This window comes from Cylindrospermum stagnale PCC 7417, assembly GCF_000317535.1.
GTDB lineage: Bacteria > Cyanobacteriota > Cyanobacteriia > Cyanobacteriales > Nostocaceae > Cylindrospermum > Cylindrospermum stagnale.
Genome location: NC_019757.1, coordinates 4,841,846 through 4,899,516, shown reverse-complemented (window position 1 = coordinate 4,899,516; position 57,671 = coordinate 4,841,846). Strand labels below are relative to the sequence as shown.

The window sequence follows — 57,671 nt, the reverse complement described above, 5'->3', positions numbered from 1 at the left end:
AGGATAAGTTTTTCAACTGATGTAATACCGCCTTTGACATCAAGAGCAGCACCAAGCATTAATACTCTGAGGGTTTGCTTGTGATTATCATTAGAAATTTGCATAGATTCTTTTAATTTAAAATTATTTATTTGGTTTTCTTGTTATGGACAAAGTTTTACTACAAGTTGGCTGTAAATTATCAAAAATAAGTTTTTCTGGTGCTTGTGGTATGCGGATTGATAAAAATATGGAAACCTGTATTACAAAGAAAAAGTTGTTTTGGATAATTAGTGTACTTTCTGTGAGATTTGCTAGCACAATATATATGAGAAATAGTGCTGGAAAAAAACTATCAGATGTTTTTACAAGCCTGATATAAGCTAGTGCCTTCTGTAAACTTGTGACAAATTCAATCAGATATATTGATAAGCCTACTAATCCTAATTCAAGACAAAGATCTAAATAGCCATTGTGGCTGTTTGGTGCTTTAAAGCTTGATGCGTACCAGATATAGTCAGATGGACCGTCTAAGCCAAGCCAGAATGCACCGAATCCATAACCCACCCAAGGACGTTGCCCAATTCTATCTAAGACAAATGGCCAGAAATTTGTCCGTCCAGTAAGTGTCAAATCTTTGCCGAATGCACCCGCTATCGCTTCTGCATTAGCAGTCACTAATGTATATAATATTGTACTTAATGTTGATATACCTAACAGTGTGGTAATCATGAAGTCAGACCGCCACCGTAAAATTCTAAATAAAAATAATGCAACTATCAGAATAATCAAATTAAGTAGGGGTGATGATGCTTTTGACAAGATGATTAGCAATACTGATAAACTGAATCCGCCCCAGTAAATCCAACGCTTATTTTCCATTTTCAGCGCCAGGAGTAAAAATACAATAGCACTAGGAGACATAATTTTGCCGAGAACATTTTTATGATTATAAATTCCCCGCCAAGCTCCCCAATGAACTCCACTCATCTTCCCATATGTTGGCAATCCGAAAGCAAACAAGAAACTCATTACTACGGCTATACCAAATGTCCAACCCAGCAACTCCAACTGCTCTTTTAAGCTATAGCGGCTAGCTAAGTATAGTGAAAACATCATTGTACCGACAAGAGCTATAATCCGACTTTTTGTCAGGCTTGGTTCATAAGACCAAAAAAAGGAGAATACAGCCATCCCAATTAATAGCCAGATAAAAAAATCCTTAGGAATTACTTGAATGACCTTTTTCCAGCGCAAAACAAGTAAGCAAAAGGTGATCGCATAAAGCAATAAAAATATCAACTGAATTAAAGCAAAATCAGCAGGTATTGCTGATCCATCCCCTTCACTTGCCCCTCCCGAAAGAATGACAACTAATGGAGCTCCTGAATAATGGATTAAAGATATGACGGTGAATGCTTTTTCGGACAGGAGTAACCGTTGTTTATTCATACATCAGCGTAGGAGATATCTTTGCTAGCGATCGCTTGGTTGTAAACTTCCACTGTTTGAGCAGCAATATGCGACCAATTCAAGTCTTGCTGACAGCGTTTTAGCGCCCCAGCTTGCATCTGACGCAGTAAGTTAGAATCACTCAACAGCCGAATGATAGCATCGGCCAAAGCACGAACATCACGAGGTGGTACTAGGAGTCCATCTTGTTCGTCTCTAATCATCTCTCCTAAACCGCCAATATTGGAAGCAATCACTGGTGTTCCTGTAGCATAAGAGATCGCAGCTACACCACTTTGAGAAGATTCAATATAAGGCAAAATTGTTGCCGCACTCCGTTGAAATAAAGCTGCTACCGCTTCATTGGGTATGAAAGAATTTAAGATTTCGTAATGTTTTTTGTCTTGATCATTTATTAATTTCTCGATATTGTCCCCTCTTCCCGCAATAATCAGCTTAACTTCAGGAATGCGTTCAATCACTAATGGCATTGCCTCTAGCAGATATTTCAAACCCTTATAAGGCCAAATGCGTCCGAAAAAAAGTATTGTATAAGGTTCACGGTTAATAGCCTGACTACCTGCCCAGTGTTGAAACAAAGTGCCTAGTTCCCCATGTGGCAGTACATTAATTCGTCTTTGAGGCACACGGAATTGTTGGACGAGAACGTTTTTCAGCAAGTCAGAGTGGACAATTAACTGCTGGGAACGGTAGAAAGCAATTCTGCGAGTGTATTCAGCACCTGGAATAAGATCGCGATCGCCGGGATGACGAAATACGTCGTGAATAGTAGTCACCAAAGGCGGCATCTTATTGAACAAAAGAGTTAGATCATACCAAGGATCGTTAGTTTCTTGAACGTGCAGCACATCTGGGCCTATTTCTCGAATTATTCGCATCATTGCGGACATTACTAAGATGTTGCGCGGATCACGAATACGCGGTTTTTTGAGTTGAATTACGCGAATACGCGGTTCGAGAAAATTTTTATATTGAGAATAGATTTCTTCTGAATGAATTAACGTCAAATGAACATATCTTGCTAAATGATTTGCTAATTGGACGGTATAGTCACTAAACCCAAAATGTAATAGAGCAACTTTGATCACGACTACCGTTAATTCCTCAACTTTTAGTGAATTTTCTTGGTTTAATCTTTAGAGTTACCGCCTAATAAAATTTTTTTAAATTAGTATTAGTATATTTTCAGCAATAACTCTAATTTTGGCTTAGCCAAAATAATCTTAATCATCACCCTTTTTTTGCAAAATATAGGTAATGCACTCTTCTCCTTGAGCCAGGACATACTTAGCATTAACATTTTTAAGTTTAGCAAATTGCGTTGCTGCATCAATATAATTAGCTAAATTATTTGCTAATTTTACGCTTTACTCGTTCAAGCAAAAATTCAAGAGAGCAATTTTCATCTTGATTCTTGAGATCCTCGCTTTGAAGTATACCATCTGGCAGCTAACAATAATCCCAGGAATAAAATTCCGCCAAAGAAATAGTGGGAAACTAAAAACTTGGAATACCAAAAATTGAGGACGGGGTTTTCGATTGAAGAAATGTTTACAGGTTGAGATGTCAAAAATATAGTTGCCGCAATGCTGGTAGACCATACATTACCCCTAGGAATGGATAATTGATTACCAATGTATAGCCCAAAAGGCAGTAGCAAAAATAAATAATAATGTGTCCAAGAAATTGGACTGATGATTAGCAATAGACAAATAACAATAGAAAACTCTAAGTTTTTTTGTTCTAATGTGGCTGGTGGTTTTGATACCCAACATATCCAAATGCTTATACCTAGCAGTAACGATATTAAAGCATATCGCATTAATTTATAATGCCAATCCACCTCCATCGGCACCCATTCCATTAGTTTATCGGTTGTGATTAAGCGAGATAAGAAACCATCAACTGACTGAACATTGTAGGCGGAGACTGGTTTACCAGAATAAGGCTGAATAATTTGGTGATACCAAGAATAATGTATATCTCTACCTAATAGAAGCACTGATGCTCCGATAATACCTAACATAGTTAGACCAAATCCGGCCGTTACTAGCCACTTTTTTCTTAAAGTGAAATAAATGCCTGTTAGTAAAATAGGTGGTTTCAGTATAGTAGCTATAGCTAACAGTATTCCTAGCAAAAAATCTCGACCTAATTGTATACAAAAAAATCCGGCTAACAGCAAACATAATACAAAGTGAGTAGCGTTGCCTTGGCGAAGACTGTAGTACAGAGGACCATTCATGACAAAGAGTCCGAACAATGCTATTCGTTGCCATCCAGAAACTTTCGTGAGTTTTACTAAAAAATAGACAGATGCAAAAACAGCTATAACACTGCATACAGCAAATGAAAGACGGGCAAGATGTCGGTTAAGGAAGGAAAAAGGAGTAAACAAAAATGCGACGATGGGGAGGTTTACAAACCCGCCAGCCGGACCAATATTATATAGAATAGACCGATTTTGGATAATGTTGCGACCCGCGGGGTAATAACCATGAATAAAGTCGCTGAATGGCTCAAGGGGTTGCGAAACTATTAATAAAAATAGCGCCATAACTAAACCCAGAAAAATATAGCCTAGCCACAGATACCAACGGTTCTTTATGAGTTTATGCCCAATGGTATGGAAAGCTAATGCAACTAATATTAAAGCCGAAAACAACAGGTATGTAACCATTATGATCTTTACAGATTATTAGTAAATTTTTTACAATTCTACTATTTTTAATGCCAGTATGAGCGATAAACTAAGATCTTTTAGCTAAAGCAATTGCCCAAATGCCACTCAATATCAACCCCACTCCTATCCATTGAGAAATTGCTACTTTTTCTCGCAAAATCACAGCCCCAGCTATCATCGTGACTACAATAGTTAATCCTATGACTACTGGATAAGCCACAGATAAATTCAATTTCCCTAACACCACTACATAGAAGATTGTGCTCAACCCATAACTACAAATTCCCCCAAATAAATAGATGTTTAAGGGATTTTGACCAGAACCTAGTTTCAAGAGAGTTTGAGCCAATGTATTTAGTCCCACAGTGAGCAAAATTAGTAAGGCAAAAAAAAGCTGGTTGGGCATAATGATAATTGGCTGACTTTGCCATTTTATTTTAAAAAAAAACCAAGCTAAGAGAAAGTTTCATAATCTACAGGAACATCAAAATCCCAAAGTTTTTCTTCATTTGGATAAGGAATTTGCACCCATTTTCCCGCAATTTTCTCCCACCATCTGGGAGGATGGGGTAACGTGGAAACTTGGATGCAATAACATCCACAAAGCCACGATCCCACAACATCAGTATGCAAACTATCACCAATAACCACCACTTGTTTCGCGGGCAACCGCATAGAATAAATTGCCTGACGAAATGCTCCGGGGAAAGGTTTTTTGGCTGGACTTATTGCCTGAATATCGAGACGATGAGACCAAAATTTGACTCGATAGTGACGTTTACCGTTGGAGAGGATAAAAAATTTAAATCCTGCTAATTTTGCCTTTGCAATCCAATCTTCTGCCCAAGGAGATAAATAGCGGTCATCCTCAGAGACAATCGTGTTATCTAAATCGAGAATTATTCCTTTAATGCCAGACTTTTTGAGCCAGTCTATCTTGATAGACGCCACTGTATAGGCTCTTTGTGGTAGTTTGTGGGGATTGTCTTGTGGTAGTTTTGGGAACATCAGATATTAAATTAGCTGTGCTAAAACTTGAAAATGTGGATACCATAATAACCAACGGAGTGTTGGCTTACTAACCACTACTAAGCCAGTAGAATGCAAAACTTTAACGATATCGCTACTTCGGCGTTGATGAACCCATTGCCTAGAAAGCAATAAATCATGAAGCTGATTAAAAAATGCTCCCAAGGTTCGAGATGCTTCAATGTCTTTAATAATTAGCTTGGCTCCTTTATCCATACTTTTGATAACTTCACGGATAAAATCATCCTGTCGGCATAACGGAATATGGTGCAGAACATCAATCATGGTTACAACATCATATCCAGACAGATTGGGAGGTGTTTCTTCTGGTTGTATTTGGATGACTCGAAATTTATGAGGATCGAGATCAAAAGCCGCAGAAGCTTTTACGGCTTCAGGATAAACATCATAACCATGAGCGATTTTTACTGAGCGGAACTTTAAAGCCAGATAGAGTAATGCTCCACTCCCGCAACCAATATCATAAAGACGTGCGCCTTCAGGAATCTGTGAAAGAACCAAGTCAAGGGGACAGATAAACGGGCGGCAAAGTGTTTTAAACGCGACAAGACCAGACATTTTCTTACAGGGTGATTTAAGCTCGCGGAAAAGGCTAAAAGAATTCACGAAAGTTCCTCTAAAATTGAACATCCCAAATTCCGCAAGGGCAGAATGTCGGTTACATCGTAAATAACATCTATAAAATTTTCAGATCCCTTGATTTTAACTGAACAATTCAGGGGTACTATAGAGCCAAATTTTTTCCACAAATTTATTGTTGGCTAGTGTCTTTACAAACAAGATTTACATAATAAACCCTTGAGATTTCAAGTAGAGAATCGCAATGCAGGTGAGAATCCAACCAATCACCGTTACTAGGATTGGCAAGTCTTTCAATAAAACTTCTTCTGGCCGCTCACTGCGTCCACCTTCTTCAATATGGTTGTTACTGTCATTGGCAATTTCTTGGGGGTCACTCAGCAGTTGATAGCGAAAGATGCCATACAAAACAAAGGGCAAGGTCAGTAGCATCCAAGAGGTAGATGCTCCATGTAGGTAGGGACCTGCACTCCAAAGAGTATAAGTAAGGACTGTACCAGTGGTGACAACATTTTCCATGCGACTCAGCAGGGATAGAGAGTATTTTCTGAGTACAGCACGGGGCTTACTGCCGTTAATTTGTACCAACCGCAATTCTGCTTTGCGCTTTTCAATCCCTAAAAACAGCGCCAGCATTGCCGTGCAGAGCAAAAACCAGGTTGATAAAACTATATTGGTGGAAGCCGCACCGGCAAAGGCTCGCAGGACAAATCCGGTGGCGATCGCCCCTATGTCCAAAATCACCATCCGTTTGAGTCGCAGATTGTAGGCTATTTGTAACAGGGCGTAAGCGGTGACAGTTGCACCTAACTGTGGCGATCGCAGCCAACCGAGTGTGAGCACACTAGTCAACAGTACCAATGCCATTCCCAATGCTACTGGGACGCTCACCAATCCGGCGGCGATTGGTCGCTGACACTTTACAGGATGCTGACGATCCGATTCGACATCTGCGATGTCATTTATTAGGTAGAAACCACTTGATGCACCACAAAATAAGATAAATGCCAGCAGGCTGCCTAGAAATGATTGCAGATTGATACTAAAAGCAAACAACGGTGCCGCAAATACAACTAGGTTTTTTGTCCATTGTCGGGGTCGCAGAGCCATTACATAAGCTAATTGCTTGCTTTTGGCTTTTTTAGACTGGGGGTTGTTCGGTTCTTCAATCGAACTTGGTTGGTATTTCATGGAATGCCTATTAACTGTCGTAAGCAGTATGTGGTAGAAAGAAAGATTAAGGTACAGTAGTATCTAATTCCTAATATTCAGATCCTGTTTTGTTTTATTTTGATAGCACATTGGATAAATTTTAAAATTTCCATATTTATGAGTTTTTGAATTACATTTGTTGACCTTGATAAAATTATTGATAATAGAAAAATCATTTATTATTAGACCCATCCAAGTTTGTATTCCTTCTTTGATAAAGAGTTTTACATGATATTTTTCCATATTTTCAATAACTTTAAATTGATAATCATTTAGCTCAGATGAATTTTGATTAGGCATCCCATAGCCATATTGAAATAAAATTGATGGATTAACAGACGGCTTTTTACTCAGCCCATACAATACTGAGCTATCACCAAAGAGAAAAAAGTTATTATTCTGTTCTTTAAGATATTTCAATAAACTCTCAAACTCTTGAGGTTCTGTTCCCAAGTAGAAGCTTGGAAGTTGCCACTCAAGATAATTTAAATCTGAAACTTGGCTAAAATTGTAGTTTTCAATTTTATGGTTAAAATCTAGGTTATTTACCAAACGAGGCATATCGACTTTATAGACAAATAATATTAAGTTAACAACAGACACGATTATTACAGTTGAAATTATTGGCTTCGTCTTAGTTTTACTATTTAAATAGTTATTTTCAAAAATATATATTACCAAATTGTGAGTTAATCCCAGTGATAAGAAAACAAATGGAACTCCGACTGCTGGCTCATTCAGTGTAAGCTTTATAAAGATAACCGAGATTGTATTTAAAGCAATAATGATGGCAACTTGTTGTAGTAAATTTAAAGATTTTTTATCTTTCAGAATAAAGGGGATAATTTTCTGCTTTCTTGACTTTAGCTCTACAAACTTGTAAAAACATAATAAACTGAGCAAAGTGGAGAATAATATACCAGGTGAATATGTTCCAGCAAACGCATATTTAAATGGTTTTGCAAACTCTAGTAGATAAATAATAGTTCCCAGAGGATCATGAAGGATATCCTTTAATCTCTCTTTGCCAATTTCTGAAGGAAGTGTATAGAAGTAATAAATAAATTGCTTAATTTCGATTTTGAAAAGATTTCCAATCAGCAATAGTAGAAATATCAATAAACCCAGCGATGAAAAGATTGCACAGATAATGCGACTGATCTCAATTTTGTTTTTATAGATTAATCCAGTAAAAATTATAGAAATGATCAGTGGTATAAAAAATACGGAAGGTGATTGTTTGCTAAAGTAAGCTAAAAACCAAAAAATAGGAACTAGCGCTGACGATACTATCTGCAACAGAGGTTTATTGGTTGAGATAGCTTTTATTGAACACAACACTGATGCAATTCCGAAAAAGAATGCGTGTTGTTCAAGGAATGGGGTTCCTACAGGTGGATAGAAAACGAATGCGGATAGAACCGAGTAAAATAACGCATAAGATAGAGGCAAATAGTAATGTCTTAAAATAAAATAACAAATCACACAGAAAAGTCCATTCAAGACGCTTGAATGAGCAGAATATGAATACCAGTTAACACCCAAAAAATAAAAAAAAATAGACTGAATATAGTAAGGAGTAATGCCAAATGGTGTAAAGAAATCTACAAAAGGTTTCTGACCAGAAAATACCCTCCAGCCACCATCAAATACAATAGACTGGTCGAGTGCCATAAAACCCATTTGAGAAAAGTAGAAATTAACTATGAATCCTACTATGAATAGGATAGTTAATATAAAGTAATTTTTATTTTTCTCTTGAATAAAACCTTTTAGCATGGCTTCTTGAAGAAAACTCACTCTTGAGAATATCACAAAATACAACTATTCCTTATAGATTAATTTATTTCTTAACCACATCACCTATTAGTACCTATTAGTATTCGTATATAGTTTTTTATTCCTTTTAGTTTGGAAAAAGATCTAAAATGGTCTACTTACTTTAGATTAATTATAAATTTTAAACGCCGATTTATTCCCTAATATATAGTATTTAATTCTCCGGTTAATTATTCCTGGAATTTGGTCAATAAGATGCACAAAGAAATTGGGATTATTTACCATTTCGTTCAAAGCAAGCGACCATGATTTTTGCTTTATTTGTTCAACAACACGGTAGTAAGCTAAATTTCTTTGGAAAACTGCAAGATTGTTAGATAAAGCATGAGCTAATTTAGGATTTTTGTTAACTATATCCTCTTCTTCCATAAACTCTACAACTTTTTGACAACATTGTTCAAGATTGTTCTTTTGATTAGAGTAGACCAATGAGCCTTCACGGCAACGATAATAATAATATGGCTGTGGTAAAAGTACAAATTTAGCCCCTAACACTAGACACTTCATATCTAACCAAAAATCCTGAACAACTGTTAGGTTTTTGTCATATTCTACGCTATTCTTGATTAGTAAATCTCGGTTGAATATTGGTTTAGATAAACCAAGATGCAAACCCCGCTTTCCATATACATCTGTTTCTACAAAATATATCGGATCAATTATTTTCAAATCATTAATATTTTCTCCACTTTCACGGATTAGTGTACTCCAGGCAGAACTTTGACTGTTGTTTACAATATATAAATCATCAGCAACTATGTCAGCATTTTCTGAATATGCTACCTGTAAAAGAGTTTCCAAGCGATTTGGCGCATACCAATCATCCGAGTCAAGCACCGCAACCCATTCACCTTGAGCTTCTTTAATAGCGCGATTACGCGAACCGCTCGCACCTAAGTTTTGTTCATTGACTAATACTTTGATTCGCTTATCATTAAAGCTCCTAGCCACTTCTAACGTTCTATCACGAGAAGCATCATCTACTATAATTAATTCAATATTATTCAGAGTTTGTGCCAAAAATGATTCTATTGCCTGAGCAATATAAGTTTCGGTATTATATGCTGGCATGATCACAGATACTTCAGGCTTCATATTATTAGTGGAACTGCTTAATTTAGATTAAAACCTACTATGAACATTTAAACATATGCAGCGATGACAACCATCTGATCATCAGCTTCATCTTTTACTGAAAATTTTTTGCCGTATCGAATTAAATCCTCCAAACTCACGAATAGCTAAAAAACTAATGAAAAGGCAGTAAATACAAGTCGCTAAAACTAGGCTTAATAAGAAGTCAAGCTTAACTTTTTGCAGGATCAAAAATACAATCAACATGAAAACGCTAATTAGTAGAGGACGACGCATAACGCGCCATAAACGCAACCTAAATAAGTGATTATATACTACATAAGTAAATGTGCTAAAGCTAGTAAAAGTCATTGCTAGACCCATAAAGGCTGCACCTAGTAATTTATATTGAGAAATCAATACTATACCCGTTAATCCTCCTACCACAGTAGTGATAACCACTTCTAAAAGGTTAAATTTCTCAAACCCATTAGCTATCAGAAGATAGCTAAATGTTCTAGAAAAGCTAGATGTAATAACGGCTATTGAAAATATATTGAGAATTAAACCTGTATTTTCTTGATAAAAGCTAGGATCTTTATAGATAAACAATAATAATTCTTGTCCTACGAATAAGAGTCCTACAAAAAAAGGCAACGCCATACAAAGTAAGAGTTCAATAATATTTTCTGTTACCTGACGTTGCTTTTGCTTGCCTAAATATACTGCTTTTGACATATTAGGAAATGCCGCCAAACTTACACTATTAGAAATAAGAGAAAATGGCTGAACTAATTGTCCCATAGCACCATAAATACCAATAAGCAACTCATCACCCAAAAGAGAGAGTATTAATATGTCTATCTTACTAGCAATAATTCCTATCCCTTCAATAGCAAAAAATGCCCGTGATGATTTTATAGTATTCCAAATAAAATCTTGTCGAATCTGCCATTTGGGTTTTACATTTTGGATCAGAAATAACCATTCAACTATAACAATTAAGGTTTCAGAAATTACAAATATACCAGCAATAGCATTAATACCATAGTGTAAATCCAATACCCAAAACATTGCCCCTAACCGTAAAATGTAAATTGGCACAGTAGAAATTGCAATCAGGTGCATTTTCTCTTGTGCCTGTAGAATTGCTTCCGTTATGTTGGAAATTCCGAAGGGAATAATAGTTAAGCCAACAATATAACAAACTAATGATGTCTCAGGACTATAGGGCAGTAGAAAAACAACAAGTACCAGTGCAGCATAGCCAATGATGCAGAACACAAACTGTAATAAAGTACCACTGACTAAATAGACTGATTTTGATTCTGGCTCGCGGGCTATTTCCCTTGTAAATAAAGTTTTAAAACCCTGAGAAACCAGATTAACAAAAATATAGAAATAACTAATCCCTAGTAAGTACTGTCCTAATGTTTGCGCTCCTAAAGTACGTGCTATAGCCGCAGATAACACAAAGCTTGTAACCGCTTGTGTTAACTTATTTACTAACATTGATATGGAGTTGACTACCAATCTATGCCTTTCTAACATCAGCAACAAGCCTTTTTTGACATGCATAATCGCCTAGGGGTAGGCAGTATGTCTTTTAGTATATGTTTAGCCTTACTATATCTTTAAGTTAAAAGAATATACAGAGTAATTACATCAAAATATTAGTATAAAATAATTAAAGCAGTACGCTAATGAGCAGAGCATTTTATCTTAGGTCAGGGGCTGTAGTATGGCATCAGCCTTAAGCTCCGCTTTAACCGAGCAGAAACCTTAGAATTCTTAATGTGCCCAATAGCACGTAATTAAAAAATAGACGCAAAGTGATTCTTAGTAAGATAGACGACCCTCCCGTCCAATGCACCCATGCCCACTGGCTAAATCACATTTTGATCGGGGTGGAAACCGTGTTACTGGATGAAATACTGCCAATATCAACCTAAATTCTAATTTTCCTAGGTATTATCTCTGTTTTTGTTTCAGGAAGATGATGTTACTTTGGAATAACTTCTGACTCTCCTCTGATTTCAATAGTACGTGTGGGGCAGGAAAATTTGTGTAACTCCGGTATTATGTAAAACAAATATGAGTGTAGTTACATAAAGACTCAATGAATCAACTAAGCAAAAAAAATCGCCTGAAAACAGCCCTGGCAATGGAAATTTTGAGTAATTGGGATGCAGTGGTTGTATTTTGCTATTATCCACAACTGGCATCTACCAATAATGAAGCTGTATCGCTGTTAGCGATGAAATGTCAAAAAATATTATTTTGAGTAATCCCCATGAAAGAACTTTTTTTTGGACTAATTTATAGTGTCAGTTTGAGCACATCTCTTGTACTCGCTAGGGTACTAAGTAGTCTGCATCAGGGAGAAAAAATTACAGCGTCTTTAGTAAAAGACATTCAACAACTATCGACAGACAAAGAAACTAAAAGGCGCAACAGAAAGCCTATCCAGGGTGCTATCAGTCCCAAGACATACTATGTGAGTGGTACTGGGAAAGATAGCAATAGTGGACTATCTACCTTATCTCCCTTCAGGACAATTCAAAAAGCCGCAAATCTTACCAACCCTGGGGAAACAGTACTCATCATGAACGGAGTATACACTAATGCTAACCCCTATGGACACTTAGTAGAGATCACACGCTCTGGAACTGCAAGTGCATGGATCACATTTAAAGCATATCCGGGTCATTTTCCGAAACTCCAGCACAATGGATGGAATGGAATTATGATTCAAAATGGCGCGTCGTATATTGAAGTAAACGGGCTGGAGATCGTCGGTAACAATGCCAATGTAACCCTTAATTATGCACTAAGTCAGAAGACTAACACATCAAACCCTCTGACAAACGGCAACTGCCTCAGTATAGATGGAAGAAATAATGGACATCCCCATCACTTGCGTATACTTAATAATAAAATACATGATTGCGGAGGATCTGGCATTTCAGTCATTCAAGCGGACTATGTGACGGTAGAAAATAACGAAGTATACAATAATGCTTGGTACTCCATATATGCTCAGAGTGGGATTTCTTTTTGGCAGAATTGGCGATTTGATACCTCCCAAGGGTATAAGATGTTCATCAGGAAGAACAAGGTCTACAACAATAGGCAGAATATACCCTGGATAGCAACTGGGACGCTCACAGACGGGAATGGGATTATTATCGATGATTCGAGAAATACTCAGAACGGTTCAAAATTGGGTGCGTATACAGGACGCACTTTAGTTGAAAACAACATCACTTTTAATAATGGTGGATCCGGCATTCATACCTACTCAAGTGATCATGTTGATATTGTCAACAACACGGCTTATTTGAACAACCAGACTCCGGAAATTAAAGATGGACAAATATTTGCGAATAAATCATCAGATATCGTTATTATCAATAACATTCTCTATGCTTACCCCGGAAAGAATGTTAATAGCAACTGGAATAATACCAAGGTCTCTTATGACTATAATCTCTATGCCAATAGCACTAGTATAGTCGTTAAGGGAATTCACGATATTATTGCAGATCCGCTGTTTGTAAGCCCTTCGGTTGCTGACTTTAAACTTCAGGCGCGAAGCTCGGCAATCAATAAGGGTTATACGCTGACGAGGTTGAAAACTGATTTCGCAGGCAATCCTCGTCCCTCTGGTACTGCTTACGATATCGGGGCGTATGAGTACCAGTACTAAGTACAGCTTTGCACAAGTTCATAGCTAATTAAAAGGAGAAAACTATTGCTGTTAGGATTGTCAGAAGTAACTTCCCCCAGTCGTTAAACGTATGATTTGTCGGTAAAAAAATTACAAGGTGCAACTTCTTAAAAAAACAAGAAAAAGTTGCAGCAACAAGCGATTAGCAGCAAAACTATGTTAAGTTAACTGTGCCAAAATTATCCTCACGAATGCAGAGAGAGCTTTAGAGTACAACCAGCCGTTGATGAGGTGAAAGAATGCATATACAAACAAGTAGTATTAGGAGCAGATGAAACCAGTTTTGAACAAGAAAATGTTGATGGCTGCAATCACCAAGGTAGTCAAGCGTGGTTGTGCTTTGACTGCTACTCCTTCACCGCTGCTTGATTTTTTACTTCGTTGTTGATTTGGACAAGAGGTGTTTTGATTCTGATAGCTACCTCTTAAAACTTATTACATTATTTATAAATAAAAGCAAAAGTGATGTAGTCCATAACAGTAGTTGCGGTAAAGTGTTAATTGAGCAATAAAAAGGGTAGTTTTTACCAATGCAAATATAGATTTGCATTTATTTTAAGTTTATTGATATTAATCTTGAGCTTGAGCTAGCTAGACTAATTAGAACCATTATACGTTCTGAATTTAATTGAATGCTGATAATCTATGGCTCAGATTTAACTCTTATTAGGACATAACACTATATTGCCAAGCTTGAGAATTATCTAATTTAAAACAACAGCAGTTCCAGAGATTAAAGATAGCGGATTATGGGCACAAACAAATATAACTAATTTAAAAAAGAAGATATTAAAAATCAATGCATATCTAGTTTTAAGATTAGCATATCAATTTTATAAGAAAAAATCTAAGTGCTGTATTAACAACGAGGTCATCAAATTATGGACTATACATCTATCTTTAGCACTCACTTGAGTGAAGCTTCTCTAGACTTACGTGCACCTGAATTTGCTAGGGTACGAAAAGGAGGATGGTGGCTAAGATTAATAACATTAATCTCAGTAGATTTTACTTTTTTGTTAATTGGTTGGGGTATAACTGAATACTATAGTATGTCTTCCATGAATTATATTTGGGATACGACAAGCGGTTATTTACCATTGTTAGTAACTATTTTTATTCAAATAGCAGCGTTAGTTATTCAAGGTAATTACCAACCAGGTACAAAGCGCTGTGACTACTTAAATATTATCAAAACTCTAACTTTTGCTCATGGTTTAATAATATCTGTTAGTTTTACCTATAAACCGATTATGGGGCTTACACGCTCAAGTTTACTACTATCTTGGTTGTTGAGTCTATCTTTGATTTGCATTGCTAGATTATGCATTGAAATTATACTTAATTATCTTCGCAAGCAAAAAATATTAGGTCTTAATCACGTTTTTATTATTGCGGATCAAGAAGAAGCCGAACAAATATTTAATGTCATCCAAAGAGAAAGTTATTACACTATCCTTGGTACGGCAGATGCTCAATCTTTAGATAGGTCTTATCGCCAGCAAACCTTGGAGAATCTTAATCAATTACGTATTACGGAAGTTTTTATTTCTTGGAATGCTATCAGAAATAGATTGTTCATATGTTGGTTATTTCAGGCATTTGGCATAACAGTACACATCATACCAATGGAATTAAAGCCAATTTATAGAGACATAAAATCTCATAGAATAGGCGGCATGAATTGTCTAAGTATGTATTGCCCCATACTTACGGGAAAAGATTTTTGGATAAAACGTAGTTTAGATTTTTGTTGCGCTGCTGGTTTTCTATTATTGTTTTTTCCTGTTTATGCGGTGATTGCTATAGCTATTAAACTAGATTCTCCAGGCTCAATATTTTATCAGCAGATCCGGATAGGGTTACGGGGTAAAGCATTTAAAGTCTGGAAATTTCGTACTATGAGGTCTGATGCAGAAAAACTACAAAAAGAATTAGAAGCTTTAAATGAAGTAAAAGATGGTATTATCTTCAAAATTAAAGACGATCCTCGGATTACAAGAGTTGGTAAATTTCTTCGTCGTTATAGTTTAGATGAATTACCACAACTTTTTAATGTTCTGGTTGGAGAAATGAGTTTAGTTGGACCTCGTCCTTTACCTATTAGAGATGTAGAGAAATTTTTGGAACGTCATTTTCTAAGACAAGAAGTTTTACCTGGCGTTACAGGACTTTGGCAAGTTTCAGGTCGCTCTAATATTTTAGATTTTGAACAAGTAATGAAGCTTGATCTAAACTACATCGAAAATTGGTCAATTTGGTTAGATTTTCAAATTTTGGTCAAGACGGTTAGCGTAGTGTTGAAAAAAGAAGGTGCATACTAAGGTAGCCTTTCAGGAGGTTGTAATCTGCTGATTTAACCCCTTGCTAATAAGGAAGTAACAAAATTAAAAAGTCTTGTTTTATTTAACGGTTATTAGTGATTTCCCACATGTGCCCATCACTTAGTCCGATCGCGATCGCTATTTTTTCCGCAAACTTTTTTCTGTTAAAGAGACACTACCAATACCTTGGAGGATACCGCGCCCGATTAAACCCAAACCCCGACCAATGACTTGGGTGAGAACAAAAACAATCCCACTACCTAAAAAGGCTAATAGAGATTGTAACCGCGGAGCAATCGCATCTCGAAATTCTAAAAGCAATGTCACCACCAGAGGAATATTAGAAAGTTGTGCTAACTCCTGATTACGGGGCGCATAAATCGAGATTTTAGCAATGCCACGAGGTGCAAATACAAATAGTTCATAGCGGCTTTCAAAAATTGCCTGGGCTTCAGTTACATAATTACGCCAACGGTATTTCCATGACAAATTGTTTCTAAAACGTTCAACTTCTCTTGTAGAAATTAATTGGCGGTCATAAAAACTTCGCTTAATGGTTTCTACGTCTGCTAAAGAGTTCAGTAGCGGTTGCACTACACCATTCCCTATTTGGATCAACAAGTTTTCTAAAATTTTCAATGCTTGAAATTTAGCTTCTGTACTACCTGCTGGATAGGAAGTATTATCAATTTGTAAATCTGTTTGAAATAACAAATAAGAAAACAGATCAAATACTAGGGGAATTTTATCAAGAATATCTGCTTGGACTGGTTCGGTATTTTGTAACAAAAAATTGACTATTTCTATATTCTGATCGCCAAGTTTAAACCGCACAAATTTCCCAAAAAAATCCGTAATTGCTGCTTGCCATAAATTAGATAATATTTTATTGATTAAATAAAATAATTCCTCAGATTCAATTTTTGAAACGCGCAGTTCATCCAACTGTTGAGCTAGCTTTTGCAGAATAATATCAAGTAATTCCCGTTTTTTATCTTCGCGCAAAATATCAATTTCTAAAGGAATATCTGTGACATTTTGCAAAGGGAATTGAAGTTTGGTTATGCAAGATGCGAATAATGCAGATTGCAGCGCTCTTGGAGTCAACAGATGTGGCGAAGTTTCTATTTGTTGTGAGTCTGCTAGTGCGATCGCCTCCGGCGGGGCGTAGCCCATCGCACTACCGAAGGAGGAAATTGCTGGCGATGGCTGGTATTCTTGTTGCCTTGGATGGGGTGTAGCTAACAACCGAGTCAGCAGCCAACGAGCCGCTAGCAATTCTCGCTGTTGTCCAGCTAGTACGGCCCGATCTAATAGTGGCACCCCTGGCATTTGTAATTGTGCCATCACTCCTGCTAGGGCGGCGTCAATCTGGCTAATTCCTGACAAACGTAAATTATTCCGCAGCCTGAAGAGTCCTAAATCTAAAGTCCTGAGTTGGGAATTTTGACTGCTGAGTGCAGAAAAATTTCTCCATCGCCGCATGGATTTCCCATCCCTCTCCCCAAACCAATAGGAACCACCATCAGCAACTTCTTGGATGGCGTCGACTAACTCAGAAACGGGTATGCCTTTGGGGCAGTAGCCATTCACACCAGCTGCCCTTGCTGCTAACAGTAGCCCTGGTTGGGAAATAGAACTTAGGAGCAATATTGGTAGATTGGGGTACAAAGCTCTGAGTTGACGACAAAATTGCCAGCCTAGTTGCTGACGCTTGGTGAGGTGATTATTACCTAATTCTAAAATTACCAAATTTACTTGGTTAGGGTCTTGTTGAGCGATTTCGACCAAAATCTGTAAGGCGGCGGTATCTGTCTCTACATCGGCTACTACTTGTAAGTAAGGATTTGTTTCCAGAGCTACCCTCAGTCCTAGACGGAAGATCGGATCTGGGTCGATTAACAATATTTTCAGAAGGCGATCGCTCATATTCTGCTCAAATACATATACACTGTTTTTTCAGTCAGAAAAAAGCTTTGATACTTAGCTTAGTCCTCCCCATTGTTACCTGTTTTCACTAACTGATAAACGAATCATAATTGTCATAGCAGCCATTCACAGTGTGATTAAATGAATTTAAGCATTCGGAATTGGTTGGTAGAACGCTATATCACCATCAATCAAATCAAAGAATTTTCAGCGGGGCAAATGGCAGGTGTCGCCTACCGTATTGTTCAGGATATGGAAGTCAAAAGCCTGGTGCCGTTTGACATTTGTACCCTGGTAGAGGTCTTAGAACTACCGTTGGATATTGTTTGGGAAGAAATCACCACAATTGCCTTGTTGACTGAAAGCCTGTTACGTAGCCTCAGCCAAAAAAAACCCCTCAAACGTAACGAAGGCACATGGCTGGCGTTTCAAATTGCCTATCTCCACACTTTGCAACAAGTTCTAGACCAAGAAGCCAGCCTACAAAGAACTTGGCTAGACAGGGCAATGATACCCACCCAACCAGAACTAATCAAACTCAGCCTCCAGGATGCCCAACTGCAAGGGCTATTGAAAACACTCAGCCCTGGTAAACTGACTGACACTCAAGCCGAACAAGCACTTTCTTTGGTGACAGACTCGTTACTGGTGCAACAGATAAACAATGTTACTGTGGCTTGGTTGGTCGCCAATGGTGCGGAAGAACCGGAAGCTAAACTGCTAACGCAGCGTTTGGTTAATTCACTTCTAGGCCACTTACTGGTAGTCATTGCTAACAATGCCGCTCCCTTAGCCCAACTGCAAAAATTTGTTCGCTTGGGGAATTCATTACCTGCCAGTTCCGTCAACTCAGAAGCTGGATTGTCAGGAATAGCTTCTGGCTCGACAGTGAGTGACAAAATTGACTTGGATCGAGAATATTACCGGGCAAGTTTGCTGCAAAGCTTTAGCACACCATTACTGTTAGAATCTTTTGCCCTTAAGGATATCTATGTTAAACTCACAGGCTTGCCAGTAGAGGAGAGCGGTTCTGAGTCAGATAAAAAAAGTCCGCAGCCAGTTGATTTAATCACCTGGGCACAGCAACAGCTAGATAATTTAGCAACTATTGCTGTTATTGAGTCGGAACCTGGTTATGGCAAAACCAGTTTCTGCCAAATTTGGGCGGCACAAGTGGCGCAGAAACTTTACCCTACTTGGATGCCTGTACTAATTCGGCTGCGAGATGTCAGATATGGCAAAAGTTTAATAGAAACCCTAATTTCCGCTTTTCCTGTGAATTTGCAGAGTAACTTGGCAACTTGGCTGGAGCAAGATTTTCCTCGGTGTCTGTTACTGCTGGATGGTCTGGATGAACTGCCCGATTCTGGTCAAAACACTAGGAAAAAAGCGTTGTTTATCGATCAGTTACTGAAATTGCAGTCTCAAGGTCAACACAAGATTGTGCTGACGGGTCGATCAATCACGATGTTAGAAATACCCTCAGCACTGCCATTGAGGCGAATTATCATTCAGCCGTTGGATGTGGATCAACTCAAACAATGGTTTCAAAAGTGGGCAATAGTGCAATCCTTGCCGATCGCACAAAACTTTTTTGTCTTCTTAAAAAAGGCCGGGTTATTTGCCAGCCAATCAAGGTTTTCGCCACTTTCCACCCTGATTCATCAACCTCTGATGCTCTATTTGTTAGGCATTTTGCACCGTGACGGACTGCTAGATGATCAGGTACTGCAAGTATCTGCCAACACGGAACAAACCGACAACACACCTTTGTTATGGGAAATTTACCATCGCCTGAGTCGCTGGTTGTTGGGCTATCCGCAAACAGGCGGGATGAAGATGATGTTAATCCGCTCAGGGTCTGCTCATATTCACCGGACACCATTGGCGATCGCTAATTTGCTTGCTGGTCGCCATCCCCAAGCTTTAATCGAGCAGATGCAAGCGATCGCCCTGAAAATTTTGCACAGCGATCGGCTTCAGGTTAATTTGCCTAGAGAATCAAATCCCCACACTCTACCATCTTTTTATTTTCGCTCTGGCGTCAGTACTCAGATTCAACAGACAATCAAAACTGAGTTTTCTCACCCAAAATTAGGAGAATACCTCTGTGCTGAAGCTATTGCTGCCCAACTTTCAGCCCTGACTGAGCGTCAACAGGAAGCTTATGGCAAACTCACCTTTATGATTGAATCTTCCAGCAGCGTCGCCCAGCATCTTTATAATTTACTCGGTTACGGCATTCTGAGTCAGGAAATCGAAGAACTCGCCCTTGAGGGATTGCGACGGCAGCAAAAACACGAATTTTCTTTTGAAGTTTTATTTCAACGACTGGAATCTTTCTGGCGTGACTACTGTCAAGGTCGGTGGTTAGATCAAGGGATAGTCCACAAAGCTTTGACTTATTTTCAATCACTACAAAACTACAACAATGTCGAGCAGGTGAATGCAGCGGTGGGATTGAATGTATTTTTATTACTTTGTGCTATCTACCGAGAAGCTAAAGTACCTTTTTGGCCTGGCGGTAATCCCACAAATTTGGCTCTATTCAATCCGGCAGCAGTAAGTGGACTGATTGGCAGGACAACGGTTTTGCACAAAAGCGCCTTTGCAGTGCGAACTCGCTCAAAATCTCTAGCTGGACTCAATTTATCGGCAAATTCTTTGTTGCAAGTGATGTTAACTGGGGCAAATCTGGAGGGGACAAATTTATCTGATGCGGAGTTAATCGGAGCGAACTTGGCTGGAGCAAACCTGCAACGGGCAAGCCTCATAGACGCAAACCTGATGGGGGCAAACCTCACAGGCGCAAACCTGACAGGCGCAAATCTGATAGGCGCAAATCTGATAGGCGCAAACCTCACAGGCGCAAACCTGATGGGGGTAAATCTCAATTCAGTCAATCTCACCAACGCCTGCCTCTTTCAAGCTAACCTGGCTGACGCCGACAAAGAATTTGCCGCCCTCAATGGTGCCCTCTTCTCCAAAGAGGATTTTCCTGCCATAACCAGTTTGCCGTCACCGGAGTTTCTCAATAGCATTCCTGACAGCAATAACACCGAAGCAAACACACAAATTTGGGTTCAGAATATGCCTGAAGTCGGGCGAATTGAAAGCGCTGAAGGTGTGCCAATTTTGCCAGTAAGTTTAGATGAAGATGATGATTATACTGAAGATGAGACTGTTTTGGGTAATAATCCCGCTGATGGTAGTTATGGGTACTATTGATTGATGTTCTCAGAACTCAAGACTGTTCTTGTGAGTTACGGTAACCATAAAAGTTAATAGTGTAGTCAGTAATTCTTACTCCTGTTTGTGCTTCAATTTGGCGGATAACTTCTGCTGGCAGTTCCACATGAACATCGAGAATTTGATTTGTATCTATACAGTTGACATGACTGTGAGAATCACTAATGTTGCCGTATAAACGCCCATCGCTACGTTCAATACACTCAATAATTCCCTGACTAGATAAAGCTTCTAAATTTTGATAAACAGAGGTATGACCAATCTCTTTACCTTTTTGGTTCAAGCGATCGTAAATCTCTCTCGCTGAAAGATGTTCATTTGCTTGCCAAAGCAGTTCCAGAATAAAGTGGCGCTGGCGGCTGACGCGCATACCCAGCGTTTGGCACCGCTCCAGAGCATCTTCTAGAGAACGAATTGGTTTTGTAGAAATCGCTGGCTTTTGCATATTTCAGCTTTGTTAACTCTTGGGGGAATTTTCCCAGGTCAATTTTTATTGGTTATTTTTATATACAAGGATATTACATACTGTCTTTCACCTAACACTTCTGTCGTTGCTGGTGATTGTTGCGGAAATCAAAGGCTGGGACAATATTTTTTTTTGCTTGTTGATAGTTGTGGTGTCACACCCTACTCTAAAACAAACTCATTACAACTTTAGCTTAGAATTGCTGGAAATGTCCACCTTAAGGCAGGTGCTCACTTTAGCAATAAAAGCGTCTGCGTATGGAACTCGGTGTTAATTTTGCTGATGGTTCAAGCGCATATATTTTGGCTTGGGAGCAAAGCGCCCAAGATGCTAACATATCTGCTACTGTGGATTTTCAATCCTACTTGCTTCCTGAATAAAAAAGTAGCTGCCCAGTTAATAACAATGACGATCGCCCTCAATAATGACTCCATTCACAATTTGGATCTGTCGCCAGCTTCAAAGGTGATTGAACCACTGCTGCAAGATGAAGCCATTGCCACCCATGAACAGCAACTGCGCTTTGAGGTCAACTACGAGCTAGAACCAGGCGATCCACGGGAACTCTCAGAAATTCCAGAGGTGAGGTTGTGGTTTGTGCGTCTGGATGCCAAATACCCCTGGTTGCCCTTTTTACTAGATTGGAAAGCTGGGGAACTTGCCCGTTACGCGGCTATGCTGGTACCGCATCAGTTCAGTTCCAAAGAAGGCATACAGTACAATCCCGAAGCCTTGGAAATCTTTTTGATGCACAAAATCTTTATTTTGAGTGTTTGGCTCAAACAGCAGGGGATGCCTAGTCAATCGCGGCTGAAGTCTCTAGCGCAAATGCTGGGCTATGAATTAGATGATGCTTTTTTTGAAATGATTGAAGAAGCGAACGGGTAATAACTGTCGCTGCGCTTGATCCGCTCCCTTGGAATTTGGCTATTTCCAGCCCCCGAATAGCATTCGGGGGGCAGTGAATTGGTTTTGTATTCCCTAGTTCACTGGTTTAGCCGCTCCAGATTCTCTCCAAAACAGTTTGGGGTGAAATATCCGCCATTTTGCCCGTGGGGGATTTAATCGCCAGGAATTTATCACTGTTAGGTAACAAATTTGCTGGATCTGTGGAACCAAAAAGGGCAATGGTATAGGTTTGCACTGCCACACTCAGATGTAGGGGTACACTGTCGGTAGATAACATCAAACTCGCACCGCCAATGATCGCAGCTAACTTGCCGATATCATCTGGGGAAGTGACTTTGATATCTGGAGAAGACTCCAGGAGCAATGAGCGCACAAACTGCTCATCATCAGACCCTTTAATCACTACTACAGGCAGATCTGGCTGCTTGTGTTGGCAGTCTTGAATAATTTGCAGCCAATTCTCGATTGGGTAGACTGTATCTAAACCATCAGCCGGGGCTAAATGGTTAGAAGCGCCGTTAATCAAGATATAGCCTGTTTCATGCACCCCTAAGCGTTTTTGTTCCCTTTGTGCCCATTCAATATCTGGTTTTGGCACATTGAGCGCTAACTCTGGACAAGGAGAGTTAATACCTAATGGTTGCAGCAGATCATGGTACGCCGCCGCTGCATACTGGGATGGTTTGGGCGGTACTGATCTGGTGAGAAAAACTGAGCCTTTGCCTGTGTAGCCAATGCGTACGGGAATTCCCGTCAACCAGAGTAAAAGACCAATCAACCAACTTTGTCCAACAGCAATGGCGACATCATATTCGCGATCGCGAATCGTGCCTACCAAGTTACCCCAATCTGCCAGACTGTTACGATCTTTGTAATCAAAGGTTAATACCTCATGAACTGACTTGCTCACTTGGTAGGCAGCCTTTGACCTCGGTTCTACCACGACATCTATCTGAGCGTTGGGGTAATTACGCTTTAGGTCGTCTAGTGTCGCAAAGAAGAGAATTTGGTCGCCAATTGAGCCAGGTACAAGGGCTACTACTCGCATAATATTTATTGACGCTTACTCGCTCCCTATTTTAGGGGAAAATATATATCCTAAAGATTGAGGAATTCTGTGTATTTACTAATTCCAGCTGCGGGAATCGGTACTAGGATGGGCAGTGACCGCAATAAACTCCTGCTCAAAGTGCTCGCGCAACCGATAATTGCTTGGACTTTGTTAGCCGCCCAAGCTGCAAGAGAGATCGATTGGATTGGGATTATTTCCCAACCAAGCGATTGGCCTGACCTGAAAGCAATTCTCGCTGATCTAAATTTGACGAAACCAGTAGAATTGATTGCTGGCGGTGCCACTCGCCAAGAGTCAGTTTACAACGGTTTGCAAGCACTACCAGCTGCCGCCGAACAAGTGTTGATTCACGATGGCGCTAGATGTCTAGCTACACCAGATTTACTCAACGCTTGTGCCACCGCCATCCGTGACTGTCCCGGTTTAATTGCTGCTGTAGCCGTCAAAGACACAATCAAAGTCGTGGATGAAAATGGCATAATTCAAAGTACACCAGACAGAAGGCAACTTTGGGCGGCCCAAACTCCCCAAGGCTTTAATGTCAAATTGCTAAAACAGTGTCATGCTGAGGGTGTGCGTCAAAATTGGCAAGTAACTGACGATGCCGCTTTATTTGAAAAGTGCGGGATTGAAGTCCGCATTGTCCAAGGAGAGGAAACAAATTTAAAAGTAACCACTCCCCAAGATTTAGCGATCGCCGAATTCATCCTTAACAGCCGAACATCAAGACATCTTCCCACACACTCCTAACCTGTCCTTTGTCAATGGTCAGTCGTCAGTTACCAATGACCAATGACCAATGACTAATGACCAATGACTAATGACCAATGACTAATGACCAATGACTATAGCTACAGCGACGAAGATAGAAGCCATTCTCTATTTAAAGGGTAAGCCTTTGTCCCTCGGCGAAATCGCTGAGTATGCCGCCTGCGATCGCGCCACAGCGGCAGAAGGCATAATTGAACTCATGGACAATTATGCCCGCCGAGAGAGCGCTCTAGAAGTCGTAGAAACGCCAGATGGTTACAGTTTACAACTGCGGTCTGACTTTTATGACTTAGTCCAAACCCTGATACCTGTGGAATTGGGTGTAGGTGCATTGCGAACTTTAGCCGCGATCGCTCTCAATAGTCCCATACTCCAAACCGACTTGATTAACCTGCGCGGTTCTGGAGTGTATCAACACGTTCCCGAACTCGTGGAACTGGGTTTTGTTCGCAAACGCCGCGACAATGAATCTCGCTCCTTCTCCCTACAAATAACCCCAAAATTTCATCAATACTTCCAAATTGAGCAACTCCCCCAAGTCTTCCCCACCTTGCGGCAGGAACAACAACTAGAATTAGAGCTAGAACCAACTTAAAATTTCAGAATTCAGAATTCAAAATTCAAAATTTAAAAGGCAAACCATTTATTCCTTGGTCAAAGACATCAGGAATTACTCTTTTGCTCATATTAAATGACCCATTAATATCGGCATTTAATAACCTATTATCAAGAGTTTTATACAATCCTCTCGCTATCTTTTTTCCCGTAAATTGAGGTTTTTTATCCCCATACTTAGGTAACTTATCCCCATCTAAAGCACTGGCTTGGGATGTATAAGATTCTTCCGTGATTATTACTTTTATTGCTTTTAATTGGGCTTTATAGGTTAACAGTTCTCTTAACCGATAATGAGGAATATTGAGGAGAATTAGCTAGATTTTGGATAACTGCATCTACCCCCGACTGAAACACTTTTCTACCTGTAGACAAATGGGTATTAGATATTAACATCCTGATCAATCAAGTTTTTTAAGTAAAAAATCCTGCTGAATTTGTAAAATTTTTATCTTAAAAATATTTAAATCACAGATAAAAGCGGCCAAAGCTTTTCTCTGTCTCAATTTATGAGAATCATTACCCATCAGGCTTGAGGCGAGGAAAATTAAGCCCGTAATATCGTGGAAAACAGGTGTTGGGGAAAGTCTCAACTCTATGTATGGTAAAAGGTTCCTAGGATAGAACCAAGGGCTAATCAACGGCTAATACCTGTGGAGAATGCACTAGCCCTGTACTATGGTTTAAAGTAGAATTAGCAACTAAGCTAAAAACAATTGCCAATGGTATTTGATCCTAACTTTCTGAATGACAACTCTGAGGAACACCCTAGTCAGCTTCTGAATGACCACTCTGGTGAGTACCCTAATCAGTTACTCAAATATCTACAGCACCAGTCACCTGAAGTTTTAGCCCGTGTCGCCCAGTCTGTCAGCCCCGAAATTAAGCAAATCATTTCCCAAAACGTCCAAGGACTAGTAGGAATGCTCCCCGCAGAAAATTTCAACGTGCAAATTACCACAGATCGGGACAACCTAGCAGGACTGTTAGCATCGGCGATGATGACGGGGTACTTCCTGCGCCAGATGGAACAAAGGATGCAGTTAGAGAATTTGTCTAGTCAATAGGTAGAGACGCGATCAATCGCGTCTTGCCAAGATTCTCTAACCAAAAATTTTGGCGCTATTGACTACTTATTCTGGGGATAAGCCCCTGACTGCACTTTGAAGGTTTGAGTTTTACCATTGCGGTTGACTTCGATTTCCAAAAAGTCTCCCACTGTGCTTGACTCTACCAGCTTCTGGACTTGAGCGGCTATTTTAACGGGTTTGCGATTAACTTTTTGAATCATGTCTCCGGTTCGTAGACCTCCCTGCTTTGCCGGTGAGTTTTCCAGGACTTTCTTAATCACAATGCCAACATCCTGCTGAATGTTGAGCTTATTTTCTTGATTAATCTGCTGTTTTTTGGCAGGAGAAAGGTCTGCCATTTCAATCCCCAAAAAAGGATGTTCCACCCGCCCTTTAGTAAACAGTTCATTAGCTACACGGGCGGCGGTTTCAATCGGGATGGCAAAACCAAGTCCTTGAGCATCAGCACGGATAGCAGTATTAACGCCGATAACCTCACCTTGGGCGTTTAATAAAGGTCCGCCAGAATTACCAGGGTTAATGGCGGCATCGGTTTGGATAAAGCTCACTCGCTTATCTGGAACCCCAACTTGAGCGCTAGTCCGGTCTGTAGCGCTGATAATGCCAATAGTGACAGTATTATCTAAACCCAAGGGATTGCCAATGGCGATCGCCCACTGCCCCGGTATCAAGTTTTGCGAATTACCTAACCTCACCGTAGGCAAATTATCAGCAGGAATTTTCACTACTGCCACATCTGTCACAGTATCAATTCCCGCCACCTTGCCCTCAAAAGTCCGACCATCTTTGAGGGTGACTTGTACTGTATCTGTATCAGCTACTACATGAGCATTGGTCAATAATTCGCCATTTTTGCTCAAAATAAATCCTGAACCTGTACCACGCTCAATGCGTTCTTGGGGAATCGGTTCCTCATCTTCCCCGAAAAATCGGCGCAACAGGGGATTTTTCAAAGCTTCAGAAATCGGATTTGCCACTTTGCGAGTAGCATTAATTCGCACCACCGCTGGGCCAACCTTTTGGACAGCAGTGGCAATAAAATTTACATTGTCGCCGCCAGTAGCCCCAATCGACCCATTAACAGAATTAGGAAATACTGATTCGGGAGGCAAAGCCACTGTGACATTTTTTAGCTCTTGAAACGAGCGATTTTGTGGCGCCAGGTAACGGCTGCCTAACAAACCTGCACCGCCGCCAATCGTCACTAAAAACAGATAAACAGCCAGTTGCTTCAACGATAACTTCATAATAATTAAGATAATTAAGAATAATCACGCTCAAGGATAGCAATGCAGTTGCTAACTTCTAAGTGTAGTCAAGCAAACGGCAAATGGACAGATTTATTTATCAGAAAGTAGCTTGAAATCCCCGAAGAAGTAAGAGGAAAGTGGAAGAGTGAGGTAGAGAAAACAGCAGAAAGTCAGTAATTCTTAGTTTTCCGACCATCCTCATCCCCAAATATCCAAATCCCCAAATATCCAAATCCCCAAATCCCCAATTCATGACTATTTCCTATCGTCTACTCTTTCTTTGTAGCTTAGTTAGCGCCTTGGGGCTAGTATCCACACTGCCAAAACCGAAAAGCGCCAATGCGGCTACAGCAGCTTGTCCAACTCCCGCCCTATCTCGCTTCCAACGCCATAAAGTAGCTCGTGGCGAAACTTTAGAGAGCATAGCACAGCGTTACAATCTGATTCCGGCGACAATTATCGGTATGAATCCAGTTTTAAACAACGGTACGGTTGCCGTTGGTAGCGAACTTCAAATTCCTCCCTACAATGGGATTGTGGTAGAAGTGCCTCGTGGACAAACTTGGCGACAAGTGGCAGCAAAATATAGAGTCCGTGCGGATGCGCTTTTTGAGGTGAATGGCTGCCAAAACAACCCCAGAGTTGTGTTTGTTCCGGGGGTTAATTCGTTGCCAAATCGTGCCGTTATTCAGTCCCGCACACCTACTACTCCGGCGATTAAAATAAGTGGGTATCCTTTGCCAGAAGCGACAACTGTGGCTTTAGCTTATGGCTGGCAAATTAATCCGGCGACAGGTGAAGTTTTTTTCCATAGTGGTGTAGATTTGTTAGCAGAAGTGGGCACTTCAGTATTCGCGATCGCACCGGGAACTGTAGTTTTTGCCAATAACCAAAACACTTATGGCAATTTAGTCATCATTAACCACAGTGGCGGACTCCAAAGCCGCTATGCTCAACTTGATAGCATTAAAGTCGCAGTTGGTCAGCAAGTACAAAAAGGTGACCTACTAGGTACTGCCGGCACTACCGGACAACCAACTTCCACCCAACCCCATCTGCATTTTGAAATGCGTTCTAGTTCATCTCTTGGTTGGGTAGCAGAAGACCCTAAGGGTTATTTGCAGAAATGAGGTAATGGGTAATGGGTAATAGAATATTTCTTCCAATTACCTCTTACCTGTTTATCAATTACCAAATTTCATCAGGAGATTTTATCAGGTGAATTCTCCTTTCAGCAAATCTTGCGAATGTACCATTAGCTTATTCTGTACTCGCTGTTGGAATAATTTAATTAATTTATAGACAAAGGACTTTATGAGTCAACCGGTGAATTCAGAAGCAGATTTTTTTTGCCAACAGGGATTAGAGCATAACAAAACAGGAGAGTATGATCAGGCGATTGCTAGCTTTGACAGAGCTATAGAAATTCAACCAGATTTATGTACAGCATGGAATGAACGCGGCTGGAGTTTATTTCTTTTAAACACCGATGAAACAGCAATAGAAGCACTAGCTAGTTTTAACAAAGTAATAGAGATTCAGCCGGATAACTTCACTGCTTGGCATCGTCGGGGACAAGTTCAGTTAGAACGGCTAAATCATTTAGAAGAGTCTTTATTCAGCTTCAATAAAGCCTTAGAAATCAAACCTGACGACTTTGATGCTTGGTGGGATTTGAGCTTTGCTCTATATCAATTAGAACGCTATGATGAAGCATTTGCTAGTTACAAGAGAACTCTAGAAATTGCGCCTGATACTTATGGAGTCAGGGAAGAACTTAGCTATATGCTATTAGAAATGGGTCGCTATGATGACTCTCTAATTATTTATGAATATCTCCTAAGAAACGACCCAAACAATTACATCTATTGGTACGAAAGAGGCGAAGTTCTGAAGGAATTGAACCGCTATGATGAAGCACTTGCTAGTTACGATAAAGCCTTAGAAATCAAACCAGATACATCCGCAGCTTGGTCGTTGCGGGGCGAAGTACTAGAGAAGTTAGGCAATTTTGAAGAGGCACTTATCAGCCATGAAACAGCCCTGAAGTGCCAAATTGAGCGTGAATTTGCCTGGTATAATTGGGCTGAGGTGCTGGTTAGGTTTGGTCGTGTTGAAGATGCGATCGCCTCCTGTGACGATGCGATCGCAGTTTTAGCTGACAAATTTGCCGCTTGGGAGAACAAAAGCATTATCCTGTCTGAGTTAGGACGCTATGAGGATGCGATCGCTAGCTATCACAAATCTCTAGAAATCAAACCAGACAACGCTGATACTTTTTATAATATAGCTTGCTGTTACGCCCTACAGGGTGATATTCAGCCAGCTATTCAAAACTTGCAACAAGCCGTCTCTCTCAGCGATGAGACATTTTTAGAAGCCGCCAAAATTGACCCTGATTTTGATAAAATTTGCAATTCAAAAGAGTTTCAGACTTTGATACAACAAGAAACTTCACTTTAGCCAGTTAAAGATAGATTCAGTAGATTTTACAATGTGCATTCCCGCCTCAGCAAACCTAGCAAATGTAGCATTAGCTTGTTCTGTGTAGTCAACCACACCTGGAACCACAACGGGGGAAGTGCAATCTTCTAAAAGATAGATTTTTTTAGCGAGGGTAGCATCTACCTGGAGAATTTCTGTTAACAAATCATCAATTGTCCAAGCGACACAATGACTTTTAGCTTGTCCACCAATAATCACAGCATCAAATTCTAAAAGTTGCTGAATCAGGCGTGTGTTCTTTTGTGCGAGTGGATTTTGATTAAAATCAATTAAAACTTCTGGACGTAAAATAGAATAATTTTCAGTTAAAGGATTCTCCCCTTTAAGTTCAAATTGTGTTTGACTTTGACGCGCAACACAATGGAAAAATACAGCTTCTTCCACCGACGAAACCAAAGCATGACCGATACCACCTAACATAGAATGAAAAGGCCAAATTATTAAGGGAAATTTACCATCTTGACTGAGTTGTGTAACGTAGTGGTAAGCGTGTTTTTCTAATAATTCATAATCACCATTAGTAATACTATTAGCAACCGCTGGGTTAACTTTCCAGATACCTTGGTCAATATCTGCGGGGCTGATGCTGGTAGCTGCGGGTGTGGGGTGTTCTCCAGCGGCGTTTACCCAAAAAATGGGATGAAAAATTTGCATGGCTGTGTGAGTATCCAGCGTTGGTGCAATTGTCGTTATTACTCCCAAGTTGCGATAGATAAATTCACATAAACGTTTATTATCATCTACTGCGCCAGTTCCAGATTGTCCGCCGACAAATAATTCAAATTCGGGAATGCAAAAGGTATTTTGAACATCAATTAAAAGTAGACAAATGCGGGTTTTATCTAAAGCTACTGGTTGGATATTTTGTTGTTTTGCAAATATTTCAGCTTCAGCGGCACGTTGTTGGTAAGGTACGCGCCAGACTTCGCCGACTTTATCAGCGTTAAAGTGCGGGGGAATGGGGAGTTGGGCTGTTATTTGGGCGTTCATGATTTAATTAAAACCTGGGTTTATATAGCTTCTGGAAAATTTGTAATTTTCATGTGAAGCTGTTTCTAATCTTCAAAATAGCTGTTTAACAGTTTCCAGAGGTAAGAACATTTCTAAAGGAGTATCCGAGAGACTAACAAAGCCATAGCGTTGATAATAAGCTTTAGCTTCCTCATCTTTAGCATCAACAAATAGACCAATTACTCCCGCATTTTCAGCAATCACCAAAGCCCGTTTCATACCTTCAAGCATCAGAATTTCGCCAATCCCTTGCCGTTGCCAGTCTTGGGTAACAGCCAAACGTGCTAGTTTAACACCAGGAACTTTTGTGGGGTATTTTTTAGCAAACTGTGGCGGTAACTTTTCGGTTTGCACTTCACAAATAGACAAGGTAAAAAAGCCAATAATAGTTTTGGGTTCTTCCGTACCAACCAAAACAAAGGTGCGAGAAATACCTTTTTGAATATGCTGCCGTGCTGTGCGGATCAAAAATTGATTTAGCGTCTCACTACCACAATTAAAACTTTGGCGGTCATGAGATTTATTCAGCAGTTCAATGATTTTCACGGAAGAATGCTTGATGTTTAACAGCAGCCGCTTTTAAAGCAACATTTGGTTCAGGGGGATTTTCAATTAGGCTAAAGACCGTATCAGCATCTTGTTGGGATAAGTTAATTACCCGTTCTGCTTCTAAAATCTTGTGAGCTTCTTTGAGTGCCGCTTGAACTAAAAACTGGTTTAAAGTTGCTCCAGATAGGGCTGCGGCTTGTTCCAAAGTTTCCTTAACCTGAGCGGAAATCCTTGCTGTCACCCTTGCATCATTAACAGAAGAAGTGGAAGACATGGCTGATTTTAGATATCTATGGAATTCTATTCTAACATTATGGTGTCATTTTGTCACCATAGTCTATAAAAAGTGATTTTGATGGCGAGTAAGAATAAATTGATATACTAAATTTTAGTATAAAATACTACTAAATAATATACTGTAACTGAAATAATTAAAAGCTGCTTCCAGACGGAAATGTACACCTGCAAGTGCAGGAAGACCCACAGAGACTATCAATTACACTGCCGCAAGCTTCGTACAATGATTTGGTCAAAACTGCTGAGGAAAAAAGCATATCAATTGCTGAAGCGGCTCGGCGTGCCATCAGAAGGGATCTTTACGTGCAATCCCTTCTCCGAGAGAAGGCAGGAACGTTAATGATGGAAACTTCTGATGGAAAGATTGCTTACATCTACTTTGATGAGTAAGAACATTTCTCTCGTATTTACTGGAAATATTTCTGCGGGGACTATTACAACGGTTAGTGGAGTTCCCTCAGCTATCTTCTGTATACGTCTGTTTGATAAGCGATCTCGTGAAGCAGATCAAAGACTTCAGCGCTTCTTGCAAAATCAGGATTCATATCGTCCAAGCTTGAAGGATAAAAAAACGAATCGCAATAATTTTCTAAAGCTTTGATTTAGTAGTGCGATCGCCAATCCTGTAGAATAACTTAACGAAGTATAACGCACCACCCATACCATGACGTTGCTCTCAGATACCCGACTTCTCTAAGAAGTCGGGTATCTTGTTGTATGGCTAACGCCACGCTGCGCTATCACAATTGATTTAGGATTGCTATAGCATTGAACTGAGATAACTTGGTTTACCAGAGTCAGCCTGTAAGGATTATTTTACTACTTTTATTGTATGAAGTATGAGAGATAGAGATTCATGACTGAAAGCATAGATCATGACCGCTTATTCAAAGAATTAATCTCAACCTTTTTCATTGAGTTTATAGAACTCTTTTTTCCCGAAGTTATCAATTATCTCGATACTGATTCCGTTACCTTATTAGATAAGGAGATGTTTACCGATGTCACCGCCGGAGAAAAGTATGAAACTGATTTGATTGCTCAGGTGAGATTTCGAGGAGAGCGTTCTTATTTTCTGATTCATATTGAAGCAGAATCCGGTTCACGCCCCAGATTTAATAAGCGAATGTTCCGCTATTTTGCTCGCTTACATGAAAAATTTGACCTACCCATTTATCCCATTGTTATTTTTTCTTATGACTCCCCTAAAACCTTAGCAGTTAGTAATTATCAAATTGACTTTCCTGATTTTGAAGTTTTAAAATTTAATTATCGAGTTGTGCAACTCAATCAATTAAATTGGCGAGATTTTTTGAATCGTTCTAGTCCGATAGCTTCTGCGTTACAGCGTTTCCGGCTATTATGAGGTACAGTAGCAGCAACTAGCAAACCAGTTTCTTAATTGTTGAGGATTTATTAAGTCGAGTGCAACTGAGATTAGTTTATCAACCATTTCCGTTGTAGTTGGAGCGAAACGGCGTAGAAAAGATTTAAGTTGTGACCACCATAATTCAATTGGATTAAAATCGGGAGAGTATGAGGATAAACAAATAACTTTCGCGCCTACAGCTTCAATCATTAGCACAATTGAATCTAGTTTATGTGCGGATAAATTATCCATGACTACTACTGCTCCTGACCATAAATTTGGCACTAAAAACTTCTCAACAAATAATTCAAATGCCCTGCCATCCATTGAATTATTCATTGTCATTAATGCAACTACTTTGTTAATACTAATTGCTCCAATTACTGTAACTTTTGAACCTCTATAGAAGGGGTTAAGAGAGTAAGCTCTTGTTCCCATTTGTGAACGGGCATGAGTCCTCGTTAACCCAAGTAGAACGCCAGTTTCGTCCAAAAATACTAAATTTTCTGGCTCTATATGTTTGACCTTTTCCCAATAATCTAATCTTAAATTTAAGACTCTAAGAGTCCCGGCTTGGGTACTCCGCTTTGTTTTTTTTACGATTTAATCCTAATTTCTGTAAGGCCCGACACATTGCACTTCGACCCACCCAATTACCAGTCTTGTCTGCCAAGAATTCACATAACTCTATCAATGTTGCATCTGGATGTGCTTCAACTAATTCCCTTAACTCTACTTCCGCATTTGTTAAATGACTAAATTGTGGTTTCCCTCGCGGCTTTGGTTGTAAATTTCCTTCAAGTTTTTGTTGCTTTACAAGCTTTTGCACTAAACTCTTTGAGACGGAAAATATGTTAGCTACTTTCCTGATTGAGATGTTTTTTTGAAGATGTGCTGCAACTATTTTTTCTCGAAACTCGACAGAGTATGACTTCATTTAAAGGTATTTATATTTTAATTTAGTGTACCTCATAACAGACGCAAGTGCTGTAATGTCCAAAATGGACATAGCGCCCCCAGATAGAGCAAAAGTCAAAGCAGAATGTTTAAGGCTGTTAGTAACTTTAAAATTAAATCCTGCTAAAATGCAATTAATCTCAGGCTTTATTGATAGTTATCTGAAGCTTAACCAAGCAGAAGAACAGCGATTTCAAACGGAATTAGGTTCATTCAGACAAGAAGAACAGGAGAACGTTATGCAAATTGTCACCAGTTGGATGAGACAAGGGATTGAGCAAGGAATTGAGCAAGGAATTGAGCAAGGAATTCAACGAGAAAAAGATTTGATCGTGCGTCAAATCAAGCGCAAATTAGGTGAAATTGATGCTGAATTAGAAGCTCAGGTTAGGGGTTTGGAGGTTGAACGCCTTGAAGTTTTAGGGGAAGCATTATTCGATTTTTCGACAGTGGAGGATTTGCGCGATTGGTTAGATAATCTGAACAGTTGAGTGAAAATATCTGCCAGAGATAGGTTTCATAATATACAACCAAAAATAGTGGATGCTTATCGGCCAGACGAAAAGCAGAAGGATACGGCATTATTACACTTCTGCTTTTTTGCCACTTTATCACCCAAAAATGCCCCACCTGTGGCAATCTGAGAGACAGAAGCTCAGACAATCTGATATTTTAACTACAGCAAATTTACCTGTTCAGGTTATGCAAACTCTGCCCACTCTCACTACTGCAAATACTACATCAACTCAACTCGCCTTCGACACAACGATTAAACGGCGGAAAACCCGTCCCGTAAAAGTGGGAGATGTCACTATTGGGGGTGGCTACCCGGTGGTGGTGCAGTCGATGATTAACGAAGATACCTTAGATATCGATGGTTCGGTGGCGGGTATTCGGCGTCTGCACGAAATTGGCTGCGAAATTGTCCGCGTCACTGTTCCAAGTCTTGGACACGCGAAAGCATTGGCAGAAATTAAGCAGAAATTAATTAAGACTTACCGAGATGTGCCAATTGTCGCCGACGTGCATCACAATGGCATGAAAATCGCCCTGGAAGTCTCCAAACACATTGAGAAAGTACGGATTAATCCGGGTTTGTATGTATTTGAAAAGCCAAACACCAACCGCACCGAATACACCCAAAACGAATTTGATGAAATTGGCGAAAAAATCCGCGAAACTCTCGCACCTTTAGTGGTTTCTCTGCGAGATCAAGGCAAATCAATGCGAATTGGGGTAAATCACGGTTCCCTTGCTGAAAGGATGCTATTTACCTATGGCGATACCCCACAAGGAATGGTGGAATCTGCTATTGAATTCATTCGCATTTGTGAATCTTTGAATTTTCACAACTTGGTAATTTCTATGAAAGCCTCGCGGGTACCGGTGATGGTAGCTGCTTATCGATTGATGGCCAAGCGCCTGGATGATTTGGGTATGGACTATCCTCTACATTTGGGTGTCACTGAAGCTGGTGATGGGGAATATGGACGGATTAAATCTACAGCAGGGATTGCCACTTTGCTGGCTGATGGCATTGGTGATACAATTCGCGTGTCGCTGACAGAAGCACCAGAGAAAGAAATTCCTGTTTGCTACAGCATTCTGCAAGCTTTAGGATTGCGGAAAACTATGGTGGAGTATGTCGCCTGTCCTTCTTGCGGACGCACTTTGTTTAACTTAGAGGAAGTGCTGCACAAAGTCCGGGAAGCTACAAAACATTTGACAGGGTTAGACGTAGCTGTTATGGGTTGCATTGTCAACGGACCTGGAGAAATGGCGGATGCTGACTATGGTTATGTAGGCAAAACCCCTGGTTACATTTCTTTGTATCGCGGCAGAGAAGAAATTAAAAAAGTCCCAGAAGCACTAGGAGTAGAGGAGTTAATTAACCTGATTAAGGCAGATGGACGTTGGGTAGAACCTTGAAATTTTTCACGGCGACGACAAAGGTCGCCGGATAGCAAGGCTTCTTGGTGAATTAAGAATAAATGCTCGGTCTCTACAGTAGTGATACCCTGTGTTAGATTGAGCATACTGACTATCATTTTTCCCCTCTGGCATAGCTGTCATTATGGTGATTACAAAAAGTAGGCTTGTTTTGGGTGCTACGGTGGTAACGCTCTCTACAATTGTTGTTACTAGCCTTGGCATTCACTCGCGTGGTCAGGCTTTATTTAAAGAAAGTCCCAAGGAATTGGTGGACGAAGTTTGGCAAATCGTGCAGCGCCAATATGTAGACGGCACTTTTAATCAGGTTGATTGGCTGGCTGTTCGTAAAGAATATTTAAGCAAACCCTACAGTAGTCAGCAGGAAGCTTATAAGTCCATCCGGGAAATGCTCAAAAAGATCGGCGACCCTTATACCCGGTTTATGGACCCAGAGGAATTCAAGAATATGCAGGTGGATACGTCTGGAGAATTGACAGGTATTGGGATTACTATCAGTCAGGATGAAAAGACGAAGCGTTTGGTTGTAATTTCGCCGATTGAGGATACGCCTGCCTTTAAGGCTGGGATTCTATCTAAGGATGTCATCCTTAAAATTGACGGCAAAAGTACTGAGGGAATGGATACAAACCAAGCGGTGTCGCTGATTCGCGGGGAAGCAGGAAGTCAGGTAAGTCTGATTATTCAGCGTAACGGCCAACAAAAACAGTTTGACATTAAGCGATCGCGAATTGAAATCCATCCTGTGAAGTTTTCCCAAAAGCAAACTCCCGCAGGCAATATTGGTTACATCCGCCTGAACCAGTTCAGCGCCAACGCTGGGAAGGAAATGCAAAATGCAATCAACAATTTAGAATCTAAAAAGGTATCTGGATATATTCTGGATTTGCGTGGTAATCCTGGCGGTTTACTCTTCTCCAGCGTGGAAATTGCCCGGATGTGGCTGAATAAAGGTATCATTGTCTCCACCATTAACCGCCAAGGTGAGCAAGAGCGGGAAGTGGCAAACGGCAAGGCACTGACAACTAAACCGTTGGTGGTATTGGTGAATAAAGGTTCAGCTAGTGCCAGCGAAATCCTTTCAGGAGCCTTGCAGGATAACAAACGTGCCGTTTTGGTGGGTACGCAAACCTTTGGTAAGGGTCTAGTGCAATCGGTGCGACCGCTGGAAGATGGTTCAGGACTGGCGGTGACTATTGCTAGATACCACACCCCCAGTGGGAAAGATATCAATAAGCATGGCATTGATCCAGATGTGAAAGTGGAATTGACTGAGGCTCAGTTACAAGAATTGTGGCTAAATGAGCGTGATAAACTCGCTACACTAGCAGACCCCCAATTTGCCAAGGCGGTGGAAGTGCTGGGCAAACAAACGGCTAATAGCGCAACCTCAACGGATAAGAATTAAAAATTTTGATTTTGAATTTATTGCGGTTGGCACTTGCCAGCCCTAATTAATCCTACACGACGTGCGATCGCTTCCTGCGGGGCACAGCCCATCGCTTCTCCTTGATTCGGAAAAGGCCCCCACTGTTCAATAATTTCTGAGTTATCGTCCTCAAGTTGTTTGCTGGGGATGATTTCGCAGTTTCCAGCGGAGCGTTTGACAATATACCAAGTTTGTGTATCAGTCATGGTGGAGATGGGGTTGTTAGGATAAATAATAGATTTTTATCTCACGCAGAGGAGCCAGCGCGTTGCGGGGGTTCCCCCCGTCGTAGCGACTGGTGTCGCAAAGGCGCAAAGAAGAACGCAAAAGTTAGCAATTGGGATAATAGTTATACTTTACCGCTTTTTGAATTGGGAGTGGTTTACATAATGCCTTCACCGTTTCCAGGAATGAACCCCTATTTAGAATATCCTGAACTTTGGCCAGAAGTTCATCATTGGATTATGACTTTTATTGCTGAGTTATTAATCCCAAAATTACGACCAAAGTACAGAATAGCAGTAGAAAAACGGGTATATCAAATGACAGATAGCAATTCTGTTTTAGTTGGTATACCAGATGTAACCATAGGACGATATTTAATAAGTACAAAAAAAGAACCGTCTAATATTGCTGTAGCTTCACCACCTGCTAAACCCCTGACGGTTAATATCCCTATGCCTGAAGAAGTGCGGGAAAGTTACCTTGAGGTGCGGGAAGTGGGGACGGGGGAAGTTGTGACAGTAATTGAGGTTTTATCGCCAAAAAATAAGCTGACAGGGGAAGGTAGAAAGGCTTATGAAAATAAACGTCTACAAGTATTAGGAAGTTCAACTCATTTAATAGAAATAGATTTGCTGAGTGGTGGTGAACCTATGCCAATTTTGGGTAATCAAATTCAGTCAGATTATCGAATTTTGGTTAGTCGCAGTCAATTACGTCCCACAGCAGAATTATATCCTTTTAATTTACAAGAACCGATTCCCGCTTTTTTGTTACCTTTACGCAAGGGTGATACAGAACCGATAGTAGATTTACAAGCTGTGATACAGGATTTATTTGACCGTGCTGGTTTTGATTTAGCTATAGATTATAGTCGTGAAGCAGTTCCACCTATTGCGGAAGCTGATGTTGCTTGGGTGAATGATTTATTAAAAGAGCAAGGGTTGCGGTCATGACCCCGCTTCCATTCCTCTCCCCAAAGCGAAGAGAGAGGCTTAAAGATATTATAATTTTATTGGGTAGAGGTTTGTTGAATTCACGTTGAGTTATATCGACAAGAAATGATAAAAGTGACATTAAATAAATTGAGTGAGAAGACTATCTGTAATGACTGTGCTTTTTATGTTGAGGTAAAAGGTTCTACAGAATGCATTCATCCTGATGAATTTGAGGTGAATTGTTCTACTGTCACTTTTTGCAGTTCATTCCTCCCAGCAGTAGAAGTTGATAGTCCTTGTGTGACTTTCGATATTATGGAAAATATACATTTGTAGCCTTATGACTATTCCTATTCAGGGTACATTTAACGAGTACGAAATTGAGGAAATACATCTTGAAGATATAGCTGATTTAGATCGTCTTGTGGCTGAACGATTTAATTTACCTCTCCGTCCATATTCTACAGATATTAGAGTAGTTTTGGAAATTGTTATTGATAATTTAGAGAATTCTGAAGAGCCTTATTTTAGTATTTTTCGTTCAGAGGAAGAAGCTTTTCCTAATACACCTTTTGGTGTAGGTTTTGAAAGGAAGTTATGGAATTATGGTAAAACTGCACCTTTGGCGATTTGTTTGGGTGCGCTATTTTCGCTGAAAGGTGTGGAAGTAGTGCTTGCTGATGATGAATAATCGTTGTTTTTTTGGTAAATTGGGGAGAAATCGAAGTGATATCAAGCATACTATACTAAAAATATCTCTCAGCACAAGATTTCTTGTATGACATTAGCATCATTAATTCACAAGCAGTATGTTGAGTATCGAGAAACCGGTTATTGGATTAGAGATAGCCGTGTTTCCTTAGATTCCGTGGTTTATGCTTTTTTAAATGGTACGCCACCTGAAGCGATTGTACAGAGTTTTCCTGTGTTAAATCTGGAACAAGTTTATGGTGCGATCGCATTTTACTTAGCAAACCGGGAAGCGATTGACAGGTATTTAAAGGAAGGTGAAGTGGAGTTTGAGAACCTGCGTCAAGCTGCACGTATAAAAAATAGCGAATTATATGCAAAGTTAGCTGCTGCAAAAGGCGATTTTCAATGATAATTCGCTTTCAAGCAGATGCTGATGTTAACCAAAATATTGTCACAGGTGTTTTGCGACGTGAACCAAAAATTGATTTTAAAACAGCTTTAGCAGCAGGTTTGGAGGGTTTGCCAGATAGAGAAGTGTTAGGAATTGCAGCAACAGAAGGGCGAATTCTTATTTCTCATGATCGCAGAACGATGCCCCTACACTTTGCTGAATACGTCACAAATCAGACAAGTTCCGGTGTCTTGATTGTCACTCAGGATATAGCTATACAGGAAGCCATCGATAGTTTAATCCTAATTTGGGCTGCTTCAAGTGCAGAAGAATGGGTTAATCGGATTGCATTTGTGCCTTTTTAGAGGCTGGAAGTGACAAATCAAAACTAACAGAAGGCAGAGCCTTCTATAATACATTCCCAGGTAGAACCTGGGAACGAGACAAAAATGCCGAACGACTAGAAGTCGCGGCTACAAGAACGAAGTCTGCAAGTTTAGGTTGAGTTTTGTGTCTAAAAATTTACTTATTTGTCTAGGTGACGGTGATAATATAGGTGATACTATTGAGTTTCATTTACTTTCAGGAAATATTGAAGAAGCTAGTAAATTTTCTTCTCAAGTAAAAACTGCTATTGCCAAAATAGCAGAGCTTGTGAAGGATGAAATAGGAGCATCTCTAGTTTATGTAGCTGGTGACGATATATGTTTTGTTGTGTCAGCAGAGAAAAATATTAAAGATTATTTAGTGAAATACTCCAATTTCTTTCTCAAAACTACTGGAAAAACGATCTCATTTGGTGTCGGGAGAAATTCGGTAGAAGCATTAATTTGTCTCCGGAAAGCTAAAGTCTCAGGTAAAGGTCATGTAGTTACATTTGGGGGTACATCTTGAAGGAATTGTATATTTTTGTTACCACTGACAGACCAGATCAATATCTTAATCCAATTGTACAATGTATTTTAAGAGGTATAACCCGTATTGTATTTGTCCAAATTGAAGACTCTAAGATAGATCAAGTTCAACTTAACTTACTACGCTCGAATGTTTATGATTTAATCAGAAATCTTTCAGTAGGATTATACAAATATTATTCAGGTAATCTGAAGGATACTTTATTTGCTTTAGATTCTGAGTATAGCTCTGATGAACTGGCTAAATTAAAAGCACAGTATCTTCCTGTATTAACAGATAATATTAAGTGGGATATTGAAAGAATTAGATATCTTGACTTAAGAAGAAATATATCCTTATTACATAAAAAAGGAAGAGCAAATATAATTTTTGATGTAACTTCAGTAAGTAAAGTTTATATTGGAGATATACTAGCTTGTTGTTTGTTGGAAAACATTGACACAGTTTACACTTTTGAATTATTAGTAAAACCAGATTTTAGTAAACCTTGGAAATTGCTTATTCACGATTTAGAAGAAGGTAAACAATATAGATATTTAAATTTAGTAGAAACACCAATATTTAAAGAAAGTTCTAAAGATATATTAATTCGGACAACTCCTTTAATAATTTCAATAATTGGGACAGCTTTATTTGTAGCCTTGACACTAGCAGCAACTTTTGCGTTTGGTAATAATAGTGCTATTACACAAGTGATCAGTACTGTTGGAACAGCGTTAGGGATTACTTCATTTTTCCTAATTTACTTCCCTATACGAGGCAAGTAGAAAGAATATTTGCTAAAAGTGAGTAATATTGTGTTGTGTCGAAACAGGTTTATCACTTGATACTTTTCCGGTTGACTCTCCCTTCACCACAGATGAATCTTTAAATCAAGACTTTTTACCCGAACAACATTAATTTTAGGACTTAGGCACTGTACAAATTTATCCTTGTTCTAGGCTTTTAAATGGGTTGATGATGCGTCAGGGGACGCATCCTACTTGTATTTTTGCTGGTGCGGTTGAAATTAGGTCATAAGAATTATATTTGAGTAGGCAAATGACCAAATGGGCCGCATTTTGTTGAAAAATTCTTCAAAGGAAAATTTAAAGTCTTTATCATCATCATATCTTCTGATGTATTCTTCAACCTCTATCGAAGGTAACCCCCACTCTAACAATAGGGTTGTGATCTCAAATTTATCAACGTAACCGCTTCTATCGATATCAATTTGATCGAAAATCAATCTAGCTTTTTCTTCGTTGGTAATATTTTTACCTTTAATCAGATGTTCATTTTTCAGGTTTTCTCTTTTCAGTCGTTCCTTCACTCCTTTAATTTGCCAAATTTTTTCATAAAATTCAACAAAGCTAAATCCGTCTAACTTGGTATTTCGAGAAATAAAGTTATCGATAAAAGTGTCTGGCACTTGCCACTCATGCCAAAGAGTTCTCAATTCTTCTTTATCTAAAATTCCACTATTATCTTTATCCAATTTAGCAAAAAGTGCTGCTGCTACTGTTTGATCATCAAGTTCATCTAAATTTATCGCCAAATGCTTACTTAACCATAATTCTTTAGCATCTTCATCAATTAAGGTTTGTCTTGCACTTTCTTTTGTCCAACTGAGCCATTCTGCTGCTGTTGGATTCATAATCAATTTGTACAAAGCGTTATAGCCAATTACAAAAATGATAAATAACAGATTGCCTGAAGCACCCAATACAGAAGGTAATATCAATACTCCGGCTGCGAGAATTGAGGCTGAGTAAAGATTATTTTTGAACAATCCGGCAACTGTAAAAATCAAGTAAAAGACTCGACACCAAACGTATATACACAGAACCAAAAATGTGTTGAGCAACCAAAGAGTTGAATTAGGTTCTAAGAGCAGATGAATTGCACAATACAAATGTAAAGTTACAACGAATAAATATCCGGGAATCATTGCACTCTTGGCGCCAAAAACGATCGGTGTTTGGTAAAAAGATGTACTGACATGACCGATGATTGCTGATAGCGCCATGATGATGGCGGGGATTTCTGGACTACTACTAAAAAAGGCAATCACACCAAAGAGAACTTCTATAGTTCCAGAGATTACATGAATTTTGATTGATAAATTCCTTTTTGGTAGCATCAGGAATTTTGGATGTGGTGGGTTGGTGTAGTGGTAGTATAAAACGTAAAAGTTACATAGAAACGATGCCACACACAAAGCTAGTTTTTGATAATATTCTGCCTCTGCACCTGTATAGGTAGTACTAAAATAAAAGCACGCTAGGGCATAAATGCTAACAGGCAAAAGCAGTAGCAAGTTTTTTAGAGATATTGGCATATCTACTCTTTTTTGATTTAATTTTTTGTAATTATCTTTGTTAGATTAAATACCATTCTTTTTTTACTCTTGTCAATAAATAAATTAAATTGGCAGTGTATTAAAACATCTTCACCAATAACGTTAGCTTGATAACAGCAGTACGAAGCGAACTTTTAGCTAGCTTGTTGTCAAGAGCAGGTTTTTTGTGATTATCTATACTTACAGCAATTGTCAGGTAAATAAACTGTCCAACAAAAATTCAAACCCCTGTAGAGACTTTGCATGCAACGTCTCTGGTCTAAATAGTCGAAAATTGCTGTAAGTTACGATAATTAGGGAGGTTTATCAAATAAAGGACACCCGCAAGAGGTGTTTCTGTATAAACATTTCACTTGATTCTAGATAAATCTAGGACTTAACGGACAGGAGATAGCAAATCTGGAGTATGGTTTGTGTCTGTAAAAATCATGATTTGTGCGTTAGGGAACGCACCCTACAGGTGGTTCTCTAACGCATCAAAAAAGCCTAAAAAGAGGGGAATTTGCGACCGTGCGTAAGTTCTAAAATCTTAAATTACTTACCGTTGCCATTCCCGCCATTACTACCATTGGTGAGAATGCGTTCAGCAAGCTTTTCTGGAACTTCTTGGAGATGATCTTGTTCCCAGTGGAAAGAACCAACGCCAAGAGTTAGCGATCGCAATTCTACGATAAAATTCTGCATCTCTGCTTGGGGCAAAAATGCAGATACATTATCCCAACCTTGCCAATCATGTCTGCCTTCATAGCCCAAAATCTGCCCCCGTCTACCACTCAGCAGTTGCAACACCTTCGAGGTAAACTCACTGGGAGTAGTCACCAATACCCGCAAAATCGGTTCTAACAGCGTTGGTTGCCCTTGGGGTATACCAGTTTGCATTGCTAGACGCGCAGCTTGTTTAAAAGCCTGTTCTGAACTATCAACGCTGTGATAAGAACCATTTGTTAAAGTTACCGCTACATCCACCACCGGAAAACCCAAAGGCCCGTGTGTGAGAAATTCCCGCACACCCATTTCTACCCCTGGTATATATTGTCTAGGAACGACACCACCGACAATTTTTTCACTAAAGTTAAAACCTGTACCTCTGGGTAATGGTTGAATATCGAGAAAAACATCACCAAATTGCCCGTGTCCACCGCTTTGGTGTTTGTAGCGTCCATGAACTGAAGCTACAGGTTTACGGATGGTTTCTTTATAAGGTACTTGGGGTAAATGCGTGGACATCGGCAAATTATACTTGCGACGCAGTCTATCTAAAGCGACTTGCAAATGTATTTCCCCTTGTCCCCAGAGAATCACTTCGTGGGTGTCGCCGTGTTGTTCCCAAGCGAGTGAGGGATCTTCTTCTAATAGTTTAGCGATCGCACTGCTAAGTTTAACTTCATCGTTGCGTTTTTCTGGTGTCACGGCTAAAGCAAACACAGGTTCTAGCTGTTCAGCTTTCGGTAACTCCCTCACAGGCTGCACTGTAGAAATTACATCCCCAGTTTTTACCGATTCCAAACGACTCAAAGCGACAATTTCACCAGCACCAGCTTCATTAATAAACTGCTGTTGTTGTCCCATCAAGCGGTAAATACCACCTGCGCGAATACCGTTAAGTAACATCCCATCAGTTAAGGTACCCTGCCAAACACGCACCAAAGAAAGTTTCCCACCTTGGGGAGTATAGTAAGTTTTCAGCACCTGCGCTACAGGAGTATCAGAAATTTTGCCTAAGCGCCGTTCCATTGTGGTTTCTGGTTCTGGTGCTTCCCGCAGCAAAGCATCTAATAAAGGTCTGACACCATAATCTAGTTCCGCCACACCAAAGAAAACCGGCACAACTAAATCAGCGCCTAATTCCAATTTTAAATCTTGGAAAATTTCCTCTTGGGGTGGTTCAATGTCTTCTAAAAGTTCTTCCAATAAATGATCGTCAAAATTTGCTAGGGCTTCCAGCATTTGGGACCTGGCTATATGTTCTTCTTCTTTTAGGTTTTCGGGAAAAGGAATTTGGTCAGCAGGTGCGCCGAGACGATATTGATAAGCCTGTTCACTCACCATATCAATAAATCCTGTCAGTTGCTCACCCTGCATGATGGGGTATTGGTGGGCGACTAAAGGACGGCTAGAAACGGCTTTTAGGGCGTGTAATGTCTCGAGAACGTGAATGTTTGCCCTGTCCATTTTGTTGACAAAGACGAGATGGGGAATTTCCCAGTCGTCGAGGAATTTAAATAGCGGCGCGAGGGTGAGAACTCTGTCGCGTATCGGTTCGCAAACGACAATTGCGGCATCGACTCCCATTAAGGCGTTGTAGGTCTCTTGGGCGAATTCCACTGAACCCGGACAGTCAATAAAGGTAAAGCGAGTACCGTTATATTCAGTACTCGCTGCACTTACCTCTACACTCATTCTGCGATCGCGCGACTCATTCGCACTATCCCCCACTGTGTTGCCATCCTTTACAGTGCCTTTCCGGGAAATCGCCCCTGTGACAAATAACAAGCTTTCTAGTAAAGTGGTTTTTCCACTCAAATAAGGGCCAACAATTGCAACATTCCGCGAACCCGATTTTACTTTTTCGTTCATAAAACCTCCTCTGCGGTTAAGCAACGCTTACCTGCATTATCCTGTGTATTTCCGGGATAAATTCAGAGCTATTCTTCAGGGTGAATTATCCCTTCTTTAACTTGTTATTATCCTCCCTTTAATCTGAAGCACAAAAAATTGTATTCTGTTGTAAGATTTAGCTTAAGAAAAGTTAAGAACTTCTAATTTAAATTCTGAATTAAATACTTTTGTAAACGAATTCAGCTATCACATAACTTTTTATCGAGGAAACTAATCAAAAAGTGTTACAAATCAGCAAAATCATGAAATTATCCTTCTTTAAATATCCCTCATTCCCTTACACTTCCATTACCCCGAATATTCTCTCAATCCCCCCATACAGACCTCGTTTGTACAACCATCCAAAATCATTCGTCAGATTCTCTCTTCCCTATTCTCTTGGCGTCCTACAGCCCTTCGGGCATCGCTGCTGCGCGGGCGTCTTGGCGGTTAGTTCAAAAAGAATTTTCACAAATCACAGAAGATGGCAACCTAAAATATTAAGTTTGCTCTTAGTGAGTGCAAGCATCCTTTACCCTTCACTCCAACACCCGTTACTGGCACAAACTGGCAATCAAGCTGCCACAGACGCATTAAATCAAGGCTTACAGGCGATTCAGACCGGGAAAGTGCAAGATGCGATCGCCTTTTTTCGCCAAGCAACCCAGTTAGATCCGACATTAGCACCAGCACAATATAATTTGGGTTTAGCACTGCGACAAGCGGGACAATTACAACCTGCGGCAGATGCATTTTATCAAGCAACCCAGGCAGATCCTCAGTTTGCTGCCGCTTTCGCCAATTTAGGCGGCGCATTATTAGAAGGGAATAACTTACAGTTAGCCAACGATTACTTACAACGGGCGATAGAACTGGAACCCAAGCTGGGCTTTGCTCACTATAACTTAGGCTTGCTAGGAGAGCAGCAAAAAGATTGGCAAAAGGCGATCGCCTCCTTTAAAAAAGCCACAGAATATAGCCAAAACGCCCCGGAACCCGCCTACCACTTGGGAGTATCTTATCTCCAACAAGGTAAAATTGACCAAGCCAAAGAAGCCTTTAAAAAAGCAATCAAAATCAATCCCAAATATCCAGAAGCTCACTACAATCTTGCCTCAATTTTGTTCAATCAGGGCAAATATCCCGAAGCCTTAGCAGCTTTCAGAAACTCAGCCACAGCTAACACTAACTATGCCAACGCTTATTATGGTGCAGGGTTAGTTTTTATCCAGTTAAAACAGTATGCTGAAGCGGCGCAAGTATTCCAATATGCCAAAGATTTATTTAATGCTCAGGGTAATCCCCAGTGGGCAACCAAAGCTAATCAATGGTTGCAACAAGCACAAACTTTAAATTACCAACCTCGCTGAGGCGCAAAACCTTAATACTGCTTAATATTAAGATAATTGGGTTAAAAGGCTGGTGTGGTCTGAGCTAGTCCTAATAGGAATGGAAATGTACAAGCAAAAGCGCTTCAAGAGTCGGTTTTTATTTTACGATCGCTGGCTTGACCGGCATTCAATAGTTCGTAACATGGAGGCTTTCCAAGACTTAATTGTGATTGTCTTGTGTTTTGGATTGTTCGCCGTCATGTTGATACAATTGTGGGGGATATTTACCGCTCTTTCCCAGTCACTAGACTATAAAACAGTGACAGCAAAAATACTCTTTGTATTGATTTTAGTGGAGTTATTTCGCCTCCTGATGGTCTACTTACAAGAACATAGTATTTCTGTGGGAGTAGCAGTAGAAGTAACAATTGTATCTTTGCTACGGGAAGTAGTGGTTCACGGCGCCCTAGAAATTTCTGGAATGCAAACAGCAGCCATTTGCGGCTTATTGTTAATTTTGGGTGGGTTATTAGTAGTATGTGCAAAAACGCCACACATGGATTGCATCAGTGCTAATACAAAATTTTGCCCGCTGACCTATTCAGATAGTAGTGACCGGGACAGCAATCTAGAATTTCAGTATTCACGTAACTGTGATGAAAATCAGCCGCTGGCGTAAATCAGCCAACAGAAAGATTAAATGACCGTATTAGCGTAGCACGGCTAAATTTGTTTGTGCATGATGGTTTTCTTGTAGAACGGGCGTCTCGCCTGTTCTACACGGCGTTAGCGTAGCGTCACGCAGTGCGGTATCTATCCTTTCGACTCCGCTTTTAGGCAGATGAATGACTCCTTGGGGATGAGTATAAATTTATTAGAAACCTAAGGGAGCGTAAATATATGACTACTACAGGTAACGGACATTCTGAAGAACCGATTAGCAACTTGGAATACGACTTTGTCACCGTGTTGCACAACAAGGCAGAAGCAGTTAAGGCTTACGAAATTTACATTCAAGATGCACAGCAAGCTAACTCCCAGCCTTGTGTAGAATTGTTCCAGAAATTGCGGCAGTCAGAAATTCAGCAAGCGCAAGAAGTTCGCCACCATCTGCAACAAGTGATGGCACAAGGCAGGATGTAATACCAATTCAAAATTCAAAATTCAAAATTCAGAAAGCTTGATTTAATAGGGTTTCCGGGCTTGTATCTGTCACATTGTTTTTTCAAATTGGTCTAATTAGAAAGCTGCTTGCTGCATCTTCCTAAACTGGAATCTGAATGACAAATTCTGCGCCCTCTCCTGGGGAGGAAACACAGAGTAGCTGGCCACCATGTTTTTCTACGACAATTTGATAACTGATTGACAAGCCCAACCCTGTACCTTGTCCAACGGGTTTGGTAGTGAACAGATGGTCAAATATCTTCTGCTTCACTGCTTCAGTCATCCCCAGTCCGTTGTCCTTGATGTATATGCGTGCCCACTGTCGATCCTGAGATAGTTCGGTGCGGATGATAATTCTCTTGGGATTAGTCTGAATTGCTTCGTAGGACTGCCCCTGAATCGACTCATCTATGGCATCAATCCCATTGCCTAGCAGATTGAGAAATACTTGGTTGAGTTGTCCAGGATAGCAATTGACTAGCGGTAAATCTCCATATTCTTTGCTCACCTCAATCTTAGAACGCCGATTATTAGCTTTGAGGCGATGTTTCAAAATCATTAAGCTGCTGTTAATCCCCTCATGCAGATTAAAGGCAACCTTAGTTGTGGTATCTGCCCGTGAGAAGATTCGTAAGGAGGTGCTAATTTCGCAGATGCGATCTGTGCCAGTTTTGAGAGAGGTGATTAACTGGGGCAAATCTTCTATCAAGTACGGCAAATCAACCGCCTCGATTTGGGCGGCAATTACTGGTGCAGGCTGGGGATATTGCTGCCGATAGAGTTCCAACAGACGAATTAAATCTTGAATAAATGCTTCGGCATGACTCAAATTACCTGTAATAAAGCCCAGTGGATTGTTAATTTCGTGGGCGACTCCAGCCACAAGTTGACCAATACTCGCCATTTTTTCACTCTGCACAAGCTGGAGTTGGGTTTGCTGGAGAAGTTGCAGAGACTGCTCAAGGTGCAAAGCGCGATCGCGTTCTCTCACTTCCGATGCTTGTAAATCCTGGTATAGCCGGGAATTTTCCAAGAATATAGCCGCTTGGGAGCAATGGACTTTAATCCGTGCTAGTAGTTCATCTTTGGAGATTGGCTTGGTTAGGTAATCATTGGCTCCTGCCTCGAAGCCAACCACCAAATCAGAAACTTGGTTCCTGGCAGTTAGTAATACAATCGGTAACTCCGATGCTTGCCAGGTTTGGCGAATTTGGCGCGTGACGTCATAGCCTGTCATTCGCGGCATCATCACATCTAGCAAAATTAAATCAGGTTTCAGTCCGCCCTCCAGTATAGCTAGAGCTTCAATACCAGAAGCCGCCTCGGTAATTTCATAGTTGTAAAGGGATAAATGATTGACTAAAACCTGACGGTTGACTGGTTCATCATCCACAATCAGGATTGACCATTCAGGGTTGTTTGTTGCAGGTTGTCTATTTTTAGCGATCGCATCTGGCGCTGCATTCGGCGCAATCGCCTCAGCTTCAGAAACTAAAGAGTCATGCACAGGGGAAAATTGATATCTGCTGGATACCAAAACACCCTGACTGCTAACCTCCGATATCTGGCTAACTGGTAGGGTAAAGGTAAATCGCGAACCTTGATCAATCACCGATTCAACGCGAATTTCTCCACCGTGCAACTCGACCAACTTCTTAGAGATAGCTAGCCCCAAACCTGTACCACCGTAAATCCTGGCTGTAGAACCATCAGCCTGCTCAAACGACTCAAAAATCCGGTCTACTTTCTCGGATGGGATACCGATGCCAGTATCAGAAATGGTGATGGCAATCTGGGATTCTTCCCCATCTACCTCGCTACTAATTAACTGTGCAGATACTTGCACGCTGCCACTGTCAGTAAATTTAATGGCATTCCCAATCAAGTTATATAAAATTTGCTGGAGGCGATTTTCATCCGCACTCACCAAAGGCAAATCGTCGGGAATCGCGTTTACCAGTTGTAGATGCTTTTTATCAATCAACAGTCGGTTAAGGGTCAATACCACTTCGACAATTTCTCGCACCGCTACAGGCTTGAGTTGCAGTTCAATTGTCTGGTGTCTGAGTTTGGAGAAATCCAGAATATCATTCACAAGTGTCGCTAATCGCCGACCGCTACTGGCAATCATCGCTAGATTAGAAATTGTGCTAGCTGGCAGTTTACCTGTCACCCCATCAATCAGTGATTCGGCAATGCCAATAATCCCATTCAGCGGTGTCCGGAGTTCGTGGGAGGTGTTGGCTAAAAATTCATCCTTGAGTTTATCGGTTGCCTGGAGTGCTTCCTGGGCCTGCTTGAGTCTGGCTTCACGTGCATAAACCTCCCCCGCCATTACATTGAAAGAATGTGCCAGTCTTCCCAGTTCATCAAGTCTTGTGGTATCCAGTTGGATATTGAAATCGCCGGCTGTAATCTGATCCGTTGCCACAATTAAGTTATTTAGGGGAGATGCAACCTGTTGACGGAGGACAAAGCAGAGTATTGTCACCTCAATCAGCAGGGAAAGCCAGCCCAAAATGAGTATAAAGCGGGCGTTATCGAAAGCCAAACCCGCCAGTATTGATTTGGGAAAGACTGTGACAAAGTACCAGTTGGGAATGTCAAGTTTGGCGATCGCTAAATACTCGTTATCCTGAAAATTTTCCACCACTACCTGTCCAGGTTTCAGGTCTTTCACCAACTGAAAAATCCGCACCAGATGTGGATCTCCAGAATTAAGAATATTAAATTTTCCTAGCTTTTGCTTGATCTCATCCCCCTTTTCTGGATGGGCAATCAAGCGACCATCTCCCCGAAAAATCATGTTGTAAGTGCCTTGCAACCGATCTTTCAAGGTGCGATCAAGCAGTTCATTCAAAACAATATCGTGTCCTACGGTGGCAATCTGCTTGCCCTTAATATCGATTGGTGTTTCACAAGAGACAGTCCAATCTCTAGCAACCTGATCGTAGTAGAGTGCTGTGCAAACTGTTTCACGGGCTGGATTATGCTTTTTGTCAGCAATCCAAAAATATTCTTCTTTGGGAATGCCTTGGTCAGCAGTGGCATTTTCTGCCCAAGGGACTTCTGGCCAGTACATCACCATGAAATTTTCTGGAGCATTAATATAAGTATTTTGAAAGCGGCTACGCCAAGAGGGGCCGTAAGTCATCACCAGGTCATAAAAAGTGAGGACGCGATCGCGAATTTCTGGGGTGATGGCAAGATTTTTGTCAATGAAAACACTCGGTTGACGGCTGCGGTCAAAGCCTTTGGGTTGATTACGAATGACACCATCAGGCGATCGCACCAACAACCGCTCAAAGTCTGATTGGCGATTGTTAACCTCATCCAGTCTTCGCCGCAAATCTTGCTCCAACACAGCATGGTTGTCTTTTGTCAACAGAAAAATACTACTTTCCCGCTGTCCCCGTTCGGTAATATATTTCTCTAGCTGTCTCTGAGTCTGGCTTTCCAGAGTAGACATTATATGTAAGTAACTTATTCCCGTAGATCCAACGATCACCAGGGCAATCCTCACCGCCATCTTGATCAAGGTTTCACGGGTGATTGATCCCTTCATCTTGAAGACAAGTTTTTCTGGAAATAAGGACATGCGGTGTATGGAGGTATGAAATTTTTATTGTGATCTATCTAATATAAACCACAGCAACTCTATCGAGTTACCGTATAATTAATTATTACAGGTAATTGCTGAGGAATTTCTCTGTGTCGTATCGTCAATCAAGTAACTGGCATTCCTGGAGGAATACGCGCAAATACTCACTCTCAGGTATGTTGAATCATCTATTTCAGTTATCTCAAGTATTGAAACGACCTAGCAAGCGAGCCTTTACCATGCTGCTAGCAGTCAGCCTTGGTTTTTGTCTACTCATCTCTGCCTGCAAAAAAGATACAGACTTGGCAGAACAATCCCTGAATAGCCAGACACAACTGGTGAGCCAAAAAAACAAACCCATTGAACTTAACATAGTCTCCTTTGCCGTCACACGAGCAGCTTATGCAAACATCATTCCCCTATTTCAACACAAATGGCAGCAGGAACAGAACCAAGAAGTCAGGTTTCGGCTCAGTAATGCTGGCTCCAGTACTCAAGCCAGTGCTGTAGTCAATGGACTCCCCGCCGATGTAGTACATCTAGCACTGTCACTAGATATCAACCACATTCAGAAAGCTGGTTTAATCCAACCAGGTTGGGAGCAAGAAGCACCAAATCATAGCATTGTCACCAGTACAATCGGTGTCATTGTCACCCGTGCCGGCAATCCTAAAAACATCCGCACTTGGGCAGATTTAGGTAATACTGGGGTTTCTGTAGTCACTGCTGACCCAAAAACATCAGGGATTGCACGCTGGAATTTCTTAGCTTTTTGGGGTTCAGTCACCCAAACCGGGGGAACAGAAGCACAAGCATTAGACTTTGTTACTAGGGTTTATGAAAATGTCAACGTCTTAGCCAAAGATGCGCGAGACGCAACCGACATCTTCCTCAGACGCAAACAGGGAGACGTACTCATCAACTATGAAAACGAGTTAATTCTAGCTTCCCAAGAAGGGTTAGCAAAAGATAACTTTTCCGTAATTCCCCAAATCAATATTTCCATCGACAACCCCATTGCAGTAGTAGATAAAAATGTTGACCGTCGGGGAACACGACAGGTAGCAGAAGCCTTTGTAAAGTTTCTCTACACCCCAGAAGCACAGCGAGAATTTGCCAAAGTTGGATTTCGACCATTCAACCCCACCTTAGTTCAGGAGTTTTCCCGCAAGTATCCCCCCATCAACAAATTATTTACAGTTCAGACATTAGGGGGTTGGAGTGCTGTCCAAGAGAAATTCTTTAAAGACGGCGGAGTTTTTGACCAAATACAGGCATATATCCACAGCCGAACCGATTAAAACCTTTGCTGCCATTAGCTCCTGGGTTGAGTAGAGCGAAAATTCTACATGGGATTTTTATCAAAAAATGCGATCGCCCAACCCCAAGTAAAACCTACAATATATATAAAACATCAAAATAAATAGAGCAACGTAAATAATTAAAGGTTTGTAGTAAGGGCTTTAGCCCTCTCTATCTCCTGTGGTTGACGCTACGCAGCCACTCACTACGAGCTAATTTCAACATTTTTTACTTTACAAAACATAGTTTGATTTCTTTTCACCTACTTACTACCCGTAGGGTGCGTTCCCTAACGCACAAATTAAGACATTTAATCACACAAACAATACTCCATATTTGCTACTTCCTGTCCGTTAAGTTCTAGAAGTCTAAAAAATCATCGCATCCCAATTCAAGATTATAAAAGACAAGGTATTCGCTCAACTTAAGCAAAAACCCTTTTAAAATCTCGTTAAGAGTCTCCGACTGGGAATGCAATCAGTGCGGCTCTGCCGCTAGAGACGAGACGCAGCAGCAGCCAATTAATATCTTTATGTATCCTCATCTAATGCTTCTGTTTGCTGCTGCAATGCTTCACGAATGTCTGACAATAAATCAAGATTGCTCTCTAGTTTTTCCAGCATTGCCAGCGATACTTCTGTATTAAACGCGGGAAACTCTGCTTGTTGTGCAAGAGATTTAAGAACATCAAACAATGTTTCCTTATTGCAATACAGAAGCTTCATTATATGCAACATTTTTACAGTAAGTGCTGCATTTTGTGTATCTGGGTGTTGTTCGCCTAAACTTTTTTGATATATCACCAACGCTTGTTTAGAAAAATTTTCAGCTTCTGCATATTGATTTTGCGCTTCATACAATATTGCTAAATTGTTGAGACTCGTTGCCACATTAGGATGGTCTTGTCCCAGTTGGCGTTTTCTGATTTCTAAAGATTGCAGATAAAGAGGTTCTGCATCGCTGTAGCGTCCTTGGGATTTGTAGAGTGATGCTAAATTGTTGAGACTCGTTGCCACATCGGGATGGTCTTGTCCCAGTTGGCGTTTTAAGATTTCTAAAGATTGCAGATAAAGAGGTTCTGCATCGCTGTAGCGTCCTTGAAATTCGTAGAGTGCTGCTAAATTGTTGAGACTGTTTGCCACATCGGGATGGTCTTGTCCCAGTTGGCGTTTTTTGATTTCTAAAGATTGCAGATAAAGGGGTTCTGCATCGCTGTATCTTCCTTGAGATTTGTAGAGTGCTGCTAAATTGTTAAGGCTGGTGGCTAAGTCTTTCTCTAAATCTAATTCTTTTTGCACTTCAACAGCCTTGCTAAAACACTCAATTGCTAATTCTTGTTCTTTTCTGTAATCCTGATACTCTCCCTTATCTAACCTTCTTCTATAAATATTTCCCAGACTGAAATACAAAGTAGCCAAACTCGAATCTTTGATTCCCTCTTGTTCCTTCTGGTAGATAAACTGTCTTAAGTCCTCTATCGGCAAAAAATAGGGATTTTCATCATCAAAACCCGATAATTCACTTTCAATTAAAACAGAATGTATGGGTTCTAGTTCTCTACTAGAAACAGTATTCTTCTTTCTCGAAACAAAGTGAAATACACCAGCACGCCAACTCCAGAAATCAGAAGCTTTTTTAATCAATTTACTCAAAATCTGGTTAGTCACCCAAATAACAATTGGATAAGGAAAATCGCGCATAGCTTCCCTCGTCCACTGTAAATAACCGAAGAAAATCTCTTGTTCTGACCTTTCCTCCCCCATTCTGAGAAAATAAAGCTGTTCAGCACCCGTTACAGTTATGACAGCCTTTCCTCCCTGACGCAGATATTCTTCACTTTGTACAAGTTGGTAAATAGCAGCCTTGAGACTCGGTTCACCCCGTGCCAATGTCACCCGATAAAGGCGAAATTTAGACTGTAATTCTGCTTCATACTTAGCAATAATCTCATCACGAAAATTAGCATCATCACAAACAGCTATTAGCAAACTCAAACCAGATTCTTTAGCTTGAATGCTCACAATCAAATCATCATAAGCATCCAAATTTTGCTCATCATCAGCATCAAATAGTTCCTTGGCTGCCATTTATCAACCCCTGGTCTCTCAAAAGTTCTACAACAATTGGGTGAACATCATACCAGTTCTTACGATTGCGGTATTCCAAAACATAAAGTCCGTGTAGTAAATCTAAAAATGCAGCTTCCTTGGGGTCATCAGGCATAAAATTTTCATAAGTATTTTGCAATATGGCATAATCAACCTTACCCAAAGGAACAGCGAAATCATTACGGATGTTATTTACTGCTTCATCCAAAATTTGCTCGTTAATCACCACAATTTGTCCAGGTTTACGCCGGATTAATCGCAGACAAATTCGGCAACATTCGTTAGCAATTCTAATCAACTCCCGCAAGACACCACCGCTATTTAAAACAATTTTCTCCGCCGCTTGCGGTTCTATAAGTTCATCGGCAATCCGCTTTTGTAATATTTCACATAAAACATCCTTTGCTTCAGCACGAGGCTGAGGGTTAGGCTGACGACTTTGCGCCTTTTCAAACAATTTTAAAACAGGCATCACTACAATTTGGTCATTAGTCTCCGTCTCAATCAGCTGTCTGAGAAACTTGTCTCGTAAAACCGCGATAGGTATTGTGTAAATAATCCTAAAACCTGGTAGGCATAAAGCTTTAATATTGTCACGATAAATATCATCAACCCTTGCCAATTCTAGTTTATCTAAATCATCAATAATCACTAAAACCTTTTTTTTATTTTTAAGACTTAATTCAATTACATTAGCGATATCATTAATACGGGCGACTAAATCTGAAATTTTGCGCTCAAATTCTTGTTTGATTTCATTGCGAACAGAAGCATTAACTTTTAACGCACCTCTAAACAATTTGAGCAAATCAAAACCTGTAGATGCTTCCGCATCTAAAGTTTCAGTTTCTGTTTTAATTCGAGTTGCAAACCACTTATAAAAAGAATCTTTTGTAGATTTAGGAATTTCTACTTGGCATGCTTCCGCCTCATACATTAAGTTGACTGCAATAGCAAAAAGGATATTGACATGGTTAACATCTGACATTTCAATAGTGTCTGAAATAGAAAATGAAACCACAAAATAACGATCATCCAATCGCCTTTTAAATTCATATAACAATGTAGACTTACCACAACCGCGATGTCCCGTGAAGATAATTTTGCCATCACCATTAGGACTGTCTTCAACTAATTGCTCTAACTCTTCAATTACCTCATTACCATAATCCACTCGGAATTTATCTAAGTCATTCTGATATTTGAGTGGTAACAGTTCCAAATTTCGATATGCTTCCTGAAACGCTTTTAATAAATCTTCAGACATTGGCTATCACTGTATAACGTCCTATATATTCATATCATCGCGCATCCTTGCCGAAGTAAAAATCCCTCCTCTGTGTTCCTCTGCGCTTCCCTCCCCGTCCCTTTGCGTTTAAAACATTACCCCTAAAAAATCCTCGCTCATGTTGGGTTTCGTTCCTCAACCCAACCTACTTCTACCTTTCCTTTGCGCCTTTGCGTGAGACATTCAAAAACAATACCCCTCTCCGCCGCCGGAAAGGGGTTAAAAAATCACCGCTGACACACAGCACCCAGCACTACTTAATAAGCATCTTGCAACTCGTAGAAATCAGGCGAGATGTAATCCTTACGCAACGGCCAACCTACCCAATCTTCCGGCATCAAAATCCGCTTCAGATTTGGGTGTCCTTCGTAGATAATGCCGTACATATCGTAAGATTCGCGCTCTTGCCAATCCGCCGTTTTCCAAATCCAGTACAGTGAAGGCACCGTGGGATTTTCCCGTGGTAAGAACACCTTCACCCGCACTTCTGCCGGTCTATCAGCATTATCACTGATTTTAATCAAGTGATAAACACTCACCAAATCTTGTCCTGGCCCCAAGTCAATGCCAGACTGAAACTGGAGACAATTAAACCCGTAGGCATACAAAGCTGTAGCAGTAGGTAGCAAAAAATCAGCCGCCACCTTAATAATCTCTACTCCGTTAGCATCGGGTGCTAAAGACTCATGGTCAAAACCATTTTCCGCCAACCACTGGGAAACAATACCGGCTTGGACTAGAGCTTCTGCCGCTGCTGGGACTACTTTCGATTCTTCATCAGCCACGGTATTCTTCCTCCTTTTGTGTCTTTGCTGTCAGCAGCGCCGGGGGTATAGGCATACCAATTGCTTCCGCCAATTCCTTTGGTGGTGTGTAGCGAGTCTCTGACTGCAAATACTTACCAGTTAAAATTTCTTCCACTGGCTTCAGGTTATGGGTTGTGCTGTAGTAGCGATGGATTTGCTTGATGTTACCCCGCTCTTGGATTGAATCATTAGCGATTTTCTTCCGCAGCTTAATAATCGCGTCGATAATCGCTTCCGGACGGGGAGGACAACCAGGCAAGTACACATCCACGGGAATCAGTTTATCAACTCCACGCACAGCCGTGGGGGAATCAACGCTGAACATCCCGCCAGTAATTGTGCAAGCTCCCATCGCAATCACATACTTCGGCTCAGGCATTTGTTCATAAAGACGCACCAATTGCGGTGCCATCTTCATGGTAATTGTCCCGGCAGTAATGATTAAATCGGCTTGACGGGGGCTAGAACGGGGAATTAGTCCAAAACGGTCAAAGTCGAAGCGAGAGCCAATTAAAGCGGCAAACTCAATAAAGCAGCAAGCTGTACCAAATAACAGCGGCCACAGACTAGAAAGCCGCGCCCAGTTGTAGAGGTCATCAACCGTAGTCAAG

At 40.4% G+C, this 57,671-nt stretch carries 54 protein-coding genes and 1 pseudogene (2 of these 55 running past the window's edge); 26 read left to right on the top strand and 29 right to left on the bottom strand.

The window, feature by feature from the left end; all coding sequences use genetic code 11:
• The 11 genes from CYLST_RS20560 to CYLST_RS20510 form a co-directional block, all read right to left on the bottom strand.
• On the bottom strand, positions 1-104 hold the 5' end (the start) of the coding sequence (locus tag CYLST_RS20560) for a glycosyltransferase family 4 protein (protein ID WP_015209666.1). Its footprint begins 1,087 nt before the window's first position; 104 of the gene's 1,191 nt are visible here — the first part of the coding sequence; its start codon is at positions 102-104; its stop codon lies beyond the left edge, outside the window.
• A gap of 19 nt (positions 105-123) precedes the next feature.
• Positions 124-1,431 (bottom strand): O-antigen ligase family protein, encoded by a 1,308-nt coding sequence (locus CYLST_RS20555; protein WP_015209665.1) that lies wholly within the window; start codon positions 1,429-1,431, stop codon positions 124-126.
• Positions 1,428-2,540 carry a glycosyltransferase family 4 protein gene (locus CYLST_RS20550; protein WP_015209664.1) on the bottom strand — a complete coding sequence of 371 codons (1,113 nt, stop codon included), beginning with the start codon at positions 2,538-2,540 and terminating at the stop codon, positions 1,428-1,430. The genes CYLST_RS20555 and CYLST_RS20550 overlap by 4 nt, the downstream gene beginning before the upstream one ends.
• 314 nt (positions 2,541-2,854) lie before the next feature.
• Positions 2,855-4,009 carry a glycosyltransferase family 87 protein gene (locus tag CYLST_RS20545; protein WP_157162615.1) on the bottom strand — a complete coding sequence of 385 codons (1,155 nt, stop codon included), beginning with the start codon at positions 4,007-4,009 and terminating at the stop codon, positions 2,855-2,857.
• Between the two features lie 193 nt (positions 4,010-4,202).
• Positions 4,203-4,541 carry a DMT family transporter gene (locus tag CYLST_RS20540; RefSeq protein ID WP_015209662.1) on the bottom strand — a complete coding sequence of 113 codons (339 nt, stop codon included), beginning with the start codon at positions 4,539-4,541 and terminating at the stop codon, positions 4,203-4,205.
• A 47-nt stretch (positions 4,542-4,588) separates the two neighbouring features.
• The gene (locus tag CYLST_RS20535) at positions 4,589-5,143 is read right to left on the bottom strand and encodes a YqeG family HAD IIIA-type phosphatase (protein WP_015209661.1); all 555 of its coding nucleotides are present in this window, start codon (positions 5,141-5,143) and stop codon (positions 4,589-4,591) included.
• A gap of 6 nt (positions 5,144-5,149) precedes the next feature.
• Positions 5,150-5,743: a class I SAM-dependent methyltransferase gene (locus CYLST_RS20530; protein ID WP_015209660.1), complete on the bottom strand. Its 594-nt coding sequence runs from the start codon at positions 5,741-5,743 to the stop codon at positions 5,150-5,152.
• A gap of 225 nt (positions 5,744-5,968) precedes the next feature.
• A complete protein-coding gene (locus CYLST_RS20525; RefSeq protein WP_015209659.1) occupies positions 5,969-6,955 on the bottom strand; it encodes a decaprenyl-phosphate phosphoribosyltransferase in 987 nt (328 codons plus the stop codon).
• Positions 6,956-7,018: 63 nt separating this feature from the next.
• The gene (locus CYLST_RS20520) at positions 7,019-8,650 is read right to left on the bottom strand and encodes a hypothetical protein (protein ID WP_157162614.1); all 1,632 of its coding nucleotides are present in this window, start codon (positions 8,648-8,650) and stop codon (positions 7,019-7,021) included.
• Positions 8,651-8,923: 273 nt separating this feature from the next.
• Positions 8,924-9,910: a glycosyltransferase family 2 protein gene (locus CYLST_RS20515; RefSeq protein ID WP_015209657.1), complete on the bottom strand. Its 987-nt coding sequence runs from the start codon at positions 9,908-9,910 to the stop codon at positions 8,924-8,926.
• Between the two features lie 87 nt (positions 9,911-9,997).
• Positions 9,998-11,467 (bottom strand): oligosaccharide flippase family protein, encoded by a 1,470-nt coding sequence (locus tag CYLST_RS20510; protein ID WP_015209656.1) that lies wholly within the window; start codon positions 11,465-11,467, stop codon positions 9,998-10,000.
• 541 nt (positions 11,468-12,008) lie between these two features.
• On the opposite strand from CYLST_RS20510, the gene CYLST_RS34685 reads away from it, so the two are divergent.
• From CYLST_RS34685 to CYLST_RS20500, 4 genes are all read left to right on the top strand, one after another.
• On the top strand, positions 12,009-12,173 hold the full coding sequence (locus tag CYLST_RS34685; protein WP_015209655.1) for a hypothetical protein: 165 nt from the start codon (positions 12,009-12,011) through the stop codon (positions 12,171-12,173).
• Positions 12,174-12,182: 9 nt separating this feature from the next.
• The gene (locus tag CYLST_RS20505) at positions 12,183-13,598 is read left to right on the top strand and encodes a right-handed parallel beta-helix repeat-containing protein (RefSeq protein WP_015209654.1); all 1,416 of its coding nucleotides are present in this window, start codon (positions 12,183-12,185) and stop codon (positions 13,596-13,598) included.
• Positions 13,599-13,850: 252 nt separating this feature from the next.
• Positions 13,851-13,988: a hypothetical protein gene (locus tag CYLST_RS34680; protein WP_157162613.1), complete on the top strand. Its 138-nt coding sequence runs from the start codon at positions 13,851-13,853 to the stop codon at positions 13,986-13,988.
• A gap of 512 nt (positions 13,989-14,500) precedes the next feature.
• Positions 14,501-15,943 (top strand): sugar transferase, encoded by a 1,443-nt coding sequence (locus CYLST_RS20500; protein ID WP_015209653.1) that lies wholly within the window; start codon positions 14,501-14,503, stop codon positions 15,941-15,943.
• A gap of 138 nt (positions 15,944-16,081) precedes the next feature.
• Here the strand turns inward: CYLST_RS20500 and CYLST_RS20495 are convergent, their stop codons facing one another.
• The gene (locus CYLST_RS20495) at positions 16,082-17,872 is read right to left on the bottom strand and encodes a DUF3685 domain-containing protein (protein ID WP_015209652.1); all 1,791 of its coding nucleotides are present in this window, start codon (positions 17,870-17,872) and stop codon (positions 16,082-16,084) included.
• A 141-nt stretch (positions 17,873-18,013) separates the two neighbouring features.
• Here CYLST_RS20495 and CYLST_RS20490 point away from each other — a divergent pair, with 141 nt between their 5' ends.
• On the top strand, positions 18,014-21,100 hold the full coding sequence (locus CYLST_RS20490) for a pentapeptide repeat-containing protein (protein WP_015209651.1): 3,087 nt from the start codon (positions 18,014-18,016) through the stop codon (positions 21,098-21,100).
• Between the two features lie 16 nt (positions 21,101-21,116).
• Here CYLST_RS20490 and CYLST_RS20485 read toward each other — a convergent pair whose 3' ends face one another.
• Complete coding sequence (locus CYLST_RS20485) at positions 21,117-21,566, bottom strand: Fur family transcriptional regulator (protein WP_015209650.1); 450 nt, start codon at positions 21,564-21,566, stop codon at positions 21,117-21,119.
• A gap of 420 nt (positions 21,567-21,986) precedes the next feature.
• On the opposite strand from CYLST_RS20485, the gene CYLST_RS20480 reads away from it, so the two are divergent.
• Positions 21,987-22,475, top strand: a complete 489-nt coding sequence (locus CYLST_RS20480) for a CRR6 family NdhI maturation factor (RefSeq protein WP_041233773.1) — start codon at positions 21,987-21,989, stop codon at positions 22,473-22,475.
• A gap of 106 nt (positions 22,476-22,581) precedes the next feature.
• Here the strand turns inward: CYLST_RS20480 and CYLST_RS20475 are convergent, their stop codons facing one another.
• Positions 22,582-23,544 (bottom strand): glycosyltransferase family 9 protein, encoded by a 963-nt coding sequence (locus CYLST_RS20475; RefSeq protein WP_015209648.1) that lies wholly within the window; start codon positions 23,542-23,544, stop codon positions 22,582-22,584.
• A gap of 69 nt (positions 23,545-23,613) precedes the next feature.
• Between CYLST_RS20475 and ispD the strand changes: the two genes are divergently transcribed.
• Together ispD and scpB are read left to right on the top strand one after the other, a co-directional pair.
• A complete protein-coding gene (gene ispD, locus CYLST_RS20470; protein ID WP_015209647.1) occupies positions 23,614-24,318 on the top strand; it encodes a 2-C-methyl-D-erythritol 4-phosphate cytidylyltransferase in 705 nt (234 codons plus the stop codon).
• 91 nt (positions 24,319-24,409) lie between these two features.
• Positions 24,410-24,934, top strand: coding sequence for an SMC-Scp complex subunit ScpB (scpB, locus tag CYLST_RS20465; RefSeq protein WP_015209646.1), 525 nt, complete (start codon positions 24,410-24,412; stop codon positions 24,932-24,934).
• A 25-nt stretch (positions 24,935-24,959) separates the two neighbouring features.
• Here the strand turns inward: scpB and CYLST_RS33560 are convergent, their stop codons facing one another.
• A complete protein-coding gene (locus tag CYLST_RS33560; RefSeq protein WP_085960648.1) occupies positions 24,960-25,256 on the bottom strand; it encodes a zinc ribbon domain-containing protein in 297 nt (98 codons plus the stop codon).
• A gap of 420 nt (positions 25,257-25,676) precedes the next feature.
• On the opposite strand from CYLST_RS33560, the gene CYLST_RS20460 reads away from it, so the two are divergent.
• On the top strand, positions 25,677-26,021 hold the full coding sequence (locus tag CYLST_RS20460) for a DUF760 domain-containing protein (protein ID WP_015209645.1): 345 nt from the start codon (positions 25,677-25,679) through the stop codon (positions 26,019-26,021).
• Between the two features lie 62 nt (positions 26,022-26,083).
• On the opposite strand, the gene CYLST_RS20455 is transcribed toward CYLST_RS20460, so the two are convergent.
• Positions 26,084-27,292: an HhoA/HhoB/HtrA family serine endopeptidase gene (locus tag CYLST_RS20455; protein ID WP_015209644.1), complete on the bottom strand. Its 1,209-nt coding sequence runs from the start codon at positions 27,290-27,292 to the stop codon at positions 26,084-26,086.
• 254 nt (positions 27,293-27,546) lie between these two features.
• Here CYLST_RS20455 and CYLST_RS20450 point away from each other — a divergent pair, with 254 nt between their 5' ends.
• Both CYLST_RS20450 and CYLST_RS20445 read left to right on the top strand, forming a co-directional pair.
• On the top strand, positions 27,547-28,425 hold the full coding sequence (locus CYLST_RS20450) for a LysM peptidoglycan-binding domain-containing M23 family metallopeptidase (RefSeq protein WP_015209643.1): 879 nt from the start codon (positions 27,547-27,549) through the stop codon (positions 28,423-28,425).
• A gap of 184 nt (positions 28,426-28,609) precedes the next feature.
• Complete coding sequence (locus CYLST_RS20445; RefSeq protein WP_015209642.1) at positions 28,610-29,758, top strand: tetratricopeptide repeat protein; 1,149 nt, start codon at positions 28,610-28,612, stop codon at positions 29,756-29,758.
• Here the strand turns inward: CYLST_RS20445 and CYLST_RS20440 are convergent.
• The 3 genes from CYLST_RS20440 to CYLST_RS20430 form a co-directional block, all read right to left on the bottom strand.
• The gene (locus tag CYLST_RS20440; protein WP_015209641.1) at positions 29,750-30,790 is read right to left on the bottom strand and encodes a cysteine hydrolase family protein; all 1,041 of its coding nucleotides are present in this window, start codon (positions 30,788-30,790) and stop codon (positions 29,750-29,752) included. The genes CYLST_RS20445 and CYLST_RS20440 overlap by 9 nt on opposite strands.
• 72 nt (positions 30,791-30,862) lie before the next feature.
• The gene (locus CYLST_RS20435) at positions 30,863-31,357 is read right to left on the bottom strand and encodes a GNAT family N-acetyltransferase (RefSeq protein ID WP_015209640.1); all 495 of its coding nucleotides are present in this window, start codon (positions 31,355-31,357) and stop codon (positions 30,863-30,865) included.
• On the bottom strand, positions 31,344-31,634 hold the full coding sequence (locus tag CYLST_RS20430; protein WP_015209639.1) for a type II toxin-antitoxin system TacA family antitoxin: 291 nt from the start codon (positions 31,632-31,634) through the stop codon (positions 31,344-31,346). Before CYLST_RS20430 ends, CYLST_RS20435 begins: the two co-directional genes overlap by 14 nt.
• Before the next feature lie 879 nt (positions 31,635-32,513).
• Between CYLST_RS20430 and CYLST_RS20415 the strand changes: the two are divergent.
• Positions 32,514-33,002, top strand: a pseudogene (locus CYLST_RS20415) (Rpn family recombination-promoting nuclease/putative transposase); the annotation flags it as partial.
• A 15-nt stretch (positions 33,003-33,017) separates the two neighbouring features.
• Here CYLST_RS20415 and CYLST_RS20410 read toward each other — a convergent pair.
• Positions 33,018-33,518 carry a transposase gene (locus CYLST_RS20410; RefSeq protein ID WP_085960646.1) on the bottom strand — a complete coding sequence of 167 codons (501 nt, stop codon included), beginning with the start codon at positions 33,516-33,518 and terminating at the stop codon, positions 33,018-33,020.
• A 67-nt stretch (positions 33,519-33,585) separates the two neighbouring features.
• Positions 33,586-33,963, bottom strand: coding sequence for a helix-turn-helix domain-containing protein (locus CYLST_RS20405; protein WP_041233187.1), 378 nt, complete (start codon positions 33,961-33,963; stop codon positions 33,586-33,588).
• A 64-nt stretch (positions 33,964-34,027) separates the two neighbouring features.
• Here CYLST_RS20405 and CYLST_RS20400 point away from each other — a divergent pair, with 64 nt between their 5' ends.
• From CYLST_RS20400 to ctpC, 3 genes are all read left to right on the top strand, one after another.
• Positions 34,028-34,474: a DUF4351 domain-containing protein gene (locus CYLST_RS20400; protein ID WP_245587412.1), complete on the top strand. Its 447-nt coding sequence runs from the start codon at positions 34,028-34,030 to the stop codon at positions 34,472-34,474.
• Positions 34,475-34,685: 211 nt separating this feature from the next.
• On the top strand, positions 34,686-35,912 hold the full coding sequence (gene ispG, locus CYLST_RS20395; protein ID WP_041233769.1) for a (E)-4-hydroxy-3-methylbut-2-enyl-diphosphate synthase: 1,227 nt from the start codon (positions 34,686-34,688) through the stop codon (positions 35,910-35,912).
• A 145-nt stretch (positions 35,913-36,057) separates the two neighbouring features.
• Positions 36,058-37,341 (top strand): carboxyl-terminal processing protease CtpC, encoded by a 1,284-nt coding sequence (gene ctpC, locus CYLST_RS20390; RefSeq protein WP_015209634.1) that lies wholly within the window; start codon positions 36,058-36,060, stop codon positions 37,339-37,341.
• 17 nt (positions 37,342-37,358) lie between these two features.
• Here ctpC and CYLST_RS20385 read toward each other — a convergent pair whose 3' ends face one another.
• A complete protein-coding gene (locus tag CYLST_RS20385; protein WP_015209633.1) occupies positions 37,359-37,568 on the bottom strand; it encodes a DDE transposase family protein in 210 nt (69 codons plus the stop codon).
• Positions 37,569-37,751: 183 nt separating this feature from the next.
• Here CYLST_RS20385 and CYLST_RS20380 point away from each other — a divergent pair, with 183 nt between their 5' ends.
• From CYLST_RS20380 to CYLST_RS20355, 7 genes are all read left to right on the top strand, one after another.
• On the top strand, positions 37,752-38,540 hold the full coding sequence (locus tag CYLST_RS20380; RefSeq protein ID WP_015209632.1) for a DUF4058 family protein: 789 nt from the start codon (positions 37,752-37,754) through the stop codon (positions 38,538-38,540).
• Between the two features lie 105 nt (positions 38,541-38,645).
• Entirely contained in the window at positions 38,646-38,858 is a 213-nt protein-coding gene (locus CYLST_RS33550) for a hypothetical protein (RefSeq protein WP_015209631.1), read from the top strand.
• Between the two features lie 4 nt (positions 38,859-38,862).
• The gene (locus tag CYLST_RS20375) at positions 38,863-39,213 is read left to right on the top strand and encodes a hypothetical protein (protein ID WP_015209630.1); all 351 of its coding nucleotides are present in this window, start codon (positions 38,863-38,865) and stop codon (positions 39,211-39,213) included.
• Between the two features lie 87 nt (positions 39,214-39,300).
• Entirely contained in the window at positions 39,301-39,624 is a 324-nt protein-coding gene (locus CYLST_RS20370) for a DUF433 domain-containing protein (RefSeq protein WP_015209629.1), read from the top strand.
• Positions 39,621-39,971: a DUF5615 family PIN-like protein gene (locus CYLST_RS20365; protein ID WP_015209628.1), complete on the top strand. Its 351-nt coding sequence runs from the start codon at positions 39,621-39,623 to the stop codon at positions 39,969-39,971. The genes CYLST_RS20370 and CYLST_RS20365 overlap by 4 nt, the downstream gene beginning before the upstream one ends.
• A gap of 145 nt (positions 39,972-40,116) precedes the next feature.
• Positions 40,117-40,500, top strand: a complete 384-nt coding sequence (locus CYLST_RS20360; RefSeq protein WP_015209627.1) for a mCpol domain-containing protein — start codon at positions 40,117-40,119, stop codon at positions 40,498-40,500.
• Positions 40,497-41,288 carry a hypothetical protein gene (locus CYLST_RS20355; RefSeq protein ID WP_015209626.1) on the top strand — a complete coding sequence of 264 codons (792 nt, stop codon included), beginning with the start codon at positions 40,497-40,499 and terminating at the stop codon, positions 41,286-41,288. Before CYLST_RS20360 ends, CYLST_RS20355 begins: the two co-directional genes overlap by 4 nt.
• A 242-nt stretch (positions 41,289-41,530) precedes the next feature.
• Here the strand turns inward: CYLST_RS20355 and CYLST_RS20350 are convergent, their stop codons facing one another.
• On the bottom strand, positions 41,531-42,574 hold the full coding sequence (locus CYLST_RS20350) for an EF-hand domain-containing protein (RefSeq protein ID WP_245587410.1): 1,044 nt from the start codon (positions 42,572-42,574) through the stop codon (positions 41,531-41,533).
• Between the two features lie 822 nt (positions 42,575-43,396).
• The gene (locus CYLST_RS20345; protein ID WP_015209624.1) at positions 43,397-45,439 is read right to left on the bottom strand and encodes an elongation factor G; all 2,043 of its coding nucleotides are present in this window, start codon (positions 45,437-45,439) and stop codon (positions 43,397-43,399) included.
• Between the two features lie 536 nt (positions 45,440-45,975).
• Here CYLST_RS20345 and CYLST_RS20340 point away from each other — a divergent pair.
• The 3 genes from CYLST_RS20340 to CYLST_RS20330 all read left to right on the top strand — a co-directional run bounded on the left by CYLST_RS20340 (position 45,976) and on the right by CYLST_RS20330 (position 47,934).
• Positions 45,976-46,830: a tetratricopeptide repeat protein gene (locus CYLST_RS20340; RefSeq protein WP_245587409.1), complete on the top strand. Its 855-nt coding sequence runs from the start codon at positions 45,976-45,978 to the stop codon at positions 46,828-46,830.
• Positions 46,831-46,915: 85 nt separating this feature from the next.
• Positions 46,916-47,470 carry a phosphate-starvation-inducible PsiE family protein gene (locus CYLST_RS20335; RefSeq protein WP_015209622.1) on the top strand — a complete coding sequence of 185 codons (555 nt, stop codon included), beginning with the start codon at positions 46,916-46,918 and terminating at the stop codon, positions 47,468-47,470.
• Between the two features lie 221 nt (positions 47,471-47,691).
• Positions 47,692-47,934, top strand: coding sequence for a hypothetical protein (locus CYLST_RS20330; RefSeq protein WP_015209621.1), 243 nt, complete (start codon positions 47,692-47,694; stop codon positions 47,932-47,934).
• A 121-nt stretch (positions 47,935-48,055) separates the two neighbouring features.
• Here the strand turns inward: CYLST_RS20330 and CYLST_RS36565 are convergent, their stop codons facing one another.
• Positions 48,056-51,520 (bottom strand): ATP-binding protein, encoded by a 3,465-nt coding sequence (locus CYLST_RS36565; RefSeq protein ID WP_051056139.1) that lies wholly within the window; start codon positions 51,518-51,520, stop codon positions 48,056-48,058.
• Between the two features lie 212 nt (positions 51,521-51,732).
• Between CYLST_RS36565 and CYLST_RS20320 the strand changes: the two genes are divergently transcribed.
• Positions 51,733-52,857, top strand: coding sequence for a sulfate ABC transporter substrate-binding protein (locus CYLST_RS20320; protein WP_041233186.1), 1,125 nt, complete (start codon positions 51,733-51,735; stop codon positions 52,855-52,857).
• A gap of 531 nt (positions 52,858-53,388) precedes the next feature.
• Here CYLST_RS20320 and CYLST_RS20315 read toward each other — a convergent pair.
• The 4 genes from CYLST_RS20315 to ndhK form a co-directional block, all read right to left on the bottom strand.
• On the bottom strand, positions 53,389-54,945 hold the full coding sequence (locus CYLST_RS20315; RefSeq protein ID WP_015209618.1) for a tetratricopeptide repeat protein: 1,557 nt from the start codon (positions 54,943-54,945) through the stop codon (positions 53,389-53,391).
• Entirely contained in the window at positions 54,923-56,233 is a 1,311-nt protein-coding gene (locus CYLST_RS20310; RefSeq protein WP_015209617.1) for an ATP-binding protein, read from the bottom strand. The genes CYLST_RS20315 and CYLST_RS20310 overlap by 23 nt, the downstream gene beginning before the upstream one ends.
• A 278-nt stretch (positions 56,234-56,511) precedes the next feature.
• Positions 56,512-57,039, bottom strand: a complete 528-nt coding sequence (locus CYLST_RS20305) for an NAD(P)H-quinone oxidoreductase subunit J (protein WP_015209616.1) — start codon at positions 57,037-57,039, stop codon at positions 56,512-56,514.
• A protein-coding gene (gene ndhK / locus CYLST_RS20300; RefSeq protein ID WP_015209615.1) for a photosynthetic/respiratory NAD(P)H-quinone oxidoreductase subunit K crosses the window boundary here: on the bottom strand, positions 57,032-57,671 show its 3' portion. It continues 98 nt past the right edge of the window; the window shows 640 of its 738 coding nt (coding positions 99-738); the start codon falls outside the window, past its right edge; the stop codon is at positions 57,032-57,034. The genes CYLST_RS20305 and ndhK overlap by 8 nt, the downstream gene beginning before the upstream one ends.

Bases quoted from the DNA above. Each gene is read 5' to 3' on its own strand.
- CYLST_RS20555 (WP_015209665.1), bottom strand. From the start codon at position 1,431: ATGAATAAACAACGGTTACTCCTGTCCGAAAAAGCATTCACCGTCATA.
- CYLST_RS20545 (WP_157162615.1), bottom strand. From the start codon at position 4,009: ATGGCGCTATTTTTATTAATAGTTTCGCAACCCCTTGAGCCATTCAGC.
- CYLST_RS20540 (WP_015209662.1), bottom strand. From the start codon at position 4,541: ATGCCCAACCAGCTTTTTTTTGCCTTACTAATTTTGCTCACTGTGGGA.
- CYLST_RS20535 (WP_015209661.1), bottom strand. From the start codon at position 5,143: ATGTTCCCAAAACTACCACAAGACAATCCCCACAAACTACCACAAAGA.
- CYLST_RS20530 (WP_015209660.1), bottom strand. From the start codon at position 5,743: ATGTCTGGTCTTGTCGCGTTTAAAACACTTTGCCGCCCGTTTATCTGT.
- CYLST_RS20525 (WP_015209659.1), bottom strand. From the start codon at position 6,955: ATGAAATACCAACCAAGTTCGATTGAAGAACCGAACAACCCCCAGTCT.
- CYLST_RS20520 (WP_157162614.1), bottom strand. From the start codon at position 8,650: ATGGCACTCGACCAGTCTATTGTATTTGATGGTGGCTGGAGGGTATTT.
- CYLST_RS20515 (WP_015209657.1), bottom strand. From the start codon at position 9,910: ATGAAGCCTGAAGTATCTGTGATCATGCCAGCATATAATACCGAAACT.
- CYLST_RS20510 (WP_015209656.1), bottom strand. From the start codon at position 11,467: ATGCATGTCAAAAAAGGCTTGTTGCTGATGTTAGAAAGGCATAGATTG.
- CYLST_RS34685 (WP_015209655.1), top strand. From the start codon at position 12,009: ATGAATCAACTAAGCAAAAAAAATCGCCTGAAAACAGCCCTGGCAATG.
- CYLST_RS20505 (WP_015209654.1), top strand. From the start codon at position 12,183: ATGAAAGAACTTTTTTTTGGACTAATTTATAGTGTCAGTTTGAGCACA.
- CYLST_RS20500 (WP_015209653.1), top strand. From the start codon at position 14,501: ATGGACTATACATCTATCTTTAGCACTCACTTGAGTGAAGCTTCTCTA.
- CYLST_RS20495 (WP_015209652.1), bottom strand. From the start codon at position 17,872: ATGAGCGATCGCCTTCTGAAAATATTGTTAATCGACCCAGATCCGATC.
- CYLST_RS20490 (WP_015209651.1), top strand. From the start codon at position 18,014: ATGAATTTAAGCATTCGGAATTGGTTGGTAGAACGCTATATCACCATC.
- CYLST_RS20485 (WP_015209650.1), bottom strand. From the start codon at position 21,566: ATGCAAAAGCCAGCGATTTCTACAAAACCAATTCGTTCTCTAGAAGAT.
- CYLST_RS20475 (WP_015209648.1), bottom strand. From the start codon at position 23,544: ATGCGAGTAGTAGCCCTTGTACCTGGCTCAATTGGCGACCAAATTCTC.
- scpB (WP_015209646.1), top strand. From the start codon at position 24,410: ATGACTATAGCTACAGCGACGAAGATAGAAGCCATTCTCTATTTAAAG.
- CYLST_RS20460 (WP_015209645.1), top strand. From the start codon at position 25,677: ATGGTATTTGATCCTAACTTTCTGAATGACAACTCTGAGGAACACCCT.
- CYLST_RS20455 (WP_015209644.1), bottom strand. From the start codon at position 27,292: ATGAAGTTATCGTTGAAGCAACTGGCTGTTTATCTGTTTTTAGTGACG.
- CYLST_RS20450 (WP_015209643.1), top strand. From the start codon at position 27,547: ATGACTATTTCCTATCGTCTACTCTTTCTTTGTAGCTTAGTTAGCGCC.
- CYLST_RS20445 (WP_015209642.1), top strand. From the start codon at position 28,610: ATGAGTCAACCGGTGAATTCAGAAGCAGATTTTTTTTGCCAACAGGGA.
- CYLST_RS20440 (WP_015209641.1), bottom strand. From the start codon at position 30,790: ATGAACGCCCAAATAACAGCCCAACTCCCCATTCCCCCGCACTTTAAC.
- CYLST_RS20430 (WP_015209639.1), bottom strand. From the start codon at position 31,634: ATGTCTTCCACTTCTTCTGTTAATGATGCAAGGGTGACAGCAAGGATT.
- CYLST_RS20405 (WP_041233187.1), bottom strand. From the start codon at position 33,963: ATGAAGTCATACTCTGTCGAGTTTCGAGAAAAAATAGTTGCAGCACAT.
- CYLST_RS20400 (WP_245587412.1), top strand. From the start codon at position 34,028: ATGGACATAGCGCCCCCAGATAGAGCAAAAGTCAAAGCAGAATGTTTA.
- ispG (WP_041233769.1), top strand. From the start codon at position 34,686: ATGCAAACTCTGCCCACTCTCACTACTGCAAATACTACATCAACTCAA.
- ctpC (WP_015209634.1), top strand. From the start codon at position 36,058: ATGGTGATTACAAAAAGTAGGCTTGTTTTGGGTGCTACGGTGGTAACG.
- CYLST_RS20385 (WP_015209633.1), bottom strand. From the start codon at position 37,568: ATGACTGATACACAAACTTGGTATATTGTCAAACGCTCCGCTGGAAAC.
- CYLST_RS20380 (WP_015209632.1), top strand. From the start codon at position 37,752: ATGCCTTCACCGTTTCCAGGAATGAACCCCTATTTAGAATATCCTGAA.
- CYLST_RS33550 (WP_015209631.1), top strand. From the start codon at position 38,646: ATGATAAAAGTGACATTAAATAAATTGAGTGAGAAGACTATCTGTAAT.
- CYLST_RS20375 (WP_015209630.1), top strand. From the start codon at position 38,863: ATGACTATTCCTATTCAGGGTACATTTAACGAGTACGAAATTGAGGAA.
- CYLST_RS20370 (WP_015209629.1), top strand. From the start codon at position 39,301: ATGACATTAGCATCATTAATTCACAAGCAGTATGTTGAGTATCGAGAA.
- CYLST_RS20365 (WP_015209628.1), top strand. From the start codon at position 39,621: ATGATAATTCGCTTTCAAGCAGATGCTGATGTTAACCAAAATATTGTC.
- CYLST_RS20345 (WP_015209624.1), bottom strand. From the start codon at position 45,439: ATGAACGAAAAAGTAAAATCGGGTTCGCGGAATGTTGCAATTGTTGGC.
- CYLST_RS20335 (WP_015209622.1), top strand. From the start codon at position 46,916: ATGTACAAGCAAAAGCGCTTCAAGAGTCGGTTTTTATTTTACGATCGC.
- CYLST_RS20330 (WP_015209621.1), top strand. From the start codon at position 47,692: ATGACTACTACAGGTAACGGACATTCTGAAGAACCGATTAGCAACTTG.
- CYLST_RS36565 (WP_051056139.1), bottom strand. From the start codon at position 51,520: ATGAAGGGATCAATCACCCGTGAAACCTTGATCAAGATGGCGGTGAGG.
- CYLST_RS20320 (WP_041233186.1), top strand. From the start codon at position 51,733: ATGTTGAATCATCTATTTCAGTTATCTCAAGTATTGAAACGACCTAGC.
- CYLST_RS20315 (WP_015209618.1), bottom strand. From the start codon at position 54,945: ATGGCAGCCAAGGAACTATTTGATGCTGATGATGAGCAAAATTTGGAT.
- CYLST_RS20310 (WP_015209617.1), bottom strand. From the start codon at position 56,233: ATGTCTGAAGATTTATTAAAAGCGTTTCAGGAAGCATATCGAAATTTG.